At 60.1% G+C, this 55,588-nt stretch carries 59 protein-coding genes, 2 tRNA genes and 1 pseudogene (1 of these 62 cut by a window edge); 22 read left to right on the top strand and 40 right to left on the bottom strand.

What is annotated here, in order from left to right:
* From lpxB to CO655_RS26720, 18 genes are all read right to left on the bottom strand, one after another.
* Positions 1-116, bottom strand: partial view of a lipid-A-disaccharide synthase gene (lpxB, locus tag CO655_RS26805; protein WP_097667406.1) — the 5' portion only. 1,054 nt of this gene lie to the left of the window's left edge; only the first 116 of its 1,170 coding nucleotides appear in the window; its start codon is at positions 114-116; its stop codon lies beyond the left edge, outside the window.
* Entirely contained in the window at positions 113-994 is an 882-nt protein-coding gene (locus tag CO655_RS26800) for an LpxI family protein (RefSeq protein ID WP_097667405.1), read from the bottom strand. The genes lpxB and CO655_RS26800 overlap by 4 nt, the downstream gene beginning before the upstream one ends.
* Before the next feature lie 3 nt (positions 995-997).
* Complete coding sequence (gene lpxA / locus CO655_RS26795) at positions 998-1,816, bottom strand: acyl-ACP--UDP-N-acetylglucosamine O-acyltransferase (RefSeq protein WP_097607116.1); 819 nt, start codon at positions 1,814-1,816, stop codon at positions 998-1,000.
* Positions 1,813-2,280 carry a 3-hydroxyacyl-ACP dehydratase FabZ gene (gene fabZ, locus CO655_RS26790; protein ID WP_004678630.1) on the bottom strand — a complete coding sequence of 156 codons (468 nt, stop codon included), beginning with the start codon at positions 2,278-2,280 and terminating at the stop codon, positions 1,813-1,815. Before fabZ ends, lpxA begins: the two co-directional genes overlap by 4 nt.
* The gene (gene lpxD / locus CO655_RS26785) at positions 2,273-3,340 is read right to left on the bottom strand and encodes a UDP-3-O-(3-hydroxymyristoyl)glucosamine N-acyltransferase (protein WP_097607115.1); all 1,068 of its coding nucleotides are present in this window, start codon (positions 3,338-3,340) and stop codon (positions 2,273-2,275) included. Before lpxD ends, fabZ begins: the two co-directional genes overlap by 8 nt.
* A 50-nt stretch (positions 3,341-3,390) precedes the next feature.
* On the bottom strand, positions 3,391-5,730 hold the full coding sequence (gene bamA / locus CO655_RS26780) for an outer membrane protein assembly factor BamA (protein ID WP_097607114.1): 2,340 nt from the start codon (positions 5,728-5,730) through the stop codon (positions 3,391-3,393).
* Between the two features lie 196 nt (positions 5,731-5,926).
* The gene (rseP, locus tag CO655_RS26775) at positions 5,927-7,060 is read right to left on the bottom strand and encodes an RIP metalloprotease RseP (protein ID WP_097667404.1); all 1,134 of its coding nucleotides are present in this window, start codon (positions 7,058-7,060) and stop codon (positions 5,927-5,929) included.
* 28 nt (positions 7,061-7,088) lie between these two features.
* Positions 7,089-7,919, bottom strand: a complete 831-nt coding sequence (locus CO655_RS26770) for a phosphatidate cytidylyltransferase (RefSeq protein WP_097667403.1) — start codon at positions 7,917-7,919, stop codon at positions 7,089-7,091.
* Positions 7,919-8,662: an isoprenyl transferase gene (locus CO655_RS26765; protein ID WP_097667402.1), complete on the bottom strand. Its 744-nt coding sequence runs from the start codon at positions 8,660-8,662 to the stop codon at positions 7,919-7,921. Before CO655_RS26765 ends, CO655_RS26770 begins: the two co-directional genes overlap by 1 nt.
* 37 nt (positions 8,663-8,699) lie before the next feature.
* Complete coding sequence (frr, locus tag CO655_RS26760) at positions 8,700-9,260, bottom strand: ribosome recycling factor (RefSeq protein WP_004678618.1); 561 nt, start codon at positions 9,258-9,260, stop codon at positions 8,700-8,702.
* A gap of 74 nt (positions 9,261-9,334) precedes the next feature.
* Positions 9,335-10,057, bottom strand: coding sequence for a UMP kinase (gene pyrH, locus CO655_RS26755; RefSeq protein WP_039619543.1), 723 nt, complete (start codon positions 10,055-10,057; stop codon positions 9,335-9,337).
* A 96-nt stretch (positions 10,058-10,153) separates the two neighbouring features.
* On the bottom strand, positions 10,154-11,080 hold the full coding sequence (tsf, locus tag CO655_RS26750) for a translation elongation factor Ts (RefSeq protein WP_064683596.1): 927 nt from the start codon (positions 11,078-11,080) through the stop codon (positions 10,154-10,156).
* Between the two features lie 240 nt (positions 11,081-11,320).
* Positions 11,321-12,088, bottom strand: a complete 768-nt coding sequence (gene rpsB, locus CO655_RS26745) for a 30S ribosomal protein S2 (RefSeq protein WP_008526906.1) — start codon at positions 12,086-12,088, stop codon at positions 11,321-11,323.
* Positions 12,089-12,321: 233 nt separating this feature from the next.
* Positions 12,322-13,428: a substrate-binding domain-containing protein gene (locus tag CO655_RS26740; protein ID WP_097667401.1), complete on the bottom strand. Its 1,107-nt coding sequence runs from the start codon at positions 13,426-13,428 to the stop codon at positions 12,322-12,324.
* Positions 13,428-14,045: a 5-bromo-4-chloroindolyl phosphate hydrolysis family protein gene (locus tag CO655_RS26735; protein WP_097667400.1), complete on the bottom strand. Its 618-nt coding sequence runs from the start codon at positions 14,043-14,045 to the stop codon at positions 13,428-13,430. The genes CO655_RS26740 and CO655_RS26735 overlap by 1 nt, the downstream gene beginning before the upstream one ends.
* 7 nt (positions 14,046-14,052) lie before the next feature.
* Positions 14,053-15,621, bottom strand: coding sequence for a substrate-binding domain-containing protein (locus tag CO655_RS26730; protein ID WP_097667412.1), 1,569 nt, complete (start codon positions 15,619-15,621; stop codon positions 14,053-14,055).
* 14 nt (positions 15,622-15,635) lie between these two features.
* The gene (locus CO655_RS26725; RefSeq protein WP_097607107.1) at positions 15,636-16,712 is read right to left on the bottom strand and encodes a toxic anion resistance protein; all 1,077 of its coding nucleotides are present in this window, start codon (positions 16,710-16,712) and stop codon (positions 15,636-15,638) included.
* Positions 16,713-16,906: 194 nt separating this feature from the next.
* Positions 16,907-17,743, bottom strand: coding sequence for a cell envelope integrity EipB family protein (locus CO655_RS26720; RefSeq protein ID WP_097607106.1), 837 nt, complete (start codon positions 17,741-17,743; stop codon positions 16,907-16,909).
* 136 nt (positions 17,744-17,879) lie between these two features.
* On the opposite strand from CO655_RS26720, the gene CO655_RS26715 reads away from it, so the two are divergent.
* The 4 genes from CO655_RS26715 (at position 17,880) to CO655_RS26700 (ending at position 20,821) form a co-directional block, all read left to right on the top strand.
* Positions 17,880-18,350: a RidA family protein gene (locus CO655_RS26715; protein ID WP_097607105.1), complete on the top strand. Its 471-nt coding sequence runs from the start codon at positions 17,880-17,882 to the stop codon at positions 18,348-18,350.
* On the top strand, positions 18,347-19,066 hold the full coding sequence (locus CO655_RS26710) for a glycerophosphodiester phosphodiesterase (protein ID WP_097667399.1): 720 nt from the start codon (positions 18,347-18,349) through the stop codon (positions 19,064-19,066). Before CO655_RS26715 ends, CO655_RS26710 begins: the two co-directional genes overlap by 4 nt.
* Before the next feature lie 78 nt (positions 19,067-19,144).
* On the top strand, positions 19,145-20,335 hold the full coding sequence (locus CO655_RS26705) for a GNAT family N-acetyltransferase (RefSeq protein ID WP_097607103.1): 1,191 nt from the start codon (positions 19,145-19,147) through the stop codon (positions 20,333-20,335).
* Between the two features lie 54 nt (positions 20,336-20,389).
* Positions 20,390-20,821: an HIT family protein gene (locus tag CO655_RS26700; RefSeq protein ID WP_097607102.1), complete on the top strand. Its 432-nt coding sequence runs from the start codon at positions 20,390-20,392 to the stop codon at positions 20,819-20,821.
* A 163-nt stretch (positions 20,822-20,984) separates the two neighbouring features.
* Here CO655_RS26700 and aroQ read toward each other — a convergent pair whose 3' ends face one another.
* Genes aroQ through CO655_RS26655 form a run of 9 tightly spaced genes read right to left on the bottom strand, consistent with a single transcriptional unit; the run spans position 20,985 to position 27,296 of the window.
* Positions 20,985-21,434 (bottom strand): type II 3-dehydroquinate dehydratase, encoded by a 450-nt coding sequence (gene aroQ, locus CO655_RS26695; protein WP_097607101.1) that lies wholly within the window; start codon positions 21,432-21,434, stop codon positions 20,985-20,987.
* A gap of 31 nt (positions 21,435-21,465) precedes the next feature.
* Positions 21,466-21,834, bottom strand: coding sequence for a 5-carboxymethyl-2-hydroxymuconate Delta-isomerase (locus CO655_RS26690; protein ID WP_097607100.1), 369 nt, complete (start codon positions 21,832-21,834; stop codon positions 21,466-21,468).
* Between the two features lie 15 nt (positions 21,835-21,849).
* A complete protein-coding gene (locus CO655_RS26685) occupies positions 21,850-22,698 on the bottom strand; it encodes a shikimate dehydrogenase (protein ID WP_176539309.1) in 849 nt (282 codons plus the stop codon).
* An 18-nt stretch (positions 22,699-22,716) separates the two neighbouring features.
* Positions 22,717-23,478 (bottom strand): amino acid ABC transporter ATP-binding protein, encoded by a 762-nt coding sequence (locus CO655_RS26680; RefSeq protein ID WP_097607135.1) that lies wholly within the window; start codon positions 23,476-23,478, stop codon positions 22,717-22,719.
* Positions 23,479-23,497: 19 nt separating this feature from the next.
* Complete coding sequence (locus tag CO655_RS26675; RefSeq protein WP_097607098.1) at positions 23,498-24,322, bottom strand: transporter substrate-binding domain-containing protein; 825 nt, start codon at positions 24,320-24,322, stop codon at positions 23,498-23,500.
* A gap of 40 nt (positions 24,323-24,362) precedes the next feature.
* Positions 24,363-25,013, bottom strand: coding sequence for an amino acid ABC transporter permease (locus CO655_RS26670; RefSeq protein ID WP_097607097.1), 651 nt, complete (start codon positions 25,011-25,013; stop codon positions 24,363-24,365).
* 9 nt (positions 25,014-25,022) lie between these two features.
* Positions 25,023-25,691: an amino acid ABC transporter permease gene (locus CO655_RS26665; protein WP_097607096.1), complete on the bottom strand. Its 669-nt coding sequence runs from the start codon at positions 25,689-25,691 to the stop codon at positions 25,023-25,025.
* 46 nt (positions 25,692-25,737) lie between these two features.
* Entirely contained in the window at positions 25,738-26,559 is an 822-nt protein-coding gene (locus CO655_RS26660) for a sugar phosphate isomerase/epimerase (RefSeq protein ID WP_176539308.1), read from the bottom strand.
* Positions 26,559-27,296, bottom strand: coding sequence for a GntR family transcriptional regulator (locus tag CO655_RS26655; protein WP_097667396.1), 738 nt, complete (start codon positions 27,294-27,296; stop codon positions 26,559-26,561). The genes CO655_RS26660 and CO655_RS26655 overlap by 1 nt, the downstream gene beginning before the upstream one ends.
* A 249-nt stretch (positions 27,297-27,545) precedes the next feature.
* Between CO655_RS26655 and CO655_RS26650 the strand changes: the two genes are divergently transcribed.
* Genes CO655_RS26650 through CO655_RS26635 form a run of 4 tightly spaced genes read left to right on the top strand, consistent with a single transcriptional unit; the run spans position 27,546 to position 30,698 of the window.
* Positions 27,546-28,439 carry an intradiol ring-cleavage dioxygenase gene (locus tag CO655_RS26650; protein WP_097607093.1) on the top strand — a complete coding sequence of 298 codons (894 nt, stop codon included), beginning with the start codon at positions 27,546-27,548 and terminating at the stop codon, positions 28,437-28,439.
* 21 nt (positions 28,440-28,460) lie between these two features.
* Complete coding sequence (gene hpaH / locus CO655_RS26645; RefSeq protein ID WP_097607092.1) at positions 28,461-29,243, top strand: 2-oxo-hept-4-ene-1,7-dioate hydratase; 783 nt, start codon at positions 28,461-28,463, stop codon at positions 29,241-29,243.
* 7 nt (positions 29,244-29,250) lie between these two features.
* Complete coding sequence (hpaI, locus tag CO655_RS26640; RefSeq protein ID WP_097667395.1) at positions 29,251-30,015, top strand: 4-hydroxy-2-oxoheptanedioate aldolase; 765 nt, start codon at positions 29,251-29,253, stop codon at positions 30,013-30,015.
* Positions 30,016-30,026: 11 nt separating this feature from the next.
* Positions 30,027-30,698, top strand: coding sequence for a transporter substrate-binding domain-containing protein (locus CO655_RS26635; protein WP_010032718.1), 672 nt, complete (start codon positions 30,027-30,029; stop codon positions 30,696-30,698).
* 69 nt (positions 30,699-30,767) lie between these two features.
* On the opposite strand, the gene clpA is transcribed toward CO655_RS26635, so the two are convergent.
* The 6 genes from clpA to CO655_RS26605 all read right to left on the bottom strand — a co-directional run bounded on the left by clpA (position 30,768) and on the right by CO655_RS26605 (position 36,634).
* Entirely contained in the window at positions 30,768-33,257 is a 2,490-nt protein-coding gene (gene clpA / locus CO655_RS26630) for an ATP-dependent Clp protease ATP-binding subunit ClpA (RefSeq protein ID WP_097607090.1), read from the bottom strand.
* 10 nt (positions 33,258-33,267) lie between these two features.
* A complete protein-coding gene (gene clpS, locus CO655_RS26625) occupies positions 33,268-33,621 on the bottom strand; it encodes an ATP-dependent Clp protease adapter ClpS (protein ID WP_008526939.1) in 354 nt (117 codons plus the stop codon).
* Between the two features lie 277 nt (positions 33,622-33,898).
* Positions 33,899-34,270: a phasin family protein gene (locus tag CO655_RS26620; RefSeq protein WP_097607089.1), complete on the bottom strand. Its 372-nt coding sequence runs from the start codon at positions 34,268-34,270 to the stop codon at positions 33,899-33,901.
* A 272-nt stretch (positions 34,271-34,542) separates the two neighbouring features.
* Entirely contained in the window at positions 34,543-34,746 is a 204-nt protein-coding gene (locus CO655_RS26615) for a DUF3126 family protein (RefSeq protein ID WP_038688627.1), read from the bottom strand.
* Positions 34,747-34,886: 140 nt separating this feature from the next.
* Complete coding sequence (gene cysE / locus CO655_RS26610; protein ID WP_004675925.1) at positions 34,887-35,720, bottom strand: serine O-acetyltransferase; 834 nt, start codon at positions 35,718-35,720, stop codon at positions 34,887-34,889.
* A gap of 128 nt (positions 35,721-35,848) precedes the next feature.
* Positions 35,849-36,634 (bottom strand): alpha/beta fold hydrolase, encoded by a 786-nt coding sequence (locus tag CO655_RS26605; protein ID WP_097607088.1) that lies wholly within the window; start codon positions 36,632-36,634, stop codon positions 35,849-35,851.
* Between the two features lie 158 nt (positions 36,635-36,792).
* Between CO655_RS26605 and CO655_RS26600 the strand changes: the two genes are divergently transcribed.
* Entirely contained in the window at positions 36,793-37,038 is a 246-nt protein-coding gene (locus tag CO655_RS26600; RefSeq protein WP_008526950.1) for a zinc-finger domain-containing protein, read from the top strand.
* Positions 37,039-37,066: 28 nt separating this feature from the next.
* Complete coding sequence (locus CO655_RS26595; protein WP_010030119.1) at positions 37,067-38,215, top strand: FAD-dependent monooxygenase; 1,149 nt, start codon at positions 37,067-37,069, stop codon at positions 38,213-38,215.
* A 36-nt stretch (positions 38,216-38,251) separates the two neighbouring features.
* Here CO655_RS26595 and CO655_RS26590 read toward each other — a convergent pair whose 3' ends face one another.
* Positions 38,252-39,442, bottom strand: a complete 1,191-nt coding sequence (locus tag CO655_RS26590; RefSeq protein ID WP_010030120.1) for a cystathionine beta-lyase — start codon at positions 39,440-39,442, stop codon at positions 38,252-38,254.
* A 352-nt stretch (positions 39,443-39,794) separates the two neighbouring features.
* Between CO655_RS26590 and CO655_RS26585 the strand changes: the two genes are divergently transcribed.
* The 4 genes from CO655_RS26585 to CO655_RS26570 all read left to right on the top strand — a co-directional run bounded on the left by CO655_RS26585 (position 39,795) and on the right by CO655_RS26570 (position 44,062).
* Entirely contained in the window at positions 39,795-40,820 is a 1,026-nt protein-coding gene (locus CO655_RS26585) for an amino acid ABC transporter substrate-binding protein (RefSeq protein ID WP_097607087.1), read from the top strand.
* A gap of 100 nt (positions 40,821-40,920) precedes the next feature.
* Complete coding sequence (locus CO655_RS26580; RefSeq protein WP_097607086.1) at positions 40,921-42,123, top strand: amino acid ABC transporter permease; 1,203 nt, start codon at positions 40,921-40,923, stop codon at positions 42,121-42,123.
* Position 42,124: 1 nt separating this feature from the next.
* A complete protein-coding gene (locus CO655_RS26575; protein ID WP_097607085.1) occupies positions 42,125-43,270 on the top strand; it encodes an amino acid ABC transporter permease in 1,146 nt (381 codons plus the stop codon).
* An 18-nt stretch (positions 43,271-43,288) separates the two neighbouring features.
* The gene (locus CO655_RS26570; RefSeq protein ID WP_038688615.1) at positions 43,289-44,062 is read left to right on the top strand and encodes an amino acid ABC transporter ATP-binding protein; all 774 of its coding nucleotides are present in this window, start codon (positions 43,289-43,291) and stop codon (positions 44,060-44,062) included.
* 161 nt (positions 44,063-44,223) lie between these two features.
* Here the strand turns inward: CO655_RS26570 and CO655_RS26565 are convergent, their stop codons facing one another.
* Positions 44,224-44,787, bottom strand: coding sequence for a hypothetical protein (locus CO655_RS26565; protein ID WP_097667394.1), 564 nt, complete (start codon positions 44,785-44,787; stop codon positions 44,224-44,226).
* Positions 44,788-45,247: 460 nt separating this feature from the next.
* On the opposite strand from CO655_RS26565, the gene CO655_RS26560 reads away from it, so the two are divergent.
* From CO655_RS26560 to CO655_RS26535, 5 genes are all read left to right on the top strand, one after another.
* Positions 45,248-45,691, top strand: coding sequence for a DUF3597 domain-containing protein (locus tag CO655_RS26560; protein ID WP_097607082.1), 444 nt, complete (start codon positions 45,248-45,250; stop codon positions 45,689-45,691).
* Positions 45,692-45,896: 205 nt separating this feature from the next.
* Entirely contained in the window at positions 45,897-46,208 is a 312-nt protein-coding gene (locus tag CO655_RS26555) for a hypothetical protein (RefSeq protein ID WP_097607081.1), read from the top strand.
* Positions 46,209-46,408: 200 nt separating this feature from the next.
* Positions 46,409-46,741 carry a hypothetical protein gene (locus CO655_RS26550; protein WP_097607080.1) on the top strand — a complete coding sequence of 111 codons (333 nt, stop codon included), beginning with the start codon at positions 46,409-46,411 and terminating at the stop codon, positions 46,739-46,741.
* 167 nt (positions 46,742-46,908) lie between these two features.
* Positions 46,909-47,364 carry an Imm50 family immunity protein gene (locus tag CO655_RS26545; protein WP_097667393.1) on the top strand — a complete coding sequence of 152 codons (456 nt, stop codon included), beginning with the start codon at positions 46,909-46,911 and terminating at the stop codon, positions 47,362-47,364.
* A 772-nt stretch (positions 47,365-48,136) separates the two neighbouring features.
* On the top strand, positions 48,137-49,978 hold the full coding sequence (locus tag CO655_RS26535) for a right-handed parallel beta-helix repeat-containing protein (protein ID WP_097607078.1): 1,842 nt from the start codon (positions 48,137-48,139) through the stop codon (positions 49,976-49,978).
* 212 nt (positions 49,979-50,190) lie between these two features.
* On the opposite strand, the pseudogene CO655_RS34405 reads toward CO655_RS26535, so the two are convergent.
* The 3 genes and pseudogenes from CO655_RS34405 to CO655_RS26525 all read right to left on the bottom strand — a co-directional run.
* A pseudogene (locus CO655_RS34405) lies at positions 50,191-50,384 on the bottom strand (ATP-binding protein); the annotation flags it as partial.
* A gap of 826 nt (positions 50,385-51,210) precedes the next feature.
* Positions 51,211-51,287: transfer RNA gene (locus tag CO655_RS26530), tRNA-Arg, on the bottom strand.
* A 57-nt stretch (positions 51,288-51,344) separates the two neighbouring features.
* Positions 51,345-51,650, bottom strand: coding sequence for an ETC complex I subunit (locus tag CO655_RS26525; RefSeq protein ID WP_010004800.1), 306 nt, complete (start codon positions 51,648-51,650; stop codon positions 51,345-51,347).
* 660 nt (positions 51,651-52,310) lie between these two features.
* On the opposite strand from CO655_RS26525, the gene CO655_RS26520 reads away from it, so the two are divergent.
* Positions 52,311-52,387: transfer RNA gene (locus tag CO655_RS26520), tRNA-Pro, on the top strand.
* Positions 52,388-52,462: 75 nt separating this feature from the next.
* Here the strand turns inward: CO655_RS26520 and CO655_RS26515 are convergent.
* Entirely contained in the window at positions 52,463-52,945 is a 483-nt protein-coding gene (locus CO655_RS26515; protein ID WP_097607077.1) for a DUF192 domain-containing protein, read from the bottom strand.
* A gap of 1 nt (position 52,946) precedes the next feature.
* On the bottom strand, positions 52,947-53,525 hold the full coding sequence (locus tag CO655_RS26510) for a cold-shock protein (RefSeq protein WP_004675946.1): 579 nt from the start codon (positions 53,523-53,525) through the stop codon (positions 52,947-52,949).
* A gap of 195 nt (positions 53,526-53,720) precedes the next feature.
* Here CO655_RS26510 and gloA point away from each other — a divergent pair, with 195 nt between their 5' ends.
* Together gloA and CO655_RS26500 are read left to right on the top strand one after the other, a co-directional pair.
* Positions 53,721-54,161, top strand: a complete 441-nt coding sequence (gene gloA, locus CO655_RS26505; RefSeq protein WP_064683557.1) for a lactoylglutathione lyase — start codon at positions 53,721-53,723, stop codon at positions 54,159-54,161.
* 165 nt (positions 54,162-54,326) lie between these two features.
* A complete protein-coding gene (locus CO655_RS26500; RefSeq protein WP_097607076.1) occupies positions 54,327-55,403 on the top strand; it encodes a D-Ala-D-Ala carboxypeptidase family metallohydrolase in 1,077 nt (358 codons plus the stop codon).
* Positions 55,404-55,588: the final 185 nt, after the last annotated feature.

Genomic DNA, 55,588 nt, shown 5'->3' with positions numbered 1-55,588 from the left:
ACAAGTTCCACCGGTCCGCCATGGATGCGCTTCAGCGCGGCGATGAGGTCGGCGCCGAGGAGATCGCCCGACACCTCACCGGCAATGACGGCAATCTTCAGCGGCGCGCCGGTCATTCCAGCCCCCATTCCGGAAGACCGCGATCAATGCCGCAGACGAAAAGTCCGGCCTCGTCGGCGGCGCGGATGACGGCAGCACGATCGAGCACCAGCGAGCGGCCGGCTTCGACGGCGATACCGGCAAGGCCGGCTTTACCGGCGTTCAGCACCGTGGAAACGCCGATGGCCGGCAGGTCGGCGCGAATATCCTGCTGCGGCTTGCAGAGCTTGACGAGCACGCCGCGGCGGCGCGTCGAAATGCGCCCGGCGGCTCTGAGCCCGGCGACACGGTCGAGCATCTCATCGGTGCCCTCAAGACCTTCCAGCGCGACAACCCGCCCGCCGATGCTGACGGCGCCCTGCCCGACATCCAGCCGGCCGAGCATCTCGGCGGCTTCGGCAGCACGGCTGATATCGCGCCGATCTTCGTCACCGGGTGCCACGGCGCCAAGCGGACCGACGGAAGCCAGCAGGTCGGGGGCGATCTCATGGGCGCCGACGACACGCCGGCCATTTCCCTCGATCAGCCGGATCACCATCTGCAGGACCGTATCGTCGCCGCCGGAAAGCAGGGTGCGGATCGCGGCCGGCACCTTCATCAGAATGCGCAGCGTCGGGCGCACCTCACGCCATTCCGGCCGGCGGCGCACGCTGCCCGACATCACCACGCGGCCGATGCCATAACGGTTGAGAAGACTATTGAGGGCGGCGAAATCGCCGATGCCGATTATAGCGTGGTCGTAGCCTTCCCAACGCCGGTCGCTTTCGTCCTTCAGGGCGACGATAACAGGATTTTCGCCTGCTGCGCGTGCGGCTTCCGCGACGTAGGAAGGCAGAAGGCCGCCGCCGGCGATGATCGCCAGCCGGCCCGCCGCGGTGTCGCCTGATAAAGCCACGGGCTAGCCCTTCTGACCTCGAGTCGGCGAGGACAGGGCGCGGTCGCTTTCGGCGGCGATGAAATCCAGGATCTGCATCACCTCTGCGCAATCGGCATATTCCTCGCGGATGGCCGCGGCGTTCTCACGCACGGAGGCCGTTCCCTCGAAGATCGCCTTGTAGGCGCGGCGCACCCTGTGGATGACGGCGCGGTCGATGCCGGCGCGCGTCATGCCGACGACATTGAGACCACCCAGCAGACCGGGATTGCCGTTCAGCATGCCGTAGGGAATGACGTCGTAACTGACTGCCGACAGCCCGCCGACGAAGGCCTGGCGGCCGACGCGGGTGAACTGATGAACGGCCGAGCCGCCGCCGAGAATGACGCGATCCTCGATGACGACGTGGCCGGCGAGCATGACGTTGTTCGACATGATCACGTGGTTGCCGACCCGGCAGTCATGCGCCACATGCGAATTGGCCAGGAACAGATTGTTGTCGCCGACGATCGTCTGGCCGCCGAAATCGGCGGTGCCGGTGTTCATCGTCACGCCTTCACGGATCGTGCAGTTGGCGCCGACCGAAAGCGTCGTCTCTTCGCCGGCGTGATGCACGCTCTGCGGATCGCCGCCGACGACCGCCATCGGGAAGATGCGCGTGCCCTTGCCGATCACGGTCCGGCCGGTGACGATCGCATGCGCCAGGAGCTCGACATTGTCATGCAGGACGACGTGCGGCCCGACATGGCAGAAGGGACCGATCTTCACGCCCTCACCGATCGTGGCCCCGTCTTCGACGACGGCCATCGGGTGAATGCGGGCGCTTTCGGCAATCGTACTCATGCCTGATCCTTACGAACGATCATCGCGCCGATATCGGCCTCGGCGACAAGCGCGCCGTCCACCTTGGCGTCGCAATGGAATTTCCAGATATTGCCGCGCTGCTTGTGCTTCTTGACATGGAATTCGACGCGATCGCCGGGCACAACCGGCTTGCGGAAACGCGCATTCTCAATGGTCATGAAGTAGACAAGGTTGCCCGGCTGGCCTTCCTTCTTGGCACAGATCGCACCCGCCGTCTGCGCCATGCCCTCGATCAACAGCACACCCGGCATGATCGGCGACTCCGGAAAATGGCCGGTGAAATGCGGCTCGTTCACCGTGACGTTTTTGATGCCGATCGCCGCGTTGTCGCCATCGATCTCGATGATCTTGTCGACCATCAGAAACGGATAGCGATGCGGCAACAGCTTCATGATCTCGATGATGTCAGCCGAAGAAAGCGTCGTCGTGGCTTCCTCAGTCATTTTCCTTGCCTCCAGGGTTCCGCCCGCGCAACTTGGACTTCGACACTTGTTGCGCCGCCTCTCTCAGATAGTCTTTCAGCGGACGAGCCGGTACGCCGCCATATTGCCCGCCGGCGGCAAGATCGGTCATGATACCGCTTTTGGCGGCGATCTGCACGCCGTCGCCGATCGTCACATGGCCCTTGATGCCGGCCTGGCCGCCGATCTGCACGCCGTTGCCGATCTTCGTGCTGCCGGCAATGCCGACCTGCGCGACAATGGCGCAATGGCGGCCCATCTGAACGTTGTGGCCGATCTGGACCTGGTTGTCGATCTTGGTGCCCTCGCCGATCACGGTATCATCCATGGCGCCGCGGTCGATCGTGGTATTGGCGCCGATCTCGACATTATCCTGGATGATCACCCGGCCGATCTGGACGATCTTGATCATGCCGCGCGGACCCGGCGCATACCCGAAACCATCCTGGCCGATGCGAACGCCGTTGTGGATGATGACACCGTTGCCGATCAGCGCGCAGAGAATGCTGGCGCCGGCTGCAATCGAACAATCCCGGCCGATCTTGACGCCTGGGCCGATGATGCTGTGCGCGCCGATACGGGTGCCCTCGCCGATCTCGGCATGCGCCCCGATAACCGCCAGCGGCTCGACGATCACGCCTTTTTCCAGCTTGGCGCTCGGATCGATCACCGCGCTCGGCGCGATCTCGCCTTCACCCGGCGAAATGGTGACCGGGCGCAGTGCCGCCGGGTAGAACAGGCCGCCTGCCATGGCGAAAGCCGCATGCGGATTGGACGACAGGATGATCGGGATATGCTGAGGTACGAGGTCGGCGAGCGCCTTGTCGCAGATCACCGCCGAGGCCTGGCAGGTCAGCAGCTCGTCCCGGCTGCGGCGCGACAGGATATAACAGACGTCGCCCGCCCGCGCCCGGTTGATGGGAGCGACGGAGCGGACGATGATGTCGGCATGATCGGAATTGGCGAGTTCCGCCCCAAGAAACTCTGCCAGCTCAGCGAGCTTCAGACCTTCATGGGGCAGAAAAAAAACGTTTTGCTCCATCGGCAATGCTCCAGAACGGAATTGAGTCTTACAGTTCCGGACTGCCGATATCAGAATTGGTTGTTGATGCCAAACTTGAAGTTTTGCGTCTTGTCGAAGTCTTCCTTGAGGACCGGGATTGCGTAATCCAGACGCAACGAACCGAAAGGAGACTGCCAGACGACGCCGACACCGACGGAAGCGCGCAGCGAGGCGTCTTCACCCTCGATGCCGTCACCCCTGAGGTCGACGTCGTTGCCGAACAACGTGCCCGCATCGGCGAAGACCGCGCCGCGCAGATTGAAGTCACGCGGGAAGCCCGGCATTGGGAAGGTTGCTTCGGCCGATGCCGTGAAATACGTCGTACCGCCCAGCGGATCGTCGTTGGTGCCGGAAACGCGCGGGCCGATGCCCTTGTTTTCGAACCCGCGAATGTCGCCGTTGGTCAACGTGAACTGGTCGAAGACGTTCAGATGCTCGCCGAAGCCGACGACATAACCAGCCGAGGCCGAAACCGAGCCGATGATATCGGCATCGTCAGCGAGCAGGTGGTAGTAACGGGCCTTGCCGTAGATCTTGTAGAACTGCGAGTCGCCGCCGAGACCGGCAATTTCCTGCGTCGCCGTCGCGTAGATGCCTTCGCGCGGCAGGACCGTGTCGTCGAGCGTGTTGTAGGTCAGCGTCTGCGAGATGGAAGACCGCGTCCACGGGCTGTCCTCGACGAGGTGCTGATACGGAGCCGACAGGTCGGAAAGATCGCTGTCATCAGCGTCATACTTCATCTGCTTGTAGTTATAACGGAAGGTCGTCGCCAGATCCTCGGTGATCGGCGCGGTGACGCGCAGGACGACGCTGGTTTCCTCGTAATCGTAGTTGTCGTTGCTCGACGTCTCGCTGTGGTTGACGTCGAAGCCCGCCGCCAGACGATAGCCGAGGAAATAGGGCTCGGTGAAGCTGACGCCGTAGGCGCGCGAACCTTCCTGACCGCCGCCGGCCGAGATGCGGATGTACTGGCCGCGGCCGAGGAAGTTCTTCTCTTCGATCGACGCTTCGAGCAGCAGGCCGTCACCGCCGGCGGCATAACCCGCACCGACGCCGAACGAACCGGTGGACTGATCCTGCACGTCGACGACCACCACGACGCGATCCGGCGAGCTGCCCGGCTGGGTGGAGATATTGACGGAGGAGAAATAGCCGAGCGCTTCGAGGCGGCGCTTGGCCTTGGTGATCATCTGCTGATTGAAGGCGTCGCCTTCACTCATGTCGAATTCGCGGCGGATGACGTAATCGCGCGTGCGGCTGTTGCCGCGGATTTCGATGCGCTCGACATAGGCGCGCTCGCCCTGGTCGACCAGATATTCGACACCGATCGTGTTGTTGTTCAGGTCGCGGTTACCGCGCGGCGTGACGCGCGCGAAGGGATAACCGGCAGAGGCCACCTGATCGGAGATCGCTTCGATCGACTTCTGCACCTCCTTGGCGCTGTAGACATGACCTTCCTTAGTGCGCACCAGCGGCAGCAGCTGATCAGAGCCGACGCCTTCGACGGTCGACTGGACGGTCACCGGTCCGAAGTCGTAACGCTGACCTTCCTCGATGTTGAAGGTGAGCGTGTACTTGTTGGTTGCCTCGTCGAAGCTCGCATCGGAAGAGACGATGCGCATATCGGCATAGCCGCGGTTGTAATAGAACTGGCGCAGCGCTTCTTCGTCGGCGTGAAGCTTGTCTTCGTTATAGACGTCCTTGCGGGTCAGGAACGAAAGGAAGTTCGAACGCTTGGTATTGATGACGGCAGCCAGACGGCCGGCGCTGTAGGCATTGTTGCCGACGAAATTGATCGAATCGATCTTGGTGCGGTCACCTTCGTTGATGACGAAGGCGAGATTGACGCGACCTTCGCCGAGCGGCACCACCTGCGTCGTCACTTCGACTTCGCTGCGGCCGGTGGCGGCATAGGCATCCTTGATCGCTTGGATGTCGGACTGGATCTGCGTGTCGCTGTAGGGACCGGCAGCATGGGTCTGGACGATCGTCGCGAGCTTGTCGTCCTTGATCTTGCGGTTGCCGTTGAAGACGACCTGATTGACGAGCTGGGCTTCCTGGACATTGACGACGAGCGTGCCGCCGGAGACCGAAATCTTGACGTCGGAGAAGTAACCGGTGCCGTAGAGCTGCTTGACCGAGTCATCGATGTCTGTGTTCGAAAAACTCTTGCCGGGCGTGATGGTCAGGTTCGACCGGACAGCTTCCGCGCCGACGCGGCTGGCGCCGCGCACATCAATGCGCTGGATAACCGCGGCCTCGGCGGCCGTAGCGGAAACGAACGTCAAAGCGCCTGCGCCCGAAGCAACAACACTAGCAGACAGCGCAACCGCCGATACTGCGTTCAAAAACTTTGAACCAGCCTTCATTTCACCTATTACCTTTTTTCCCTCGTCCCCGTCCCCGGGAGAACCCGATTCCGGTCACGTGTGTCGTTTTACCCGCTTTTGACATACAAGCAAGGGAGGGCGTTAATTTCTGTTTACTTCATTTCGAAGCGTGACCCATTCGCCACTACAGCCTTGAAACATCGTAAATAAATAGTAATTCCCTTACCTTGCGCGTTTACCCTGAGCTCACGCTTATGTCGTTCCAGGTCGTAAAAACCATCAATGTCAATATCATTGCCAAGCCGATGCGAAACGCAACTTCCTGAGCCTTGGAGCCCAGGGGTCTGCCCCTCACCGCCTCCACCGCATAGAACATCAGGTGGCCGCCATCAAGTACCGGAACCGGCATCAGGTTAAGCAATCCTATCGAAACCGAAAGTGTCGCGGCAAGCTGCAGCACTGCGCCAAGCCCGAGGCTTGCCATCTGTCCGGAAGCTTGCGCCACACGGATCGGACCGCCCAATTGATCGGCCCGCATCGATCCCGCGAAGATATTTCCGATATATTTGAAGGTGCCGGTGACGATGCCTGCGCTTTCGATCACCCCTTCCCGCACAGCCTCAAGCGGGGCGTAGGTCCGCAGGCGGAAATTGCCGGCTTCCTTGTTGGTGACGATGCCGATCTGGCCGAGTTCAATCTTATTGCCGAACTGGTCGGTCGTGTCGGTGCGTTGCGGCACCATCGGCACATCGAGCTTTTGGCCGCCGCGCTCGATCGTGACGACGATCCTTTGGCTCGGACGCATGGCGACATAGCGGCGCACCTCATCGAAGGTCTCGACCTTGTCGCCGTCGATGGCAATCAAGAGATCGCCGGGAAGAATCCCGGCGACGGCGGCCGAGCTCTCCGGCTTGACCTCGGCAACGACCGGGTCAGCGATCATGCGGCCATAGACGGTGAAGAGAACAGCGAAGATCACAATCGCCAACAGGAAATTGGCGATCGGGCCGGCGGCGACGGTCGCGGCGCGTTTCCACAGCTTGGCGCCGGCAAAGGAGCGCGCCCTGTCCTCCTCGGACATGGCGGCGATCCCATCGTTGTCGGGCTTGCTCGAAACATCCTCATCGCCGAAGAAACGGACGTAACCGCCAAGCGGGATTGCCGAAATCTTCCAGCGTGTTCCGTGGCGGTCGGTGAAGCCGAATATCTCCGGGCCGAAGCCGACGGAAAAGGCGATGATGCGAATGCCGCTCCAGCGTCCGACGAGATAATGCCCCATCTCATGCACGAAGACGAGCAGCGAGAGCACCAGGATGAAGGTGACGATGTTCCCCATCACAAATGCATATATGCCTGTCATCACGTCCATTAGTTCCTTCCGTCAGGCTGCCGCGTCATCAAAGGCCGAACAATGCCGCGCCGAGCGATGTCATCCCGCCCCCCTTTATCAGGGAAAAAAGCCCAGCAAGCAAGAACGCCGAAAAACAGGCGAAAATCAGTCCGTCGACACGATCCATGACGCCGCCATGACCCGGGATGAGGTGGCTTGAATCCTTGACCCCGAATTTTCGCTTGATGAAAGATTCGAAAAGATCGCCGGCCTGGCTGCAAACCGACAGAATGAGCGCCACGCCGGCAGCAACGACCTCCGCGCCCGGAACAAGAAAATGGACAAGAACGACGCCGGCTGCGACCGCCGAAACGGCGCCGCCGATAGCGCCGGACCACGTCTTTCCGGGCGAGATCGACGGGGCAAGCTTCGGTCCGCGAAGAGCCCTGCCGACGAAATAGGCGAGGATATCGGTTGCCCAGACGACGGCAAAGACGAAGAGCATGGCATAAAGGCCCAGCCGATCGTCGCCTCTGATCCCGGCGAGCACCACGCCGGTGGCGCCGGCATAAAACAGGCCCGCCGGGAACCAGCGGCTGGTGCCGTGCAGGATGATCAGGGCTATGCCGACGGCGGTGACACCGGCCAGCATGCCGGCGGCGAATTCGAAATTACCGACAAGCACCAGGAAAGCGATCGCCGCCTCGCCGATCCAGCCGACGCCATTGGCAACCCAGTCACGCGCGACGCCCGATATTTTCGACCATTCATAATAGATCAGCAGGCCGATCACGGCCGCCAGGATGCGGAAGGCAAGGCCGCCATACCAGGTGGCGGCAAGAACGACGACTGCGAGAATCAGCCCTGAAGCGATGCGCAGTTTCAGTTCCTGCTGCATCAGGTGCCAACCGCGGCTGCCTGCGACGACAGGCCGCCGAAGCGCCGGTCGCGGGAGGCGAATTTTTCAAGCGCCGAGCGGAAGATTTCGGGGCTGAAATCCGGCCAATATTCCGGAACGAAGATGAATTCCGAATAGGCGGCCTGCCACAGCAGGAAATTGGAAAGCCGCTCCTCGCCGCTGGTGCGGATGATGAGATCCGGATCGGGGATACCAGCCGTATCGAGACGGGCGTCGATCAGCGCGGGCGTGATGTCCTGCGCCCTCAGGCGACCGGCCTCGACGTCCTTGGCCAGGCTCACCACGGCGCGGGAGATTTCATCGCGCGAGCCGTAATTGAAGGCGATGACCAGCGTCAGCGCCGTATTGTCCTTGGTCGTCTCCTCCGCCTCCAGCAGCAGGCCGAGGATATCGCTGCGCAGGCTGTGGCGATCGCCGATCACCCTGATGCGCACATTCTGGCGATGAAGCTCGGCCAGGTCACGGCGGATGAAAGCCTTGAGCAGGCCGAGCAGATCGGAGACTTCGGCCTCGGGCCGGCGCCAGTTCTCCGAGGAGAAGGCAAAGAGGGTCAGATATTTTATGCCGGCCGCGCCGGCCGCGCGCACTGTCTCGCGCACCGCCTCGACGCCCTTGCGATGGCCCATCGTGCGCGGCAGGCCACGCTGCTTGGCCCAGCGGCCATTGCCATCCATGATGATGGCAACATGCTCTGGCACAGTCAAAAATACAGATTCCGACATTTCCCGTCCGGTCTTTCCAGGCAAAGGCACAGATCCACTAGACCTGCATGATTTCCTTTTCCTTCTCGCCAAGCAAGCGGTCGATTTCGGAAATCGTCTCGTCCGTCATCTTCTGTACGCGTTCCGACTGTGCACGGCTCTCATCCTGGCCGATTACGCCATCCTTTTCGGCTTTCTTGAGGCCGTCCATGCCGTCGCGACGGACATGGCGAATCGCGACCTTGCTCTTTTCGGCATAGTCGTGAGCCACCTTGACGAGCGATTTGCGACGCTCCTCGTTCAACTCCGGCAGCGGGATGCGCAGGCTCTGGCCGTCGACGATCGGGTTGAGACCGAGGTTGGATTCGCGGATGCCGCGCTCGACGGCGCTGACCATCGACTTGTCCCAGACGGAAACGGTCAGCATGCGCGGCTCGGGCACGGTGATGTTGGCGACCTGGTTCAGCGGCACGCGCGAACCATAGGCCTCGATCGTCACCGGATCGAGAATGTTGGCCGAGGCACGGCCGGTGCGCAGCGATGCGATGTCGCTCTTGAATGCGGAAACCGCGCCATCCATGCGGCGCTTCAGTTCCTTGATGTCGATACCTTCACTCATGTCGATGCTCCCGTCTCAAGCATGATGCCGAAAAAGCGTCAGCGGTTTCGGACACCATCATGCTCTAACTATTATCAGTTGTCGGAGACGATGGTTTTGAGGCCACCGCCCGTCAAGATTTCGGCAAAACCGCCCTTCTCGTGGATCGAGAAGACGATGATCGGAATGGAATTCTCCCTGGCGAGCGCCACGGCGGCAACGTCCATCACCGCAAGCCCCCTGTCCAGTACTTCCTGGTGCGTCAGACGATCAAGCCGCGTCGCGTCGGGATATTTCTTCGGGTCGGCGGTATAGATGCCGTCGACCTGCGTGCCCTTGAAGATGGCTTGCGCACCCATTTCGGCGGCGCGGAGTGCCGCGGCGGAATCGGTGGTGAAGAAGGGGTTGCCGGTGCCGCCGGCAAAGATCACCACCCGTCCCATCGACAGATGATAAAGGGTCGCGCGCTGCGAAAAGCTCTCGCAGATCTCCGGCATGGAGATGGCCGAAAGCACCACCGTATCGATGTTGAGCTTGCGCAGCGAGGTCGCCAGCGCCAGCGCGTTGATGATGGTGCCGAGCATGCCCATATGGTCGCCGGTCACCCGGTCGCCGCCCTTGGATGCCACCGCGACACCGCGGAAGATATTGCCGCCACCGACGACGACGCCGACTTCCACGCCCATATGCCTTGCCTCGGCGATATCGGATGCAATGCGGTCCGCCACCGCGACATCGATCCCGAAACCCTGGGCCCCCATGAGCGCTTCGCCGGAAGCCTTGAGCAGAACGCGTTTATAGACAGGCTCTAAAGACATCTTGGCTCCTCGTAAATTGCCGTGAATGCCCGATACACGAAGGGCACCGCGTTGTCACGCGATGCCCTTCTTGTTTTCAGAATTATGGCTGGAAGATCAACCCTTGACGGCAGCCGCGACTTCGGCTGCGAAATCGGTTTCTTCCTTCTCGACGCCTTCGCCGAGCAGAAGACGGGCCATACCGGCAACCTCGATCGGCGCGCCGACGGCCTTTTCAGCTTCCTTGATGGCGGCTGCGACGGTCAGATCGGGATTGATGACGAAAGCCTGCGAGAGAAGAGCGACTTCCTCGAAGAACTTGCGCATGCGGCCTTCCACCATCTTTTCGATGATGTTGTCCGGCTTGCCGGAAGCGCGCGACTGCTCGATGAAGACGTTGCGCTCGCGCTCGGCGACGGCGGCATCGACTTCCTCAGGGCGGATCGCCAGCGGTGCGGTCGCGGCAATATGCATGGCGACCTGGCGGCCGATTGCGTTCAGGGCTTCCTTGTCGCCGGTCGACTTCAGCGCGACGAGAACGCCGAGCTTGCCGAGACCGTCGGAAACGGCATTGTGGATATAGGTGGCAACAACGCCGTCCTCGACGGAGAGAGCGACCGAGCGGCGCAGGTTCATGTTCTCGCCGATCGTTGCGATCGCATCCTTGATCGTGTCGGAAACCGACTTGCCGGACGCCGGGTAGGTCGCGGCCGCAACGGCCTCGACGCTGCCGTTGGTGGAGACGGCGACCTTGGCGATGCCACGGACGAGATCCTGGAAGGCGTCGTTACGGGCGACGAAGTCGGTTTCGGAGTTGACTTCGACGACGACGGCCTTGGTGCCTTCGCTCGAAACGCCGATGAGGCCTTCGGCAGCGGTACGGCCGGACTTCTTGTCGGCCTTGGCGATGCCCTTGGCGCGCAGCCAGTCGATCGCCGCTTCCATGTCGCCATTGGTTTCGGCAAGCGCCTTCTTGCAGTCCATCATGCCTGCGCCGGTCTTTTCGCGCAGTTCCTTCACCATTGCAGCCGTAATCTCGCTCATTATCTTCCTCTTGTCGGTTCAAACGGTGGGCCGCAAAGCGCGGCGCGGCACCGGATTGAGGCACGAAATGTACCTGTATGTATGACAGCGTGATGAAGACGCGCCATAACGAAACTTATCTGGCGAGGCATCTGACGCCTTCGCCCTGAAACAGGCAAGGCCGCCGAACTTCGATGAGTCGCGAGCGGCCTTCCCCAGTCCATGCAAGCTTTGGCGGAACTTCCGATCCGCCCGCTTTCATCAGCCTTCGGCTGCTTCTTCGAGAGCCGGCTCGACCGGAACTTCGGAGGATGCGCCGAGATCGCGGCCGGAAGAGCTCTGCTGGCGAGCGATGCCGTCGATGGCAGCGCGGGAGATCAGCTCGCAGTAAAGAGCGATTGCGCGCGATGCGTCGTCGTTGCCCGGGATCGGATAGTCGATCAGGTCGGGATCGCAGTTCGAGTCGATGATGGCGACAACCGGGATGCCGAGGCGCTTGGCTTCGTCGATCGCGATCTTTTCCTTGTTGGTGTCGATGATGAACATCAGGTCGGGGGTGCCGCCCATATCGCGGATACCGCCGAGAGCCTTGTCGAGCTTTTCGCGCTCGCGCTCGAGGTTCAGGCGTTCCTTCTTGGTGAAGCCCTGGGCTTCGCCACCAAGGATCTCATCGAGCTTGCGCAGGCGCTGGATCGAGTTGGAGATCGTCTTCCAGTTCGTCATCATGCCGCCGAGCCAGCGCGAGTTGACGTAGTACTGGGCCGAACGCTTGGCGCTGTCGGCGATGATCTCGGACGCCTGGCGCTTGGTGCCGACGAAGAGAACGCGGCCGCCGCGGGCAACGGTGTCGCTGACGACCTGGAGGGCGCGCGACAGCATCGGAACGGTCTGGGCCAGATCGATGATGTGAATGTTGTTGCGGTCGCCGAAGATATACGGCTTCATCTTCGGGTTCCAGCGATGGGTCTGGTGGCCGAAGTGGACGCCTGCCTCAAGAAGCTGGCGCATAGAAAAATCAGGCAATGCCATGCCTTGTTACTCCTTTTCCGGTTGAACCTCCGCAAGACGAACAGCACCCTCTTCGAGGATGCCACCGGCGGAACAGCCCGGATTTCTCCCGGACGATCCCATGCCTTACGTGTGGAATGCCGGTGCCCATACATTCGGTTCGGCATAAAAGCAAGGAAAACATTCCATTCGGCATAAAAACACGGATTCTGCCGACCATCCGGGCGGCTGCCCTGCCCTTTAGATGCCGCCGCTCAGCTTGCCAGCGTCGGCAGCAGCGACAGCATGACGCCGGCGTCCGGCATCGGCAGGATGGCGTCGACCTCGGCCGGCAGCAGGCTGCCGATCGCGCTGTCGGCATTGCCGGTCGCGGTGCCCAAGGGACCGCGGAAGCCGTGTCTCGTCCAGGCAAGTTCCTGCAGCCGCGGGCTGGTCAGCGCCTCGATCATCCGATTGGCATTTTCGTCGACGACGATCAGCGGATGCGCGGAATAGACGGTCGGACGCGGATAGAGCACCACCGGCTTTGCCCCCGCGCTCGACCTGATGCGCTCCCAGCGTGTGGGATCGGCGAGGATCCATTCGACCAGCTGATTCTCGTAACCGACGATCATCGGCTCGCCGCCGAGGCCGCCGGCCAGATACTGGTCGAAAAGCTTGCCTGACGACGGCGATTTGAAGCCCATGTTGCGGAAAATCGCCTGCACCTTGCCGCCGAACGCAGCGAGATCAGCCGATGTCGCGACATTGCCGCTGAAAAGGCTGAGCACCAGGCCCGCGAACATGAAACCTGAGTTGGAGCGGTTGGGATCGGTCGAGACGATGCGGGCGCGGCCATAGAGCGAGTTGACGCCGAGCTTCGACCAGTCGGCGCCGGCAAGGATCGCATCGAGCAGCGCCTTCAGATAGAGCTGATGATGGCCGTCCTTGGTCACCATCACCAATCCGGCCTTCATCAGGCCGTCGACCACCGGCTGCCAGGAATAGACGACGACGGGCGTATTCAGCACGACGCGGTCGTTGCGGATACCGATCCCGTTCTGCCTGGCGATATCGACCATGATCGAGGAGGACGGCCAGAGGAATTGCGGATGCTGCGACAGCAGCGCCTGTTCGCGCACCATCTCGACGGAGCCCGCAACGCGGCTGTCTATCGTCAACCCATATGAGCCAAGCGCCTTGATGACGTCGGGGTCGGCCAGGAAAGGCTCTTTCTCGCCGCCGACGAAACCGAACAACGTCGTGCGGCTGCCCAGCAGACCCTGCAATTCCGGCCGGTCCCGCACGGCGAAATAACCGCCGGTGCCGGCAACACCGGCTCCGAGCAATCCCACTCCAAAGGCGCGACGAGAAAGAGCCATCAGCGTCCAATATCCTCTTTGAGCGATGCCTGGATGAGGCGCAGATCGGTGTCGAGCGTGCCGAGTTCCTCGTCGACAAGGCTGTCGGCATAATGAACGAAGGCCTCTTCGAGCTTCACCAGAACGCCGCGCACCTCCCCCAACTGCTTCGGGTCGGGAACGCGCTTGGCTTCGATCACGGCAAACCCCTCCGCCACCTCGGCCGCACGCGGCAGATAATAGGAAAGAAACCGGCGAACCGCATTGGCGCTTTCGGGCTTGGCCTCGACCTTGCGAAACACATCGGCGGCGATTTCGGCAAGGTGCCGGACAGCAGCCGCCGCCGGCTTGTCGGCGATCGCATCGGCGGCGGTCTCCAGCCTTTCAGCAAAGGGAACGGCCGCCTCCAAGAGGTCGCGGGCAAAGGCGACGCGCCCGCTGCCGATGCGCTTGAAATCGAGACCTTCGAACAGCCGGCGCGGCGCCAGCAGAATGACAAGCCCGGCAAAGACCAAAAGGGCGATAATGGTGGCAATCCAGAAGGGCATGCCGGCGGCAAAACTCAACAGCGGCACGGTGATTGCGGCGGCCAGTCCCGCCACGATCCAGTTGCCGTCATTGCCGAGCCAGTTGCGCATGCTCGTCCTAATTATAGCCACGCGCGGTGCGGAAGGCGGTGGCAAGATCCGAACCGCCATCGAACACGCGCGCCGAGGTCTGCTTGGCAAGAGCGTCGAGCTGGGTCTTGTCGGCGTCGCCGAATGTGATCCCGAAGATCGGTACACGCGGCTCGATCGCGTTCCACTCGCTCATGAAGGCCCGGCTTTGATCATCGGACCTGCCGTCGGTCATGATGACGATGGCCGGCAGATAAGTCGAGAGCCTGTCGGTTCTGGCGATCTGCTGCAAAGCCCGTTCGGCGCAGGCATACATGTTGGTGCCGCCATCCGCCTTCTGCCTGGAAATCTCGTTCAGCAGTCCCTCCTGCTCAAGCGGGTTTCCACTCGCCATGAACATGTTGCGCACGCTGCCGTCGAAGGGAATGACGATGATCTGGTCGGCCGGCGACCATTGCACCAACACCTTGCTCGCCTCGTCGGGAGTCAAGAGGAAACGCATCGCTTTCTGCAGCTGGTCCTCGCCGTCACCCTGCATCGAACCGGAAAAATCGAGGCAGAGGGCCGTCAGCGACGGTTTGCGCAACGCCGCCTGATAAAGGGTGAGCGCCTGGCGGATGACGCCCGGCTCGGGCATGCGGATCGCCGTCACCAGCCGGGTCGGATCGAAATTCCAGTTCGGCTCCGGCTTGGCGGCGACGTCGGTCAACGGGATGCGCCGGCCGGTATCGGCGATGCGCTGCTGCACGGGGCCTGAGCGGAGATAGGCGAGCAGATCGTTGAAGAATGTCTGGACTTCGGGCCCGCGGCCATGATCGACGAAGCCGATCGGCGAATCCGCCATAGCCACGCCATCGGCCGGGTAGATCGCATAAAGCGGCTCCTGCGACAGGGTGGCGAGCTTGTCGTTGGTTTCCTTCAGCACCGCCTCGTAGTTCCACATCGCGTCGTAGAGCGTACCCTTGCCGGCAGAATCGACGTAGAGATCGGCAAGCCAGCCGGAGGAACCGGACGAGCGCACAACACCCGACAGCAGCGACCGGACGCTCTCCTGCACGTTTTTATCGTCGAGATCGCCGGGTTCGATCACAGGCTTGTTGCCGAGTGCACTCGACAGCATGGCGAGATAGGCACTGGCGCCCGAATTGGATTGTGTCGCCGAAGTCATCAGGAACCTCAGCGATCCGCTCTCGACCGCCGCCAGGATGTCCTTCATGAACACCTCCCTGCCGATCCAGCCGAGCTGCTCGGCCTTCGACCTGCGCACGCCCAATACCACCGGCGTCTGGGCGATCGAGGTCAGGTTCTTGACGCGGCGCCGGGTGTCGAACATGTCGACCCAGACGCTGGAGGCCGGCCAGACCGCATCCTGCGCAACACCCTGGTCGCTCTGCAGCGCCAGGCCGATATCAAGCGTGCCTTCATATTTGAAGGTGCAGGTGGCGTTCTTCTGCTTGCAGAATTCCTCGACGATCGGCTGCAGGACGGTATTTTCCGAGCCCGACACGATTGAGAACTCCGGCCCCTGGCCGAAGGGATTGCAGCCGGTAAGGCCCAGGGCGGCAAGAAGTGCCAGGCCTGAAAGCAGCGCTCGCATCGTCGTTCTGTCGATCACGCCTGAGTCATCGCTTTCTTGAGCTCGATCGTCATCTGCTCCATCTGCTGTTCGGCGAGCGCCCGCTTGCGGCGTCCCTCCTCCTGAACCCGAAGCACCCCTGATATCGTATCGATCAGATCCTTGTTCGCCTTGGCGAGCGTGTCGATATCGACGATGCCGCGCTGCGACTGCTGCTCGATTGATATCGCCTGGTCCTTCATCATCTCGGATGCCTGGCGGATCATGTCGTTGGTGGCATCCGTCACCGCCTTCTGCAGGTCGAGCGCCGATTTCTGCCGCGTCAGGCCGAGCAGGATGACCATCTTCTGCTTCCAGGCCGGGACGGTCAGCGCGGAGGTTGCCTGCAGGTTCTCGATCAGTGTCTCGTCGCCCGACTGGACGATGCGGATCTGCGGCAATTGCTGGATGCCGAGCTGGCGCGCCTGCTGCAGGTAGAAGACGCGCTTCTCCAGCCGGTCGAGCGCCTGCAAGCTGTCCTGATAGGTCTGCGCCTCCAGCATGCCGCCGCCGGGACCGGTCGCCGCCGCTTCGGCCTGCGCCTTCAGTTTCGGCAGCTCGACGCTGCGGAAACGCTCGGCGAACGTCTTGCCGGCCTGCACATAGGCATCGAGCCGCATGATCGATTGCTTGGTTTCCTCGTGCAGATCATCGAGGAGCGCGATGTCGCGCCTCAGCGTATCCTTGTGTCTGTCGAGTTCCAGGCCGATCCGGTCGATCTGGCCGGCCACGTCCTCGAATTCCTCTTTGAACCGTTCGAGCCGCGCTTTCGCCGAAAGGAACATACGGCTGAGAAAACCCTTGTCCTTCAACGATGCCGGATCGAGGTTCTTCGACTTGATGATGATGTCGGTCAGCAGGCGGCCGATCTCGCCGAGATCCTTGTTGCGGACCTCGCGCAGAATTCTGTCGGCATAGTCGCTGACCGACTGCTGGGCGCGGTCGCCATAGACCGAAATGCCGGCGCGGTCGGAGATATCGATGCCATCGGAAATGCGGGCAATTTCCGCCGGATCGGCGGCAACTACCGGCAGGGCGGCATTCTGAACAGTCGCGAGATCGGTCTCGGCCATGAGGCGGGCTTTCCAGGCTTTCGGCGCGTAATTGTCTGGAGGCCTCTTTTGAAATTACAGGCCCCGTCGCGATGGACTGGCCGCTGGGATCGCACCGATCCGAAGAGCAGGACGACAGAAGGCGACTCAATCATCGCTGGTCGCCCACACAATAATGAACTTTATGATACAGTTTTATGACAGCGGAAAAGCCGCTACTGACAAGCCTCGGCCTTGCGCTCGAGCAGTTCCAGCTTGGCAAGCTTGCCCGTCAGAACGAAATCGCCGTAATCCATCGTCAAGTCGCGGGTGATGCCGTTCTCATAGAGCTTGAAGGACATGCGATAGACCGGCAGCGAATCGGATTTCGCATTCTCGTTGAAATAGGCGATCGTCACCGGCCAGAACGCGGTCTTGGAGAAGGCGCCGGCATTGCCGGCATCGGCCTCCTCGGCAACCGGCGTCTGCTGCTTGCCGACGATCGTCGTCGTCGCCAGCGCCTTGTCGCCGTCATCGGAACCGTCAAAAACGCGCGCCTCGAAGAAGCGCTTGCCGTCCTTGGCGTTCTGGATCACATCGAGCATGTGTTCCGTGGGAAAGCGGCTTTCGGCCAGTTGCAGCTCGCGGCTCGCCGGCTGCTTGAGATCGACCTTGACGCCGTCAGGCTGATCCTGAGCGGCACCGTTGACCTCCTTGTCGAGCTGGTCGTCGGTGAAGGATTTGGTGTCGAAGGTGAACTTGCCGTCCTTCAGGTTCTCGAAGGTCTTCGTCTGCTGGTCGCTGACGCGCACGCTGTCGCCGGTGTCGATCTGTGTCACGAAGCGGAAATTGGTGGTAAAGCCCTGGCAATAGCTGCCGTCGAACTCATAGACCATGCGGCCGTACATGCCGGCGATGCCGGAGCGGTCCGAAGCGTCCTTCAATTCGAGATCGTAGACAGCGCGATGGGCGATGAGGCCGGTCGCGGCCGCAGCGCTTGCCGCAGGCGCACCCGCCCATGCATTGGCGGAGACGCTGGCAAGAAGCAGAGCGGCAAGCGACGATCGGAACATTCATTCACTCCTGTTGGACTCGGCCGCGATGTTATATGAACTCTTTCGGCCAAATCGAGGCTCGAAGCTGTCATATTAAAGATTCTAGTCTTGATGCATAATTTTTGAAACATTGACAACAAAAGCGGAGACGAAAATGTCCGATGAAATTGCAGCGCGCCTGACTGAGATGGGGATAACCCTGCCCGAAGCCGCGGCCCCTGCCGCAAATTACGTTCCCTATGTCATCAGCGGCAATCTTCTCTACATTTCCGGCCAGCTGCCGCTCGAAGGCGGCAAGATCGCCGTCGCCGGCCATCTCGGCAAGACGGTCGATGTTGCAAGGGGCCAGCGCGGCGCCGAACTCTGCGCCATCAATATCCTCGCCCAGGCGAAGGCCGCTCTTGGCGGCGATCTCGGCCGCATCCGGCGCGTCATCAAGCTGAACGGCTTCGTCGCCTCGGCGCCCGACTTTGTCGAGCAGCATCTCGTCATCAACGGCGCGTCGAACCTGATTGCCGGCGTGCTCGGCGAGGCCGGCAAACATGCGCGTGCCGCCGTCGGCATGGCAGCCCTGCCGCTGAACGCCGCCGTCGAGATCGATGCTATCATGGAAATCGCAGAATGACGAATGCGGCCTGGATCAAGGACGTGGCGGTCGCCCATCGCGGCTTTCACGACCTCAATAAGCTCGTCTGGGAAAACACGCTTTCGGCCTTTTCGCGCGCCGTCGAAGCGGGCTTTGCGATCGAATGCGATCTGCATTACGCCTCCGACGGCGTGCCGATCATCTTTCACGACGAGGACCTGCAGCGCCTGTGCAGTCTCACCGGCGACATCCGGGAGCGCACCTCCAGGGAACTCGGACTGATCGCCGTCGGCGGCACCAGCGACAAGGTGCCGACGCTCAGCCAACTTCTCGATCTCGTCCGGGGCAAGGTGCCGCTGGTGCTGGAGCTGAAGGGCCGCGAGGCCGATGATGAAGGGTTTGCCGAATCTGTTCTCGAAGTGCTTCAGGGTTATGAGGGCAAGGTGGCGCTGATGAGCTTCGACCACTGGCTGCTGCGCGATTTGAAGGCGCTCGGCTCCCCCTACCCGCTCGGGCTGACCGCCAACGGCAACACGCCGGAGGAGTTCGCAACGCATGCCAAGGCGATGGAGATCGGTCTCGATTTCATCTCCTATTATTACGACGACCTGCCGAATGCCTTCATATCAGGCGAACGCAAAAAGGGCATTCCCGTCATCACCTGGACGGTGCGCGACGAAGACGCCCGCCGGCGGACCTTCGCCAATGCGGACCAGATGACCTTCGAAGGCTTCGACCCGCGTGTGGCGGTTTGACGCTCGCTTTTTGGCCAAGATCATGCGCAGATTGAGGGAAAGCCGAAACCGCGCTCCCACAGGCTTCGCATTTGCCCCATGACTGACGACCTCACCATTCGCGTCGAACATTCCTTCACGGCGATTTCCCCGGAGAGCTGGTCCAGGCTTTCCGGGGCATCGAAGAGCGGCACCACGATCGCTTACAATCCCTTCGTCTCGCACGCCTTTTTGTCATCGCTGGAAGAATCCGGTTCGGCCACCGCCGAGACCGGCTGGCTCGGCCATCACCTGCTGCTCGAGACCGATCGCGGTGACCTGATCGGCGCCCTGCCCGGCTACCTCAAGAACCACAGCCAGGGTGAATATGTCTTCGACCATGGCTGGGCCGATGCCTTCGAGCGGGCCGGCGGGCGCTATTATCCCAAACTTCAATGCTCTATCCCATTCACTCCGGCGACGGGTCCGCGGCTTCTCGTCGCCGAGGGGCTGCAGCGGCTGCCGATCCAGAGCGCGATCGCCGAAAGCCTGAAGGAGGTCGTGCGCCGGCTCGGCATCTCCTCGGCCCATGTCACCTTCGTCCCTGATGAAGAGATCGGCGTCTTCGAGATGGACGGCTATCTGCACCGCACCGACCAGCAGTTCCATTTCATCAATGACGGCTATGCCAATCACGAGGAATTCCTCGAAACGCTCGCCTCGCGCAAACGCAAGGCATTGCGCAAGGAGCGCCGGGCCGCACTCGAAAACGGCATCAGCATCGACTGGCTGACCGGCAGCGACCTGACGGAACGCATCTGGGACCAGTTCTTCAAATTCTACATGGATACCGGCGGGCGCAAATGGGGCCGGCCCTACCTCACCCGCAAATTCTACTCGCTGATCGGCGAGCGCATGGCCGACGACATCCTGCTCGTCATGGCCAAGCGCGACGGGCGCTACGTCGCCGGCGCGATCAACTTCATCGGCGGCGAGACGCTCTACGGCCGTCACTGGGGCTGCATCGAGGATCACCCCTTCCTGCATTTCGAGGTCTGCTATCACCAGGCGATCGATTTTGCCCTTACGAAAGGGTTGAAGCGGGTCGAGGCCGGCGCCCAGGGCGAACACAAGCTCGCCCGCGGCTACCTACCGGTGACGACGCATTCGGCCCATTATGTCGCCCATGCCGGCCTTCGTCGGGCGATCGGCGATTATCTCGCCCGCGAGCGCGCCGATGTCGAACAGATGGGCGAGCTGCTGGCCGAGCACAGCCCCTTCCGCAAGGGCGAGCGCCAGCAGGAGGATTGACGCCGCCCTGCCGAGCGCGCTACCCGATCAAATAGAAAGTGAGGAGATTTCGCGATGACCAAGCCGGCCGCTTATGACGACAACAACATCTTCGCCAAGATCCTGCGCGGCGAAATCCCCTCGCACCGTATCTATGAGGATCAGCATACCGTCGCCTTCATGGATGTGATGCCGCAGGCGCCGGGCCATGTGCTCGTCGTTCCGAAGGCGCCTTCCCGCAATATCCTCGATGCCGATCCCGCTACCCTCGCCCATGCCATCACCGTCGTGCAGAAGGTCGCCAAGGCGCTCGAAGAGGTGTTCGATGCCGATGGTGTGTTTATCGCCCAATTCAACGAACCAGCCGCCGGGCAGACGGTGTTCCATTTGCATTTCCACATCATTCCCCGTCATGAAGGCGTGGCGCTCAAGCCGCATTCCGGCAAGATGGAGGACGGCGCGGTGCTTGCCGCCAATGCCGAAAAGATCAGGGCAGCTCTGGCATAGGTAGCACGTGACGTGCTTCAGGGCGGCGCAACGCGCGCTGAAAGTGTGTTCCGCCGGCTTCTCAATCAAAGCCCCGCGGGTTCTTCCAAGACTGTCGAATAGGACGCTTTCCAATCAGCCCCGCCCCGAGGACCGCTAGTTTGACCCGGTCGACCATTATGCGTTAGCCGTTCTTCGGGGTCTTTAGCATTGTCGCCACGCGGCGGATACCGAGCTGGTAGCCTTCCGTCCCAAGGCCGGCGATTACGCCGTCTGCCCGGTGGGAGACAAAGGAGTGATGGCGGAAGCTTTCGCGCTTATGCACGTTGGAGATATGGATCTCGATGACGGGACCTTCGAACGTATTCAGAGCGTCGAGGATGGCAAGCGACGTGTGCGTGAATGCAGCAGGATTGATCACGATGCCGGCACCATTCTCACGCGCTTCATGGATCCAGTCGATGATTTCGTATTCGCGGTTGCTCTGGTGGAAGCGGAGCTCGTGTCCGAGTTCCGATGCCAGCCTCCGGCAGGAGGCCTCGACGTCGGCCAGTGTCTCGTGGCCGTAGATGTGAGGCTGGCGCTTGCCCAGTAGGTTGAGATTTGGGCCGTTAAGAACATAGATCAGGCTCATTGCAATTACCCTTGTGAAAGCACCGACGAGTTCAGGCGAGTGCTATTTCCTGGAATGCGAAATTCGGATCGGATTCGTAGAGATCGGCGCGAAGCCCAAGCCGCCCTTCCTGCAGTGCGGCTGCTGCGACATTCCGAGCGGCGTCGAGAACCGCTTTCAGCAGTTCTCGTTTGGTCTCCATCGGCCGTCCGGGAGCCACACGCACAATTATTTGAATGAAGTGATTGTCGGCATGTTCGTCACCGACGCAGGAGAAAGTCGCTTCCCTGGCGAATGTGCGAACTATAGTAGGCTTTACGAGGCCCCCGTCGCGGACTCGGCGATGCACTGCTCTGGTCAACTCGTCAATAACGACGCGTTCGGCAGCGCCCCTGCTATAGTCAATGATGATATGCGGCATCGCATGTCCTCCAGCTCAGCACAACTCTTCGAAATGACGCGACATTCGTTCCGCGTCCGGCTGCACGCTGGTAAACAATTCGAACGCCGCGGCGGCCTGGAATACCGTCATTCCACCACCGGGCAGCGTTCTGCAGCCCTTCTTCTCGGCCAAAGCCAGAAGTTCGGTCACGACGGGCATGTAGACAATATCAGCCACCCAGTGACGCGACTGAAGCGCTTCCGGGTCGATCGGAATGCCAGGATGGCTTCGCATACCCGTCGGCGTGGCGTGGATCAGCCCGTCGGCCGAAGCGAGCGTGGCGCTGACATCCCTGATCGGCTGAGCGCACCTTTTTGAGAAGCGCTGATTGAGCTGATCGGCAAGCGTGGCGGCGCGATTTGTGTCTTGGTCGAAGATCGAGAGCAGCTCGATTCCGAGCTTGATGGCTGCGTGTGCGACTGCGACCCCCGCGCCGCCTGCGCCAAGCAGGACCGCATGTGTTTTGGCAACATCGGGCAACCCGCGCTCGAAATTCTTATAAAAGCCATACCAATCGGTGTTGTGCCCAATCCGCCTTCCATTGCGAAGCACGACCGTGTTGACTGCACCGAGCATACGGGCATCTTCCGACAGATCGGTAAGGTGAGTGATAACGGTCTGCTTGCACGGGTGAGTGATGTTGCTTCCCGCAAAACCCCGGCGTTCGATCTCGTCGAGAAGATCTGGCAGCGCAGATGCAGGGAGACCACGCTCGGCCAGATCGAGAAGCTCGTACCGATATTCCAGTCCAAGCTGATATGCTTCGGTCTCGTGGAGAGCCGGCGACTTCGACATCTGAATGTCCGCTCCGATCAGCCCGACATGAAATTTCCTGTTGTCCATTTTGATAGCTCTACCAAATCAGTGATGGGCAAGTATTTCGCCGAGAAACGCCTTGGTGCGCTCGTGCTGAGGAGCCTTGAAGAAAATCTCGGGTTCAGCCTCTTCGATGATCTCACCGGAGGCCATGAAGATGACCCTGTCTGCTACCTGGCGGGCGAAGCCCATTTCATGGGTGACACAGATCATGGTCATGCCGTCGCGTGCGAGCCCGATCATTGTATCTAGCACTTCCTTGACCATCTCGGGGTCTAGCGCGCTCGTGGGCTCATCGAACAGCATCACTTTCGGCTCCATGCAGAGCGCACGCGCGATCGCGACGCGCTGCTGCTGGCCTCCGGAAAGCTGGGCGGGATATTTTTCCGCCTGATCAAGAATACGGACACGCTCCAGATATTTTCGTGCCAGTCGTTCGGCGTCGGCGCGGCTGGTGCCGCGAACGCGCATGGGGGCTAGCGTGCAGTTCTGAAGTACGGTCATGTGAGGGAACAAATTGAAACTCTGGAACACCATGCCCACTTCGCGTCGGATCGTGTCCACAGCCTTGGTGCTGCCATCCAGCAGCTGTCCTTCGACGACGACCTTCCCGTCCTGGATCGTCTCAAGCGCGTTGATGCAGCGGATCAAAGTAGATTTGCCAGAACCCGATGGGCCGCAAAGGACGATCTTCTCGCCTTTGCGAACCGACAGGCTGATGTTCTTCAGAGCATGGAAGGAGCCGTACCATTTCTCCAGCTTCTCGAGTGAAATCAACGTCGACTGATCGTTTGAAGAATTGAGCACGGCGCCCTCCATGTATGCTTTACTTGACGGTGAACGGGATGTTGGGGATGGATTCTGGGAATGTAGGAAGGTCGATGCCCATCCACTTCTTGGTGATGGCCGCCAGCTCCCCGCTTGCCTTGATCTTGTCGAGGAAGCTGTTGGCGGCTTCGTTCCAGTCCTTCTCGCCAAGGCGAGTTCCGACGCCGTTATAGGTCTTCAGGAAGTCGATCTTACGCTCGTAAGTCCCGGCGCTGGCCGCATCGAGCCTCTGTCCGTAGAACTGGTTGCCGCCGACAGCCTTTACCTGTCCCGAAATGAGAGCCTGGATCGTGGCGGCGTCATCGTCGAAGCGGCGGATCGTTGCAGTCGATCCTACGGCGTCCGTCACAGCCTTATCCTGCGAGCTCGACTTCGGCACACCGATCTCCCAGCCAGCTACATCGGCCGGCGCCTTTGCGGCATCGGCCTTGGCGGCATAGAGCGAAATTGTGTTCGCCGCATACGGCTTGCTGTACTGGATCGATTTGGCACGCTCCTCGGTCATGGCCATTGTGGCGAACAGGATATCCACCTTCCCCGTCGTCAGCGCCGGAATTCGGTTGGCGACCGCGAGCGGCTGGAACTCGACCTTCACGCCGAGTTCCTTGGCGAACAGCGTCGCGATGTCGGCGTCGAAGCCGTCCTGTTTGCCGCTCGTATTCACAAAGCCCCATGGTGCGTTGTCGCCCTGAATGCCGACGACGAGAGTGCCCTTGGCTTTGATCTCTTCGACCGTGGCGGCCGATGCGGCGGCGGCGCCGATGGTGGCGAAAGCGGCCGTTGCAAAAGCGACTCCCAGAAATTTCCTACGGTTGATCTGCATTGCTTACTCCTCCTCTTTGGTTTTGCTTCTAACGAAGCGGTTAGCGGACTGCTTTCGCCATCCGTTTTTCGAGGCCGCTTCCAAGGTGCGACAGCGGCCAGCAAATGATGAAATAGATCACGCCGACGATCCCGAAGACGAGGAGCGGCCGGTAGGTCTGGTTCGAGATAATCTGTCCAGCTCGGGTCAGCTCGATAAAGCCGACGATTGCGGCGAGCGAGGTTCCTTTGATGAGCTGGACTAGGAAGCCGATGGTCGCAGGCATGGAGATTTTCAGGGCTTGCGGAAGGATGACGTCCCTCATCCGCGATACGTAGTGCAGGCCAAGCGCGTTTGCGGCTTCGCTCTGACCTTTCGGAACGGCTTCGATGGAGCCGCGCCAGATCTCGCCGAGGAAGGCACTCGCATGAAGAGTGAAGGCAATAGCCACCGCGAGCCAGGCATTGACGTCAATGCCGAGCAACGCCACGCCGTAGTACACGACGAAAAGCTGCATCAGAAGCGGCGTGCCCTGGAAGAGTGCGATGTAGCCCGAAGTCGCAATGCGCGCGGTCCGATTTTTCGATGTGCGCGCCAGGGCGATCAATATCCCGAACACGCCTCCACCTACAAAGCCGATGATCGCTAGCAGTACGGTCCATTTGAGGCCCTGCAAGATGAAGAGAAATTCGTTTTCGCCGATGGGACTCATAAGTGCCTCCTATCGCGTCGGGTAATTGAACTGGTGGCGGGAAATGAGGGCGAACATACCCATCATCAGGGTCGAAATGACGAGGTAGATGGCGGTTACGGTGAAGTAGACCTCGAAGCTGCGGAACGTATCGGATTCGATTCTCTGCGCCGCCGATGTTAGCTCGTAGGCTGCGATCGAGGTGCAGACAGAGGTCGTGAGGGTCAGCATCACGAACTGACTTGTGAGCGACGGGTAGATTGCCCGGAGAGCCGGCTTCAGCACGATCAGCCGGAAGACATCGCCCTTATGGAGGCCAAGCGCGAAGCCTGCCTCGATCTGACCTTTGCTGATGCTCTCGACGCCGCCGCGGATGATCTCGATCGCGTATGCACCGCCGTTGATGCCGAGCGCGATGATCGCAGTGACGGTCGGGTTCAGGCGTATCCCCATCAAGGGAAGCGCGAAATAGATGAAGAAAATCTGCACGAGGAAAGGCGTGTTCCGGACGACTTCGACGAACCCGGTCACGGGAGCTCGAACGAGCGGGATCTTGGACGTTTTTGCGGCAACGCCGAGAATGCCGATTAGGAGCGCGAGGAGCATTCCGGCCAGCGCCAGACCGATCGTACCGAGCGAACCCCAAAGCAACTCCGGGGCGCGGTCAAAGACCGCACCAAATTCGAATGTATAACCCATGTATGATTTCCTCCTTCCGGTGCGGATCATTTGCATCCGCGCCGGACTATCGATCCGGTCTGACCGTTCTTTCCGCGCAGTTGAAAAGATGTTTGAGGTGAACCTCCGGCGCCACGGATCCGACCAGAGGCACCTCCACCGAGATGGAAGCGGCGGTGCCGACCACGGCAACCAAATCGCCCAAAGGCAGCTCCCCCTCGCCTGGAGGCAGTCGGCCGCTTCTTGCTTCCGCGATCATTTCCTCCGGCTTTGTCGGCGCCGGACCGGCTACGTCGCATAGTTGAACATGTTTCACTTTGTCGAGGTTGGCCCGCAAGTCTGCCAGAGCCGCGCCGTTCCTGAAGAAATGAATGCCATCGACGAGAACGCCGGCATTATCCATCCCCGCCCCTCTCACGAGGTCGATGCTGTCTTCAAAGGCTTTGACCACCCGCCAGCCCATGTTTTCGATGTCTACCGCCAAGCCGTACCGTCCCGCGAGGACGCAGAAATCCGAAAAGTTCGATAACAGTCTGGCATGATCCGGATCGTCACCACAGACGCTGAGCCGACGCGCTCCAATGTTCGCAGCAGCGGCGAGGGTCGCCTCCACCGACGACGCGTCGAAAGAGGGATCGATGACGAAGAACTCGATATCGAAGACCTCTACTTCTTCACCGGCAAGCACAGCCTTCAACTCGCTGGCTGCTGCGCTACCGACAGGCAGTTCATAGTACGGCGCGCCGGGAAAGGCTGGATGGAGCCTGAGGCCGACCCTGGAGAAACCTGCGCGTCCGGCAATCTTTGCGAACTCCGTAGGGGGCAGCATTATAGACGAGAAGTGCGCGACGCCGATCGGGAGCGCCGCTTTTGGTCTTGAGGCGGCCATCATACGACGCCTTTCGTCGCAAGATGGTTGCGAAGATTGGTTCCGGTGCGATGGATGTGCTGTCGCAGCTTCTCGCAAGCATATTCAACGTCGCGTGCTACGGCGCCCTGCGCAATCTCGCTGTGTTCCTGACCTACATTGCGGTCCCCGGATGTGCGGACAAGGAAGGCGCGGCGGTATCGATCGTTCAGATTCAGCAGAAGATTGCAGAAGTGAAGAAGCAGGGACTTGCCACAGCCCGAGATCAAGGTGAGGTGGAATTCGCGGTGCAGCGCCTCCCAGTGTTCCAGGGTTTCGGGACGGGCGGCATCGCGCTCAGTGCGGTTCAGACGATGGAGCGCACGCATGATGTTGCCCTCCCACTCGACGTCGCCGACGCGAATGGATTCGCGCAGCGCGAAGACCTCGAGCTCCTCCCGAAGGGTCGTAACTTCTTCGAGATTGGCAAGCGAGATCGGGGCGACGCGATAGCCTCGATTGTCCTGAAACTCAACCAAGCCGTCGGAAATGAGTCGGGCCAGGCCTTCGCGCAAGGGGCTCAGGCTGACGTTGAACGTCTTTCGCGCCCTGTCGAGATTGATCTTGCTGCCCGCCTCCAGTTCCCCGGAAATGATGGCCTCTCGAAGACGCGAAGCGAGCTGGCTGCCGATGGTGTTTTTTCCATCGTCGGCAAAAGCAGCGGACGGCGCGTCTTCTTCTGTCAGTGCGCCACGGGCGCCGTCGTCGCTCGAGTCCATCTCTCCTCCCAGACAATCAAAACTTTCGATGATCGATATAATAAACGATTATTAATGTCAACTTGACCCTGGGAAAAGCAGATTTTGCCCCACAAATCCGCTCACCGAAGACAATATTTCTGTTATATACCAGTACTTTAACTCGTCTTTATCAGTTAAACAGGGCAAACATAGCGGTTGAGCAGCAGCTACTCAGCTTGACAAATAATCGATTATTTTGATACTGGAGCGACATGAGGAGGTGGCAGCATGCCAATCAGAACCGAGAGCGAGTTGACGCCTGCCGTCCTCGCCGTGATGAACCACACCGCGGATCCCAGGCTGCGTGAAATACTCGTCGCAATGGTGAAGCACCTCCACGCGTTCGTACGGGAGGTCAGGCTTTCGGAAGCTGAATTCCGCGAGGCTACAGCGCTCCTCAACGAAATTGGCCAATTGCAGACTGATAGTCACAACGAGTTCGTGCTGATGGCAGGATCGCTCGGCGTCTCTTCGCTCGTCTGCCTGCTCAATAACGGTGACAAAGGGCAGACGGAGACGTCGCAATCGTTGCTCGGACCATTCTGGCGGCTTAACTCTCCGCGAGTGGAGAACGGTGGAACCATCATCCGGTCCGAGACTCCAGGCACGCCTTTGTTCGTCCATGCGAAGGTGATCGATCGGGACGGCAAGCCTGTAGCAGGCGCCGAGGTCGACGTGTGGCATGCGTCGCCTGTCGGTCTTTACGAAAACCAGGATCCCGATCAGGCAGAAATGAATCTCCGTGGGAAGCTCACCACGAACGAAGAAGGCCGCTTCTGGTTCAGAACGGTCAAGATGGTTGGTTATCCGATCCCGGTGGACGGGGTCGTGGGTCGCCTTCTCAAGGCGCAAGGCCGTCACCCCTATCGCCCCGCCCATCTGCACGCACTCATCTTTAAGCGCGGGTACAAGACACTCATCTCCCAGGTCTTCGACCCGAGCGATCCAAATATCGACTCCGACGTGCAGTTTGGCGTGACCGCGGCGTTGACGGGCAACTTCGTCCGGCATGAAGAACCGCACCCGTCCGACGCGGACGTCGCAGGACCGTGGTTCTCGCTCGACTACACCTATGTCATGGAGCCGGGTGAGGCAGCCCTGCCGCGCCCTCCGATCAAATAACGAAACCAGCAGAGCCAAATCATGATCACGGAAAAGGAACGCCAGGAGGCAGCCGACGCGCTGCTGAGGGCCGAAGTCGAACGCAAGCCAATCATCCAGCCAAGCAAGACATATCCGGACCTGGAACTCGAAGACGCCTACAAGATACAAGCGCTCTGGGCGCAGGCGCGGATTGCTAAAGGTGCACGGATCGTCGGCCACAAGATCGGACTGACGTCGCGGGCAATGCAGATGGCCTCGAAGATGACGGAGCCCGATTACGGCGTCATTCTCGACGACGCTCTCTTCAATGATGGAGCGCAGATCAAAGCGGATCTGTTCATCAAGCCTCGTCTCGAAGTCGAACTCGCATTCGTAATGGGTGAGGATCTTGAAGGTCCAAGCACCCGTATCTATGACGTGATGAGGGCGACCGAATTTGTCGTTCCCGCTCTCGAAATCATCGACTATCGAACCGAAGTGCCAAGAGCGATCACCGACACGATCGCCGACAACGCGGCTTTCGGAGCGATCGTCGTGGGTGGTCGTATCGTCCGGCCGATGGATATCGATATCCGCTGGGTCGGCGCAACGCTTTCGAAAAATGGAACCATCGAGGAGTCGGGCGTTTCCGCAGCCATCATGGGGCATCCAGCCGCCGGAATCGCATGGCTCGTGAACAAGCTCCATGCTGTCGGAGGCGGCTTGAAGAAGGGCCAGATCGTTCTTGCCGGTTCGTTCACCCGCCCCGTGGATATCGCCAAGGGCGATGTCATCCAGGCTGATTACGGGCCGGTCGGCTCCATCGGCGTTTCGTTTGTGTGAGGTTGCGATGGAACTCCCCGTCAATCACTTTAAACGGAAGCTTATGGCTGGGCAAAGCCAGATCGGTCTATGGTGCGGCCTTCCGGGAAGCTACGCAGCGGAAATCGTGGCGCCGGCGGGCTTCGACTGGTTGCTGTTCGACACCGAGCACTCTCCCAGCGACGTCCTCACCGTCCTGCCCCAATTGCAGGCGGTCGCGCCCTACAGCGTTTCTCCCGTCGTACGCCCTGCCTTCAACGACCCTGTGCTGATCAAGCGGTTCCTGGACATCGGCGTGCAGACGCTGCTCGTTCCGTATGTGCAGAATGAAGAGGAGGCGATGGCCGCCGTAGCAGCCATACGGTATCCGCCGCGCGGGATTCGCGGTGTCTCCGCCTTGACGCGTGCCACACGCTTCGGGCGCGTTTCGAACTACGCACAGATCGCGGAGCAGGAGATATGCTTGCTTGTTCAAATTGAGACCCGGGAAGCGCTCGATCATCTCGAGTCCATCGCTGCTGTCGAAGGAGTGGACGGCATCTTCATCGGCCCGGCTGATCTCGCGGCGAGCTTTGGCCATCCTGGTCAACCGGGCCACCCTGAAGTGGTTGTGGCGATCGAGGACGCGATAAGCCGCTTGAAGGCGCTTGGAAAGCCGACGGGCATACTCACCCCCGACGAGAAGTTTGCAGCCCGCTGCATTTCGCTGGGGACGCTGTTTACCGCAGTCGGTGTAGATGTCGCCCTACTCGCAAGAGGATCCGAAGCGCTCGCGGCCAGGTTCGCATCTTAGGGAGTTCGAAGATGTCGACGCGGAAGCAGATTTTGGCTGAGATAGCGCCGACCGGCGCTATCAGGGCCGCCATCAATATGTCAAATGCGGCGTTGGTCCGATGGGACGATGAGGCGGGCGCCCTGGTCGGTCCAAGCGCCCAGATAGCCCACAAGATTGCCGAACAATTGGATTGCGGCCTCTCTCTAATCCAGTACGGCTCGGCTGCCGACATACTTGCCAATGCCGACGGCGACGAATGGGACATCGCTTTCATTGCCTCGGATCCATCAAGAGCCGACCGCTTCTCCTTCTCACCTCCATACATCTCCGTCAAAGCGACCTATCTCGTGCCTGACAGTTCGTCCTTCCGGCGTGTCCAAGATATTGACGTCGAAGGAGTCCAGATCGCCTCTGCAAGGAGTGCAGCCTATACGAAGCAGCTCGAACGAATCCTTCAAAGAGCTTCAGTCTCCCACACCGATAGCCCTGCAACGGCCATCAATCTGCTTGTCGAATCGCAGTGCGCTGCGGCTGCTGGACTGACCGAATATCTCATCCAAACTTCGGAAAGAATTTCAGGCTTCCGGCTCGTGGAAGGAACATTCTCCGAAATCCCCCAGACGATCGCCGTGCATAAAAGATCCGTTCATGCCTCAGCCTTTTTTGCAGATTTCGTGCGCGATTTTACATTGCGCCCTTAGCTAACAAACAAAGCGGAAAATCAAAAAGGCCGCGGATGACGCGGCCTTTTCCAATTCAGTGGCAAGATCTCACTTCTTGCGCGGAACCTTCGGAACCGTGCTTCCCTTCTTCGGGGCGTCGCGAACTTCAGGCTCGGCCTGCGGGACCGTCTTGGCACGGGTCTTGGGGGCCGCCTTCGTCTTCAGCTCGCCATCGCCCTCGCCGTCGGCCTCGGGATGCACGACCTCGGCTTCAGGCTTCGGCTTGATCGGCGCCGTATCCGGTATGGCTTCCAGCACGATGCCGGGCTTACCGTCTTCCTTCGGACCGACGGTGACGTTGACGACGCCGCCCTTCTTCAGCTTGCCGAAGAGGATTTCGTTGGCAAGCGGCTTCTTGATGGTGTCCTGGATCACGCGGGCAAGCGGGCGGGCGCCCATCTTCTCGTCGTAACCCTTTTCCGCCAGCCAGGCGATCGCGTCCTCATGCAGGTCGAATGTCACGTTCCGTTCGGAAAGCTGAGCCTCCAGCTGCATGATGAACTTCTGCACGACCTTGTGAATGACAGCCGTCGGCAGCGCGGCGAAGGGAATGATCGCGTCGAGACGGTTGCGGAACTCCGGCGTGAACAGACGGGTCAGCGCCTCCTCGTCCTCGCCGGTGCGCTTGGACGAGCCGAAGCCGATCGCGGCCTTGGCCATTTCGGACGCGCCCGCATTCGTCGTCATGATCAGGATGACGTTGCGGAAGTCGATCTTCTTGCCGTTATGGTCGGTCAGCGTGCCATGGTCCATGACCTGCAGCAGGATGTTGTAGATGTCGGGATGCGCCTTTTCGATTTCGTCGAGCAGGACCACGCAATGCGGATGCTGGTCGACGCCATCTGTGAGAAGACCGCCTTGATCGAAACCGACATAGCCGGGAGGTGCACCGAGCAGACGCGAGACCGTATGCCGCTCCATATATTCCGACATGTCGAAGCGCAGAAGCTCGACGCCGAGCGATGACGCCAGCTGCTTTGCGACCTCGGTCTTGCCGACGCCGGTCGGACCGGAGAAAACATAGGAGCCGATCGGCTTGTTCGGCTCGCGCAGGCCGGCACGCGCCAGCTTAATCGAGGTCGAAAGGGCTTCGATGGCGATATCCTGGCCGTAGACGACCGAGCGCAGTTCCTGCTCGAGATTGGCGAGCACCGCTTCATCGTCCTTGGAGACGGTCTTCGGCGGAATGCGCGCCATCGTGGCGATCGTTGCCTCGATCTCCTTTTCGGTGATCAGCTTGCGGCGCTTCGACGGCGGCAGCAGCATCTGGGCCGCACCGGTTTCGTCGATCACGTCGATCGCCTTGTCCGGCAGCTTACGGTCGGAGATGTAGCGGGCCGAGAGTTCGACGGCCGATTTGATCGCGTCGTTCGAATAACGCAGGTGATGATACTCTTCGAAATAGGGCTTCAGGCCCTTCATGATCTCGATTGCATCGTTGATCGACGGCTCGCTGACGTCGATCTTCTGGAAACGACGTACCAGCGCCCGGTCCTTCTCGAAGAACTGACGATATTCCTTGTAGGTGGTCGAACCGATGCAGCGGATCGCGCCGGATGACAGCGCCGGCTTCAAAAGATTCGACGCATCCATCGCCCCGCCCGAGGTGGCGCCGGCGCCGATCACCGTATGGATCTCGTCGATGAACAGCACCGCACCCGGATATTCTTCCAGCTCCTTGACGACCTGCTTCAGGCGCTCCTCGAAATCGCCGCGGTAGCGCGTGCCGGCGAGCAGCGTGCCCATGTCGAGCGAGAAGATCGTCGCATCGGCGAGCGCCTCGGGAACCTTGCCTTCGACGATCCGCTTGGCAAGGCCTTCGGCGATCGCCGTCTTGCCGACGCCGGGATCACCGACATAGAGCGGATTGTTCTTCGAACGGCGGCACAGGATCTGGATGGTACGGCTCACCTCGGCGTGACGGCCGATCAGCGGATCGATCTTGCCGCCTTTGGCCTTCTCGTTGAGATTGACGCAATAGGCCTTGAGCGCATCCTGCTGCTTCTTGGGGCCGCCCTCTTCCTCGCCGCCGCGTGCCGTCGGCTTGCTCTCGGCTTCCTCTTCGGCGCCGCGCGGAGGGCGGGCCTCAGAGGCGCCCGGCCGCTTGCCAATGCCATGCGAGATGTAGTTGACGGCATCGTAGCGGGTCATCTCCTGCTCCTGCAGGAAATAGGCGGCATGGCTTTCGCGCTCGGCGAAAATCGCGACAAGCACGTTGGCGCCGGTCACCTCTTCGCGCCCGGAAGACTGCACATGGATGACAGCGCGCTGGATGACGCGCTGGAAGCCGGAGGTCGGCTTCGAATCCTCGTCATATCCGGTGATCAGATTGGAAAGTTCGTTATCGACATATTCGACGAGCGTCTTGCGCAGCGCGTCGAGATCGACGTTGCAGGCACCCATGACCGCGGCCGCATCGGCATCGTCGATCAGGGCGAGCAGCAGATGCTCGAGCGTCGCATATTCGTGATGCCGCTCGTTGGCAAAGGTCAGTGCCTGATGGAGCGCCTTCTCTAAACTAGGCGAAAATGTTGGCACGTTCAGATCCTCACTTCTTTTCCATGACGCATTGCAGCGGATGCTGGTGCTGCCGGGCGAAGTCCATCACCTGGCTGACCTTCGTTTCCGCTACCTCGTATGTGAATATTCCGCATTCGCCGACGCCGTGATTGTGGACATGGAGCATGATGCGGGTGGCACTTTCACGATCCTTCTGAAAAAAACGCTCCAGAATGTGAATGACGAATTCCATAGGCGTGTAGTCGTCATTCAGAAGCAGCACGCGATAGAGGTTGGGCTTCTTGGTCTTCGGCTTCGTGCGTGTGATGACCGAGGTTCCGCGATTTCCGTTGTCCCCGTTCCTTTCGCTGTCGTTCTGCATCCGGATCGGCTTTGCGATCATTGTCATTCATTCCTCGATCAATCCGGCGGAGCATGGGAGGGTGCTTTTCCCGCCGAATATCTGAAACACTAACTTAGTTCATAATAGGCCGATTTTAAGCCCCCTGTCAGACACTGCAATCAAGAAATGCCGGCATGCACGGGAAAGACTAAAAAAGTCCCCGGGCCGATCCAAGCGGACGCTGTGGCGAAAGTGGAAACAAAAAAAGACCGGCTACAGATGCGTAGCCGGCCCCGGTATTTCAATATGTCGCGCAGGTTGCGCCGTGGCAATCAACTCATGCAGCGGCAGGCGTTGCCGGCGGCGCCTGCCTGCCCGTCTTGGCGACGGCAGCGGCGATCGGAGCCTCGTAAGGCTTGTAGGCGGACTTGGCGAGATCGGCGTACATTTCGCCGAGCTTGGTGGCTTCGGAAACGAAGTTCTCATAGCTGGACTTGACGTAGCTGGTCTGCAGTTCGAACACGGCCTCGAAGCTCTTGGCGCCGGCCAGCGTTTCGAAATGCGTCACCGCATCCTGAAAGGACTTCTTCGAATATTCAGCAGCTTCGGCGGCGATTGCCTGAAAGCCCCTCGCCGTATCGGAATAGGTTTTCAGCGCCGTATCGACGGCTTCCTTGCTCTTCTTGTTTGCATCGTCAAAGTTGAACATGACCGTCCTCCGTTGGGCTGTGGGATGGCGACAGGGTAGCTGCGATGCACAAATAGTCAAGTAGTCTTGTGCAGCGCAAAACAACCCAGAGGTTGCATGACAACAATAAAACAAAGGCCGCGGGCCGGGGCACGTACGTCTTTAACTGATTTTGCTAATATATATCAGATGGCCACAACCGGAGATTTTAAAAAAAATTTGCTTGAGAAGCAAAAAAACAAAAAAACCGGGCGGATCGCGCCGCCCGGTCCTCTTGAAACTTTCGAGCGCGATCAAAGATCGACGTCGAGGATCGCCATCGAAAAGTTGTAGGAGCGGTCGCCGTCCTCGTCATCGATATAGACGACGCCCAGAAATTCTTCGCCGAGATAGACTTCCGCAGAATCATTCTTGCGCGGACGCGCCTTGACGATCATCTGCGGGTTGAACATGCGCTTGAAATAGGCGTCGAGCTTCTTGATTTCTTCAGGCTTCACTCTGTCATCTCCGTAAGCGGTCTTGATTGGCCGCTTCTTGCACAGGAAAAGCAGCGGTGTAAAGGCGGGCTGCCGCTTGGGCAGTGGCTGTCCCCCGCTCGGTTCCTGCCGGCTTTTCCTATCCTTTTTCCAACAGGCGCTCAGATATCGGCGCCGATCACCTGGTCCATGTTGCGCGACGGTTCGGAACAACCGGCCTCGCCGACGACCTTGGCCGGCACGCCGGCGACCGTCTTCTTCGGCGGCACCGCCTTGAGCACGACGGAACCGGCGGCGACGCGCGAGCAGAAGCCGATTTCGATGTTGCCGAGGATCTTCGCGCCGGCGCCGATCATGACGCCGCTGCCGATCTTCGGATGGCGGTCGGCACCCTCCTTGCCGGTGCCGCCGAGCGTGACACCATGCAGGATCGAGACATTGTCGCCGACAACAGCCGTTTCGCCGATCACGAGGCCGGTGGCATGATCGAGGAAGATGCCCTTGCCGATACGGGCGGCCGGATTGATATCGGTCTGGAAGACGCTGGAGGAGCGGCTTTGCAGATAGAGGGCGAAGTCACGCCTGCCGCGGTTCAGCAGCCAATGGGCCAGACGATGCGTCTGCAGCGCATGGAAACCCTTGAAATAGAGCACCGCCTCCATGAAGCGCAGGCAAGCGGGATCGCGGTCATAGACCGCCTGGATATCGACGCGCAGGATCGAGCTCCATTCCGGCCAATCGGCGAGCATTTCCTCGAAGGTCTGGCGCAGGAGGATCGCCTGCATGTCGGGGTGATCGAGGCGTTCGCAGATGCGGTGAATGACGCATTCTTCGAGCGAACGGTGGTTGATCACCGTCGAATAGAGAAAGGCGGCGAGAACCGGATCCGTTTCGGCGGCAGTGCGGGCTTCCTCGCGCAGGCTGTCCCAGATGGGATCCATCACCTTCAATGGATGGCCTGTTTCAAAAGCACGAATGTCTGTCTTGGCGACCATCGCCGCTCTCCTCGTTACCAACAGGAATGCCGTTTTCGCAATGCCAGTATATAGTGGAAAACGCCCATAACATAAATGGGTGCCGTCACCATGGTTTTTTAGAACGGCTTTTCGGCATCACGATGATGTCAGCCCTCGCCGACCCTTGCATAGAAGGCCAGCACCGCCTGCTTGAAAACCTTATCGCCGACGGCGAGCATATGATCGCGGCCGGGAATATCGAGCGCCTCGGCCTCGGGCATCAGTGCCGCCAGCTGCTGCGGCGAGCCGGCGATATCGTCCCTGGTGCCGACGCCGATCAGCGCCGGCATGTCGAGTTTGGCCATATCCGAGCGGGCGACGAGATCGCGCGAGCCGCGAATGCAGGCGGCGAGCGCAGTGCGATCGCTCTTCGTCTGTTCGGCGAAGGCGCGGAACATGCGGCCGCGGCCATGCGTCACGACGTCCAGCGACGGGGCCAGCAGCGCATCGGCAATCGGATCCCAGTCGCCGACGCCGTCGGTCATGCCGATGCCGAGGCCGCCGAGCACCAGCGAGCGGACGCGATGCGGATTGGCGAGTGCGGCAAAGACGGAAATGCGCGCGCCCATCGAATACCCCATGAGGTTGGCTTCGGCGATGCCGAGATGGTCGAGCAAGGCGATCGCATCGGCGGCCATTACCCATGGACGATAGGCTTCGGCATCATGCGGCTTGTCGCTCGCGCCATGGCCGCGATTGTCGATGGCGATCACCCGGTAGCCGGCATCGCCGAGCGTCTTCAGCCAGGCCGGATGCACCCAGTTGACGTTTGCCGTCGAGGCAAAGCCGTGAATCAACAGGACGGGTACACCGGAGGGATCGCCTTCGTCGAAAAAGACGAGCCGCAATCCGTCATGGGTGAAGCTTGAAAAAACTGGCGTGTTCAGGTTCATCGGGTCTTCCTTTTTGGCGCGACCATAATCGAGCCGCCTGCCAGCGTGAAGCCAAAAACCGTGGCTGAAAACTGTGCTTGCCGCGGCGCTTTGGCTCTACACATTTGCGGCGAAGGCTTATAAGGTTCGCGCAAATTTCAAAGCATTCGGAGAGCGACATGGCCGGCCACAACATTCCTCACTTCCAGAACGACGGCGGTCATCGCGTCATCGAAGTCGGCGTCAAGGAATTCATGTGCACGGGCGCTTCGGCTCCCTTCGATCACCCGCACATCTTCATCGACATGGGCGACGATAACGAGAAGGTCTGCTCCTACTGCTCGACGCTCTACCGCTTCAATTCTTCCCTCAAGCCCAGCCAGACCAATCCGGCCGGCTGCGTTTTCCATGTGAAGGCGGCGTAACCCGACCAGAATCCGGATCGGACAGGCAATGCCGGTCGAACATGCCGCCATCATCGGCGCCGGAATTGCGGGGCTGACCGCTGCGCTGTCGCTTTCGCGCCGGGGCATCAGCTCGGAGATTTTCGAGCAGGCGGACGAACTCACCGAAGTCGGCGCCGGATTGCAGCTTTCGCCGAATGCCTCGCGCATTCTTGCCGACCTCGGCATCCTCGACGGGCTTTCCAAGATCTGGCTCGAACCGGAGAGCATCCGACTGATTTCGGGCAGTTCTCTGCGCCAGCTTGCGGCAGTGCCGGCAGGCAAATTCGCGCGGCAGCGCTGGGGCGCGCCTTATGGCGTCCTGCACCGCACCACGTTGCAGAAAGCCCTGCTCGCCGCCGTCGAAGCCGATCCGCTCTGCCGGCTTCGTCTCGGCATGCGCATGGAAGCGGGTCCGCCGCCTTCCGAACGGCCGGTCGATGTCGTCATCGGCGCCGACGGCGTCTGGTCGAAGCTGCGGCAATCCATTGCGGGCAGCCCCTCGCCACGTTTTTCCGGCAATATCGCCTACCGCTTCACCATCGCCGAGGATGAAGCCCCCGGCTTCCTCGAGCGGACAAGCGTTTCCGCTTTCCTCGGCGGGTCGGCGCATCTGGTCAGCTATCCGCTGAAGGAGACCGGCAGCTTCAACATGGTGGCAATCACCGCCGGCAACATTGCGCCGCAGGCCTGGCAAAGCGAGCCGACGGCAGAGCAGCGCGCACAGCTGCGATCGCGTCTTGCCGGCTGGAACGCGGCCATCGTCTCGCTGCTCGAAAGGCAGCGGAAGCTGACCTTCTGGCCGCTGTTCGAAACCACATCAGGCGCGTGGCAGGACGGCAGGGCGGTTCTGATCGGCGACGCCGCTCACGCGATGATGCCCTTTGCCGCCCAGGGAGCGGCGATGGCAATCGAAGATGCCTACGAACTTGCCGCGTTTCTTTCGGATCGTCCCGTCGCCGAAGCGCTGGCGCATTTCGAAAGGCATCGCGCGCCGCGCATCGCCAAGCTTCGCCAGCGCGGCGCCTTCAACCGGTTTGCCTATCATGCGAGAGGGCCGATCCGGATCGGCCGCGACCTCGTGCTCGGGCTGAAGCCGCCGCAAAGCCTGGCGGCGGATCTCGACTGGATCTACGGCTATCGCGCTATGCGCCCATAGAGTGCCGCAAGCGACGGCGGCGCTCCACGCCTGCCCTCAGACGGCGCTTGCCGCCGCAAACCCGCGCTCGATATCGGCCTTGAGGTCGGCCGCATCTTCGATGCCGATCTGCAGGCGGATGACCGCGCCGTCGGTCGGCGCCTTGGCGACCCTGCGGTCGTTGAGATAGGCGTGCAAAGCGAGGCTTTCGAAGCCGCCCCAGGAATAGCCGAGGCCGAAGATCCGCAGCGCATCGAGGAAGGCATGCGCCTTTGCCCTGGACTGCTCGGGACCATCGGCGGCAAGCACGAAGGAAAAGATGCCGCTCGCCCCCTTGAAATCGCGCTTCCAGAGATGATGAGAGGGGAAGCTCGGCAGCGCCGGATGCAGCACCCGCGCGACATCCTCCCTGCCCTCCAGCCATTCGGCGATAGCAAGCGCGCTTTCATAATGACGCTCGAGGCGCAGCCCCATGGTGCGCAATCCGCGCAGGATCTGGTAGGCATCATCGGGTGCGCCGCAGATGCCGAGCACCCCGTTCGCCTCCTTCAGACGCTCCCAATGCTCGGCATTGGCCGACACCGTCCCGAGCAGAATGTCGGAATGGCCGGACGGATATTTCGTCGCCGCGTGGATGGAGATGTCGACGCCATGATCGAGCGGCCGGAAATAAAGCGGCGTCGCCCAGGTATTGTCCATCATGACGACGGCGCCGTGGCGGTGGGCGACCGCCGAGATCGCCGGAATATCCTGCATCTCGAAGGTGTTGGAGCCCGGAGCCTCGGTGTGCACGATCTTCGTGTTCGGCCGGAACAGCGCCTCTATGCCGGCGCCGATCGATGGGTCGTAATATTCCACCTCGACGCCGAGCCGCTTCAGCATCGTGTCGCAGAAATGGCGGGTCGGACCGTAAACCGAATCGACGACAAGAGCATGGTCGCCGGCGGCGACGAAACCCAGGAACGGAATGGTGACGGCCGCAAGCCCCGAGGGAACGAGGATGGTGCCGGCCGAACCTTCGAGCGCGTCGATCGCCTCGCAGAGCGCATCCGTCGTCGGCGTGCCGCGGGTCCCGTAGGTGTATTTCTGCGAACGCGTCTCCATCGTCCGGGCATTCGGAAACAGCACTGTCGAGGCATGCACGACCGGCGGATTGACGAAACCGTGATAGTCGAAGGGATCGTTGCCGATATGGCTCAGGCGGGTGTTGATGCCGGCATTCTGCAGCAAGCTGACTTTGTCTTTCATGTCGGGAATAGCCTTTGGCAAGGGACGCGAAAACGAGACTTTTGGACGCCCCGCCGCCTCCGGTCAACCCCTGGGACCTTGCGGCGGATCGCATCGAAAAGTATGATTTTCGCGTTATTTTTCCGCAATCGGACGCCCATTTCCTGACCAGCCGCCCATGAATGCGGCGCAATTGACCAAATTTCTGAATTTTGCCGCAATTATTGATGGCGACACTTGACCATAGTGACATTTGCGACTGTGATAGACCCACTCGCGCCGGGAGGGTGTCGAGACGCTTGGGGAGGCCGACGCAACGTTCAGGCGCACTCCCCACAAGATAAAGATAAGACAACGGAAAAAGGTTGGGAAAATGAAGAATAAGCTCCTGTCCGCCGCCATCGGCGCAGCGGTTTTGGCACTTGGCGCATCGGCAGCCTCGGCCACCACTCTCGGTGACGTCAAGGCGAAGGGTTTCGTACAATGCGGCGTCAATACCGGCCTGGCCGGCTTTGCTGCACCCGACGCTTCCGGCAATTGGGCCGGCTTCGACGTCGATTTCTGCAAGGCCGTCGCTTCAGCCGTCTTCGGCGACCCCACGAAGGTGAAGTTCACCCCGCTCAGCGCCGCCAACCGTTTCCCGGCGCTTCAGTCCGGCGAAGTCGATGTTCTGGCCCGTAACACGACCTGGTCGATCAACCGCGACACCGCTCTCGGCCTGAACTTCCGTTTCGTCAACTATTATGACGGCCAGGGCTTCATGGTCCGCAAGAGCCTGAACGTGAAGTCGGCGCTCGAGCTTTCCGGCGCATCCGTCTGCGTACAGTCGGGCACCACCACCGAGCTCAACCTCGCCGACTACTTCAAGGCAAACAACCTCCAGTACAATCCTGTTGTTTTCGAAAAGCTGGATGAGGTCAATGCGGCCTATGACGCCGGCCGCTGCGACGTCTACACGACCGACCAGTCCGGTCTCTATTCGCTGCGCCTGACGCTGAAGAACCCCGACGAGCATGCGATCCTGCCGGAAATCATTTCCAAGGAGCCGCTCGGCCCGGCCGTTCGCCAGGGCGACGACCAGTGGTTCGATATCGTCAGCTGGGTTGGCTATGCGCTGATCAATGCTGAAGAGTTCGGCATCACCCAGGCCAATGTCGACGACATGAAGAACTCGCCGAACCCTGATATCAAGCGCTTCCTCGGCGTCGAGGCGGACACCAAGATCGGCACCGATCTCGGCCTGACCAATGAATGGGCCTACAACATCATCAAGAACGTCGGCAATTACGGCGAAGTCTTCGAGCGCAATGTCGGCCAGGGCAGCCAGCTGAAGATTGCGCGCGGCCTCAATGCTCTGTGGAACAAGGGCGGCATCCAGTACGCTCCGCCGGTTCGCTGATCGGCACGACGCATGAAAGCGGGAAAGGCGGGCAACCGCCTTTCCTCCTCCTATAAAAAAGCTCCGAAAAGGAGCGCATAACATGGGGAATTGGCCAGGCATGACGCATCATGTTGCGGATTCGGCACCATTGCCTAGGAGCGGCTGGAGCTTCCAGTCCGCCCTCTACGACCCGAAAATTCGGGGCATTTTCTTCCAAGTTCTTACCATCGTGTTGCTGGTCACCCTCATCTGGTGGATTGCTCACAACACGGCAGTCAATCTGGCGCGTGCCAACATCGCTTCAGGTTTCGGTTTTCTGAACAGCCGCGCCGGCTTTGAGGTCGGTCAATCGCTGATCGCCTATTCCAGCGATTCGACCTACGGACGCGCGCTGCTCGTCGGCCTTCTGAACACGATCCTGATCGCAGTGACCGGCATCATCACCGCGACCATCATCGGCTTCATCATCGGCATCGGCCGCCTGTCGCGGAACTGGCTGATCGCCAAGCTCTGCACGGTATATGTCGAAGTCTTCCGCAATATCCCGCCGCTGCTGGTGATCTTCTTCTGGTATTCGGGCGTTCTGGCGATTTTGCCCAATGCGCGCGAATCGCTGCAGCTGCCGTTCGGCTCCTTCCTCAACAATCGCGGTCTCTCGTTCCCGAAACCGATCTTTGGAGAAGGTTTCTGGATCGTCGGCGTCGCCTTCCTGATCGCGATCGTCGCCGTTGTCATAACCGCGCGCTGGGCGCATCGCCGGCAGGCTGCGACGGGTCAGCCGTTCCACACGATCTGGGCTTCGCTCGGCCTGCTTATCGGCCTGCCGCTGCTCGCCTTCCTGGTTGCCGGAGCGCCGCTCTCCTTCGATTATCCGATTGCGGGCAAATTCAATCTGAGCGGCGGCTCCGTGGTCGGCCCCGAATTCATGTCGCTTTTCCTGGCGCTTTCCTTCTACACCGCGGCCTTCATCGCCGAGATCGTGCGCTCGGGTATCCGCGGCGTAGCGAAAGGGCAAACGGAAGCGGCAGCCGCGCTCGGTCTGTACCCTTCGTCGATCACCCGGCTTGTGGTTATTCCGCAGGCTTTCCGCATCATCATTCCGCCGCTGAGCAGCCAGTATCTCAACCTCACCAAGAACTCGTCGCTCGCGATCGCCATCGGCTTTGCCGATCTCGTCGCCGTCGGCAGCACGACGCTGAACCAGACCGGTCAGACCGTCGAGGTAATCCTGATCTGGATGGTCGTTTACCTCGGCCTCAGTATCGTGACTTCGCTGTTCATGAACTGGTTCAATGCCAAGATGGCGCTGGTGGAGAGGTAAGATGAGCAACAGTTTCGTCAGAACCGCCATACTGGCGCCCGAGCCGCCTCCCCCAGGAGAAAAAGGCATGGTCGCTTGGATTCGTCGCAACCTGCTTGCGACACCCAAGGACATGGTCCTTACCATCCTGGCGCTGGTCGTCGTCGGCTGGGCCCTCCTGCACGCGATCGACTGGCTCTTCGTGCAGGCGGTTTGGACCGGCCCGGACCGCACCTTCTGCGCCACTGCCGTACAGGGCGGCATCCAGCCGGATGGCTGGAACGGTGCATGCTGGGCCTTCGTCAACGCCAAATTCGACCAATTCATTTTTGGCCGTTATCCGCTCGACGAGCGCTGGCGCCCGACGCTGGTCGGCATTCTTTTCGTACTTCTGCTGGTGCCGATGCTCATCCCCTCGGCGCCACGCAAGGGCATCAACGCCCTCCTGCTCTTCGGCGTGCTGCCGATCGTTTCCTTCTTTCTGCTTTACGGCGGATTCGGGCTGGAAATCGTCGAGACACCGCTCTGGGGCGGGCTGCTGGTGACGCTGGTGCTCTCCTTCGTGGGCATCGCCGTCTCCTTCCCGCTCGGCATCATCCTGGCGCTCGGAAGGCGCTCGCAAATGCCGGTCATCCGCACGGTCTGCATCGTCTTCATCGAGGTCGTCCGCGGCGTGCCGCTGATTACGGTCCTCTTTATGGCGAGCGTCATGCTGCCGCTTTTCCTGCCTGCCGGCTGGACGGTGGACAAGCTCTTGCGCGCGATCATCGGCGTATCGATCTTTGCCTCCGCCTATATGGCGGAAGTCATACGCGGCGGCCTCCAGGCCATTCCCAAGGGGCAGTTCGAAGGAGCGGATTCGCTGGGGCTGGGCTACTGGCAGAAGATGCGGTTGGTCATCATGCCGCAAGCAATCAAGCTGGTGATCCCTGGCATCGTCAACACCTTCATCGGCATGTTCAAGGACACCTCGCTGGTTTCGATTATCAGCATGTTCGACCTTCTCGGCATCGTTCGCCTCAACTTCGTCGATCCGAACTGGGCGACCGCAGTAACGCCGCTGACGGGACTGATATTTGCCGGCTTCGCCTTCTGGCTTTTCTGCTTCGGCATGTCGCGCTATTCAGCATTCGTCGAACGTCACCTCGACACCGGCCACAAACGATAAGAATGAGGGAAAACAATCATGGCTGAAGCTCCAGCTAAAAAGCTCACCGTTTCCGCAACGGAAGTGGCGATCGAAATCATCAACATGAACAAGTGGTACGGCGATTTCCACGTGTTGCGCGACATCAACCTGAAGGTCATGCGCGGCGAGCGCATCGTCATCGCCGGGCCGTCGGGTTCCGGCAAATCGACGATGATCCGTTGCATCAACCGCCTGGAAGAGCATCAGAAGGGCCAGATCATCGTCGACGGCACCGAGCTCACCAACGATCTGAAGAAGATCGATGAAGTCAGGCGCGAAGTCGGCATGGTGTTCCAGCACTTCAACCTCTTCCCGCACCTGACGATCCTCGAAAACTGCACGCTGGCGCCGATCTGGGTGCGCAAGATGCCGAAGAAGCAGGCGGAAGAGATTGCCATGCACTTCCTGAAGCGCGTCAAGATCCCCGAACAGGCCAACAAATATCCAGGTCAGCTTTCCGGTGGTCAGCAGCAGCGCGTGGCGATCGCCCGGTCGCTCTGCATGAACCCGAAGATCATGCTGTTCGACGAACCGACTTCGGCGCTCGATCCTGAGATGATCAAGGAAGTGCTCGACACCATGGTGGGGCTTGCCGAGGAAGGCATGACCATGCTTTGCGTCACGCATGAAATGGGCTTTGCCCGCCAGGTCGCCAACCGCGTCATCTTCATGGATCAGGGCCAGATCGTCGAACAGAATTCGCCGGCCGAATTCTTCGACAATCCGCAGCACGAACGCACCAAGCTGTTCCTGAGCCAGATCCTGCACTGACCGGAATGCTAAAGCGCGTCGCGATCTTTCAGATTCGCTTGCCACGCCTTAGGTCTTTGTTTTTACGCATGTCTTTATCGTAAAACCGCTGCACACTTTTGCGAGACATGCTCTAAGTTTAGGATCCGCCGCGCCCTTTGGGTTCGGCGGGTCTTTCATGTTCAGCGGGAGGCCGTCGCCTGCAACAGACTGCAGAGACCGGCAAGGCCGGAATCGCCACCGCCTGACGCGGAGAGATCGACGCAACGAACGAGCATCTTGCGCTGTTCTTCGACGGGCCTGCTGCGGAAGAGTTCCACGATACGCGCCTCGGAGGTGTTGAGAGTGCCGTAAGCCGCGGACCTTTCGCCGCCTTGCTCCTCCGCCCCGCCGAGAGCGAGATTGGCATCGACCCGGCTGCTGCGTCCGATCGAAGCCGTGGCATTGGCGTCAATTCCATCGGAACCGCCGAGCCGGGCATTGGCGTCTGCGTCGAGACCACTGCCGCCACCGGCATCAGCACTCACATCGGCATTGATGCCGTCTGAGCCGCCGACGGAGGCATCGGCGTCTGCAGCGATGCCGCTCCCTCCGCCGAGCGACGCGCCGGCATCGGCGCTGACGGCATTGCCTGTAGTCACCGACACGCCGACATCGACCGCATGCGCCTTGCCTGCCGGCATGGCAAGGAGGGCGCAAGTCGACGCAAGCACCGCAAGCGATAGTCCGTGATGATTATGGGTCATGTTTCTTCCTCCGTTTTCATTCGCCGGCGATCTCTCCGGCAGTTGAAAATCGAGGGACGCGCGTACCTTCGATCATTTGGACGCCTGCTGACTGCAGGCGATCCGTGGCAAGGCAACGTGGTGGGATGCGGAATGTTTCAGCACGTCGCACAGCTGGCCGATTTAATCGCCGGCAATGATCTTTACGGTTATCGAAATACGAATTTCCTGACCGATTGCGCCAAAACGGAGCATATCCTGAGACATTTGCAGCGGCGACCGAAACTATAGCTTCCGGTCGCACTCCATATCTTCATCCTGTCGCAGAACCTCTTCAAAAAAATCGGGTACAGCTATCCGAGGAATTTATTTTTCTGCCGACGATTGGACCTGCGAAAATAGCTTCTCTCTTGTCTGGATAAGTCCGTCCGGCACTCCATGTTTCAGCATGTTCTCATTTAGTGAAACTGGAGATTCAAGGATGGGCATTTTCGACAAAATCAAACATGCAATCTTCGGAGAAGCAAAAGCAGCCGAACCGGCCGCAGCCGGCGCGCCAAAGACACCGCCCGCCCAGGCTCCCGTTTCGCCGTCGGCAGCGCCCAGTCCGGCGCCTACGGCCTCCCCCGCTCAGAGCAAACCGCCCAGCGCCCCAGCCACAGCCGCCGCGGTCGATATCGTCCCTATCCTCGACGCCGCTGTCAAAAAGAGCGGCCAGAAACTCGATTGGCGTCACTCGATCGTCGACCTGATGAAAGCCGTCGGGATGGATGCGAGCCTGACCGAGCGCAAGGAGCTCGCCGCCGAACTCGGCTATACCGGCGACACCAACGATTCCGCAAAAATGAATATGTGGCTGCACAAGGCGCTGATGAAGCGGCTTTCGGAAAATGGCGGCAAGGTACCGGCCGATCTCCTGGATTGATCCACCGAGAGGAGGGATACTGCCGCCGCGCTGCGGCGGCAGTATCCTGTTCTAAATTAAAGAGTTAGAGCATGATGTCGTCCGAAAATCGCTCACACTTTTCGGCTTCATGCCCTAACAGTGCGCCCCTCTTGCCCGCAGGCGTTGAAACAAATAACCTCCCGTTCGATTACTTCGATGATCGATCAAGGGAGAATTAAATCCAATGAGATTGATGGCAGTCGTTGGCGTTGCACTTGGCCTGGGCTGTATTTCGGCCGCAGAATCTCCTTCAAACTATCAATCCTATAGCGGCGTTCGGGTCGACACCGACCCGGTCCTTCTGACCCGATACGACAAGGCACTCCGCTGGTGCGTTCCGGAAGCAGGTTCATGGCAACGCGGCTCGCCGAATCCACAGAGCCTGCATTACAATGCGGCGCTCAGAAACTGCCTTTACAGACGCGGCTTCGTCGACCGCGGCGTCTACGCCTACCCCATTCCCAAGGTTTACTTCGATCATTTCCTGGATCGCTGAGAAGAGCTTAAGCTCGCGACAGCTGGGAATGCGATCATAATAACCCTTCCGAAATTCCGGCCGCAGCTGCGGCGCAATTGGCAAATCGCTTCTACCTCCAGCGAAATCCTAGTGATTTCGCGCAGGGTCTTTCCGGTGTCACGCGAATCGAAATAAACATCGGACGCCGATCATTGGGGTAATAAGGGAATAGAATAATAATGCGCGCTCGTACCATAACAGTATTAATTGCCATGGGACTTCTGACTGCCTGCGTGCCGACGCGCCAGGACTATGATGCATACGTCACATTGCTGCAGGGCAGCTCAAGAGCAAGAAACGAAGCAACCAAAGATTGCGTGAGGGGCTTCGATGGAAAGTCCAGTCGCAACCTCGGCATTTTGACAAACACATCGGACAAAGACGCTGTGCGCGTTGGTTGCGATCGTTTTATCGCAGCGGTCGTTTCCGGTCGCGCCACCTATGACGACGTCGTTGACATCAAACGCCAACGGCCTACTCCCAAAATAATCAAAATTTTCCAAGGTCGCTAAACAAGATCGCGCGGCGGCTTGCGGCCTCAAGCTCGCAAGCCGTCGACAACGCGTCCGAAGCGAAGCCGCCGCCCAGAAGCGACGGACACGATGCACTGAGGGCCGATTGTCACACCGTCTGAGATTGCTATCGTGTGGCATCACCAATCTGACGTGTGAGGTGAGAGATGGCCTACGAGAAGATTGCAGGGGGTCCGGAACTGCTGGCCTGGTTCGGCCAGAAGCCGACCTTTCATGACGCGGAAATTCTGAGCCTCTCGCTCAATCGCACTGGGGTCAGCGAGTTGACGATTCACGGCTGGATCGGCACCGATGCTGTTGATCAAGATGGATACTGCATCCTTGACAAGCATGCAGTCGTCACTTTCGCCTTCGAAGATATTATGGACCTGCAGTTGGACGGCTTCAGCCACCAGAACGTGATCAATGGTCTCGTCCTCCGCTACGCAACAGATCGCGGTCGAGCTGGCTACTATGCCCTTCCAAAAGGACCGGAAGACATCGAAATCGAGCTCCGCCCCTGTTACGGGCTGGATGGTTTCATCCGCGCGAAGAAAGTCACCGTGACGTTCCGTCCGGGTCGGCCTGCTGACGACAGACCAACTGCCGCAGCGGTCCCTTGAGCAAATCTTTGCTTCTCGACTTTGTCCCAACTCCTAGTCTGTCCTGGCACTTCTCCTGTGACATCAGTCGGCAACGGGTTTGCGCGGCTAGCAATTGACCGAGTGATGCGCGTGCTGCGGTTCGCGCTGCAATGTTGACGGTCGCTCCAAAGAGATCGCCTGCTCTGCGGATAACTGGGCCGTGGTTCAGCCCACTCGAGTGAGTGGTTGGTGTTCCTTGCGGCATGCCTGCGGCAGCTTTCCGAGTACCTCGCTCGTTGCATCGGGCTCAAGAAACGAGACCATTGCCGTATCGCCAATTCCCTTAATCGGGGGCTCATTTTGAAATTCGAGGTGCGGGCGATTCTACGATCATGCCCTCCTTACCATGTCGATAAGTATCACTTTTGAGGGCGAAATTGCCCTAAAATCGTTAAATTCACAAAAAATACAGATTCCGCCTTTGGCCTGAGGAAATCCGCACACGCCCATCAAGTTTTTGTAATGTTTTCAATCCGTGCATGTCGCTATAGTTGCAGAAAGAATAATTCGCGGTGTGCGAGATAGAAATACTGCCACAATTTGAGATACTCGAAATTCCGCAAATATTTCAAAATGTAACTCCCGAGTGATCGAGACATTATGGCAGCAATATGGCCATACTTCTCAAGTACTTACCGCCGAGATGCTGTTGCACTTTCCCAAGATGACGTCCTATAACCCCCGCCGTAACGGCTGATTAGCTAAAAAATATTAACTGACAAACGCAACGTCAGAGTTGAGGAACAGGACTATGACAACATACTACGTATCGACGACCAGCAGCGGCGGAAACGGCAGTGCCTCTTCTCCCTTTCGCACGATCAGTGAGGCGATGAGGGCGGACCTTAAGCCAGGCGACGAGGTCGTGGTGAAGCCGGGGACCTACAACGAGAGCATCAACTTCGATAAGGACGGCTCGGCAGCAGGCGACATCACGCTCCGCTCGGAAGTGCCCGGCGCAGCACTGATCCGGCCGCCCGCAGGCTCGTACACCGGGATCAGTGTCAACGCCAACTACGTGACAATCGATGGCTTCGACATCAAGGGCGGCAACGGTGACGGCATCGAAGGGAACAACGTCCACCACGTCTCAATTCTCAACAACAAGGTGCACGACAGTGGGGAGTCGGGCGTTCAGTTCAACTATTCTGACTTCATCAGGATCGAAGGGAACGAGACCTACAACAATGCGTCGTCGGGCTGGTACTCGGGCATCTCGATCTACCAGAACCGGAACATCACCGGCGATACCTCGACGGAGGGCTACCGGACGATCGTGCGTGACAACATCTCGCACGACAACGTCACGAAGACGGGTGCGCACACCGATGGTAACGGTATCATCATCGACGATTTCCAGAGCACGCAGACGAGCGGTCATCCGAACTACACGTTCAAGACCCTGGTCGAGAACAACCTCGTCTACGAGAACGGCGGCAAAGGCATTCAGGTTGCCTGGAGCGACTCCGTCACGGTGCAGAACAACACCGCATACCACAACAATCAGGACCCGCTGAACGACGGCACCTGGCGCGGCGAACTCAGCAACGCGCAGTCGAGCAACAACACCTGGGTCAACAACATCGCCGTAGCGGACCCATCGGTCAACTCGAACAACACTGCGATCGATAACACGTCCTACGGCGGCTACACCAACCAGAACACCGTCTGGGCCAACAACATCACCTTCAACGGCACGGCCGGCCAGGCCTCGGTCAGGACCGACGGCGGCAACGCGACGCCGAGCGCGGCGAACGGCAACAAGCTCGGCATCGACCCGCATTTCGTGAATGCAGCGAACGGCGACTTCCACCTCGCCTCGGGCTCGGCGGCGATCGACAGCGGAACCATCAAGTACGGCGTCGACTCGGCCGATCTGGACGGCGACGCTCGCGTCGTTGGAACTATCGATATGGGCGCCTACGAATCGGGCTCCGCCCCGGTATCGGGAACGCCGACCACGCCGACGCAGCCGGCAGCGCCAACCACGCCGACGGAACCGACAGCGCCAACCACGCCGACGGAACCGACAGCGCCAACCACGCCGACAGCTCCGACAGCGCCGACCGCGCCGACCCAACCGACAACGCCGACCACATCGACGAAGGTATACACCGGCACCGATGGCAACGACTACCTGCCACACACCGGTCAGTCCAACGGCGGCAACGAGACCTTCAAGGGTCTCAGCGGCAATGACGTGCTGAAGGGCGGCGCCGGCTCGGACGTCCTCATTGGTGGTGCCGGAAGGGACTTCATGAGCGGTGGCACCAGCTCGGATACGTTTGCGTTCAAGACAGCGACGGAGACCGGGTCCGGCTGGGCCCGCGACATCATCACCGACTTCCAGCACGGCACCGATAAGATCGACGTCTCGGCGATCGATGCGAACGGCTCTGCGCAGGGCGATGCAACCTTCCATTTCCAGGCGCAGGAGAATGCCTTGTTCGACAAGAAGGCTGGCGCGCTCGCTTGGCACTACCAGGACGACGCTACCGTTATCCAGGCCGATTTGAACGGCGACGGTGTTCATGACTTCGAAATTCAGCTGAAGGGCCATGTCCAGCTGGGTGCAGGCGATTTTCTCCTGTAACGATACCCGTTGCGGCGGTCGTCCGACCGCCGCAACAATCGTGCCAACAATCCGGAAATATGTCGACGGCGGAGTAAAATCCGCCACACGGCGCGCAAACTTCGGTTTACTTCAGCGCGTGGATGAGCAAGCTGGGAGGGCATAGCCCGAGCGGCGATCCCATCCGCGCGCTGTAATTTTTTTGACGGGTGTCGGCCGGCCTTTCCGGTGCCGCTTTGCGCGAGGCGATAGCGGTCGTCGTACATCTCGCGGATGTTGACGTGGCGGGTGACGCGATCGAGCAGAGCGCCGGTCGGGCGCCATACGGGGCCGTGCATTCGTCGAACGGAAGGCTGCTGGTGATCAAGGTGGCAATGCGTTCGTGGTGTTGCGATATCAGCTCGAGCAATAATTCCGCAGCGGTCTCGTGCCTTCCCGCGTTAGATTGAAGATTTCTGCAGAGCGGGTTTTCGTCGGGGTAAGGCGACTGGCGAAAGGCATACCCAAAGGCGCGTTAACTCAATCGCTTTTGATCGGGGCGTGCGGTCTACAATCTCACTCGCAATTTGCAACCACAGTGATATCTTTACCCGCGCACCCCGTTGCCGTGCCGAACCCGCTCTCATCGGCCTGGACAACACTGTGGGGTCCATGTGATACGGGTAGCGGCTTTCGGGGGAGCGCCACAGCCAAGCGAAACCGTATCAGGTCAAGCGAGGCCCGTCGGGAACATCGGTAGTCGTCGATGATCGTCCATGTTGCCGTGACGGCCGGACATCCGTCCTTCGGGCGCAGTCCAGAACGGGCTTTTCCACGAGGGAGCAGCTGCATGTTGATGCCAAAATCTGGACCCGGGACGACCTATTGAAGGGCTGCGCTTCGGACTGAGGGGAAAATGTTTGCATTTATGGGCGAGTGGCCAAGTTGGGCCGTGTAAACTTCTATCGTCTGAGCGACACAGTCCCCACCGCTAGCGGGGAAGTGATGAAGGCTGGGCTGGGCGAAGAGGCGTGCAACTTTTGGAAGCCCAAATAAGGCCGGTGAATTTACGTCAGCCTTGTATGATTACACATTCAAAGACGGGCATTCGAGCTTTGTGTTAAATGCCCATGAATGCGAGTGAAGCACCGTTGGGCAAAAGGTCCGGCAATACATCGCGGACAAAATCAGTGCTAGAAGCCCTTCTGCGAAAACCATCAGATGTTCGTAGTAGGTGGCCGAAGAGAAGAAGGACGGCTAACTCTTTGAAATGATGGCGACCCCTGCAGGAATCGAACCTGCGACAACCTGCTTAGAAGGCAGGTGCTCTATCCAGCTGAGCTAAGGGGCCGTCTGTTGGCCGCGTTTACGAAGCGCGACCGGATGCGGCATATGTGGACGAGAAATCTCAATGCGTCCAGGGCTGCGTGCGGGTATAGCGGAAATTATCCGGATAGGCCACGACCTGGCGCGCCGGGTCCTTCGGGGCGATGACGCGATATTCGATACCGTTGCGCTGGGCATAGGCTTCGGCAAGCGCCTGCGTTTCGAAGGTGAGTTTTACCTGCTGGCGCATATCGCCCGAGGAGGTGTAGCCCATGATCGGATCGATCTTGCGGGGTGACTCCTGATCGAATTCAAGCACCCAGAGATGGGTCTTGGCCTTGCCGGACTGCATGGCGGTCTTAGCAGGACGATAGATCTTGGCAGGCATGACTGCGGCATCTCCGAATATGCGGGGACTGCGCCCGCCTTTCATGGTCTCAATCCCGTCGCCGGGCCTCGCTTCGTCGCCAGGGATAACGCGAAGAGATGAATTTTGCTTATCCGCGAATCCCCGTTTTTTCAAGAAAAAAGGCAGTGCGCGACGCCCTGCCCTCCCGCCTCGGTGATGAGGCGATCATACGGAAACGGGGATTTCGGCGAACGCCGCAGCCACGAATATTCCGCCAGGTGTTCAGCCGCCGCTCAAAGCGCAGGAATTCCGGCCGAGTTGCGCAATATTACCGATCGTCTCATGTTGTGATCACAACCCGATTGCCGCGGTCGGCCCCCGGCATTATTTACAGCTCAATTAATTTCATGGATTTGCGCGCATGATGAGACGTTCGGCAGAGTTCAACGCCATTGTGATAGGAGCCGGCATTACCGCGTTCTTCTATGTCGCCATCAGCTACGCCCAATATATCGGCCTGCTCGGCCGCGGCTAAGGCGGAACCGTGCCGACGTCCAGTTGCGCCTTGCAGGCAAATTGACGGCCTTTCGAGATTTTCCGTATTGCATCCACAGGCCCGGTGAGAAATCTCCGCGCAGAGCCGGATTTATGGGTTGCGAGGGCGAAGTGAACCGTGTATTCCCCCTGCCAATCACGGCACGGAGTGTAGCGCAGTCTGGTAGCGCATCTGGTTTGGGACCAGAGGGTCGGGAGTTCGAATCTCTCCACTCCGACCATTCAATATCCTGATATTCTCGAGTTTCCTGATAGCCGCGACGCAGCAGCCCGCGGGCGCACGAGCTTGCGCGCCGTCACTTCGCCTTTGTCGTCGTCGCGCTCATGATCCTGTCGCCCACCTTGATCCCCAATTTGCCGACGATGCCGGCGTTGAGTTCAACGACGTATTTCACCGGGCTCATCGAATCGATGATGTCGCGCGAATAGGGCGTTGCGTTTTCCTTGATGTGGCGGATCGTGCCGGAATTGTCGGCAAAGAGCATGTCGAGCGGCAGAATGGTGTTTTCCATCCACATGGCGACGCGCCGCGGTTCGCCGAAATCGAAGATCATGCCGGCGTCATCGGCCATCGTCTTGCGAAACATCAGTCCATGGGCGCGCTGGTCGGCGGTCACTGCGACCTCGACGGTGAAATGCAGCGTCTTGCCGGCGGCCGTCTGGATGAGCAGCGGCTCCTTGTCGAACCGCATCGGCTCCTCAGCCAGGGCCGGCAGGGCGACCAAGAAAAAAAGCGCCGTGATGGCGCTTCTGATCGCATGAAGGACGAGCCCCCGCATCTTAGTGCGACCGGCTGGCCGGGCTCGGAATATCGGGGTGGATCTCTGCGGCCATCAGGCCCTTTTCGCCGTCGCCGAAGCGGACGAGAACCACCTGGCCGGGGCGCAGCTCGGTGAGGCCGAAACGGCGAAGCGTTTCCATATGCACGAAGATATCTTCCGTGCCCTCGCCGCGCGTCAGGAAGCCGAAGCCCTTGGTGCGGTTGAACCACTTGACGAGCGCACGCTCGAGCCCGCTGGTGGCGGTGACCTGCACATGGGTGCGGACCGGGGGCAGCTGCGAGGGATGAACCGCGGTCGATTGATCCATCGAAAGGATCTTGAAAGCCTGGTAGCCGCGCTCGCGGCGCTGGATGAGGGCAACTATGCGCGTTCCCTCGAGGATCGTCTGGTAACCGTCGCGGCGCAGGCAGGTCACGTGCAGGAGAACATCCTGCATGCCATTGTCCGGCACGATGAAGCCGAAGCCCTTGGCGACGTCGAACCACTTGACGACCCCGGTGATTTCAACAAGATCGACCGTCTCTGACGACAGCTCGTCGAGATCGGTGTATTCATTCGATGAAATCCTATCAGCCATAGTCGCCAGCCCCTCGAATACGCGTCACACTGTTACGGTTAACTGATTCTTGAAATCAAGATTAACATCTTGGTAACGGATAAGCGCAAGTCCTAGTTTTCGGTTATTCCCAGCTGCACATTTTATCATGTTGACTTGCCCGAAGCTGACCACGGCTTGCCGTTAAGGGCCAGCCCCAATAAAGGAGTAGATAGAATGCGTTATCTTCATACGATGGTTCGAGTCCGAGACCTGGACGCTTCGCTCGCCTTTTATACCACCCTGTTCGGGCTAGAAGAGATTCGCCGCCACGAAAACGAGAAGGGCCGTTTCACCCTGGTTTTCCTGGCTGCCCGCGACGATCTCGAGCGTGCGCGCAGCGAAAAAGCGCCCTGCCTCGAGCTTACCTACAACTGGGATACAGAGGATTACAGCGGCGGACGCAACTTCGGCCATCTCGCCTATGAAGTCGACGACATCTATGCAATCTGCCAGAAGCTGATGGACAACGGCATCACTATCAACCGGCCGCCGCGCGACGGCAACATGGCCTTCGTGCGCTCGCCCGACGGCATCTCGATCGAAATCCTGCAGAAGGGAAGCCCGCTTCCAGCCGCTGAACCCTGGGCTTCCATGGGCAATACCGGCGCCTGGTAAGGGTTTTCGCCGCAAGGCTTTTGCGAAGCTTGCGGCTTTTGCGATTTCGGATCCGGCCGGCGCCGTGGCGCTTGCCGCGACCCGGCCCTGCAGGCAATCTCCAGCTGACTCGACGCGGAAGATGGCGATTTCGGCCGTTTTCCGCATCAACTGGAGACTGGTCGCTTGCGTAACAATGAGATGCGGATGCCTGTAACGGGGGCTTTGCTGATCGCCACGTCGATGCTGGCGCTGTCTGGCTGCGCGTCGAACAAGAAGGCGCTCGACTCAGCCGCCGCGGTTCCGGTGGTTCCGGCAACGGCGGCCGCAGCGCCCCAGCTTGGCGCGACAGCGCCCGCGAAATCTGCGCCACGCTCGGTCTATACCGACCCCCGGCTCGTCAACGTCTCCGGCGCCCAGGCCGCGCCCCAGGGCGTGGCAGCGGATTCGAATGCCACGGTTCCGCCGGCCGATCCGGCAATGGCAGCGCCTGCCAATATCGGCGGGCTGGTCATGCAGTCGACACGGATCAACGCGCAGGCGATGAGCATCTTTTCGGATCACCAGCCGCTGCCGCAAAACAACAGCACGTCCACCATTATCCAGCCGCAAGCCTATGCGCCGACGGAAGGCGTGGCACCGACAAGAAGCAGCGTCTACAGCCAGCCTGCGGTGCCCGCACAGCCGGCGACGCCGGTGCTGCCGCAGCAATCCTCGGAGAACTCTGGCACGCAACCTCTCCCCGTGCAAACCGCCTCGGTGGCGACAGGCGGCATTCCGGCCTCGACGACGAACGCGCTCTACAGCGCGCCGAAGCAGAACCTGCTCGGCAGCCTCTCCGGCCTCCTGCACAAGGCCGCTCTGCCCGGCATGACGCGTGTCGCGCCGAACGGGCTGCACGTCCAGAACGATCATGTCGAGGTCGGCTGCTTCAAGCCCGACCTGTTGAAAGTGATCAAAACGGTCGAAAACCACTTCGGCCGGCCCGTCATCGTCACCTCAGGCTATCGCGACGAAGAGCATAACCGCCTGGTCGGCGGCGCTGACGAATCGATGCACAAGAGCTGCGAGGCCGCCGACATCCAGATCGACGGCGTGTCGAAATGGGATATCGCCGCCTATATCCGCTCCTTGCCGGATCGCGGCGGCGTCGGCACCTATTGCCACACGGATTCCGTCCATCTCGACACCGGCAAGAGCCGCGACTGGAATTGGGGCTGCGGCGGCAAACGCGCGCCCATGACGACCGCCAGAGCGATCTGATATCGCCCGCATGGAACGGCGTCACGTTACGTCAGCCTGGTTTGCCGCGCTTCCGGCAAGCCATACAAGCTGTTGATTCGGCAGCGGTAATATCCAATGCTGCGACCGCGAAAATATCTGTCATTTTTTTGAAAAAAATCGAATTTGCCGCTTGCGGCTTTTGAAGGTGCTGACTATAAGGGCGC

The sequence above is a fragment of the Rhizobium sp. M1 genome (assembly GCF_002531805.1).
Classification (GTDB): domain Bacteria; phylum Pseudomonadota; class Alphaproteobacteria; order Rhizobiales; family Rhizobiaceae; genus Rhizobium; species Rhizobium etli_C.
This window is presented reverse-complemented; position numbering and strand designations above follow the sequence as displayed.

What these genes read in the sequence shown, in the direction of transcription:
- bamA (WP_097607114.1), bottom strand. Translation starts at nt 5,730, where the DNA reads ATGAAGGCTGGTTCAAAGTTTTTGAACGCAGTATCGGCGGTTGCGCTG.
- lpxD (WP_097607115.1), bottom strand. Translation starts at nt 3,340, where the DNA reads ATGGAGCAAAACGTTTTTTTTCTGCCCCATGAAGGTCTGAAGCTCGCT.
- CO655_RS26705 (WP_097607103.1), top strand. Translation starts at nt 19,145, where the DNA reads ATGACTGACGACCTCACCATTCGCGTCGAACATTCCTTCACGGCGATT.
- clpS (WP_008526939.1), bottom strand. Translation starts at nt 33,621, where the DNA reads ATGATCGCAAAGCCGATCCGGATGCAGAACGACAGCGAAAGGAACGGG.
- CO655_RS26515 (WP_097607077.1), bottom strand. Translation starts at nt 52,945, where the DNA reads ATGCGGGGGCTCGTCCTTCATGCGATCAGAAGCGCCATCACGGCGCTT.
- CO655_RS26570 (WP_038688615.1), top strand. Translation starts at nt 43,289, where the DNA reads ATGGCTGAAGCTCCAGCTAAAAAGCTCACCGTTTCCGCAACGGAAGTG.
- CO655_RS26635 (WP_010032718.1), top strand. Translation starts at nt 30,027, where the DNA reads ATGTCGACGCGGAAGCAGATTTTGGCTGAGATAGCGCCGACCGGCGCT.
- CO655_RS26740 (WP_097667401.1), bottom strand. Translation starts at nt 13,428, where the DNA reads ATGGCTCTTTCTCGTCGCGCCTTTGGAGTGGGATTGCTCGGAGCCGGT.
- CO655_RS26560 (WP_097607082.1), top strand. Translation starts at nt 45,248, where the DNA reads ATGGGCATTTTCGACAAAATCAAACATGCAATCTTCGGAGAAGCAAAA.
- CO655_RS26670 (WP_097607097.1), bottom strand. Translation starts at nt 25,013, where the DNA reads ATGAGTCCCATCGGCGAAAACGAATTTCTCTTCATCTTGCAGGGCCTC.
- CO655_RS26655 (WP_097667396.1), bottom strand. Translation starts at nt 27,296, where the DNA reads ATGGACTCGAGCGACGACGGCGCCCGTGGCGCACTGACAGAAGAAGAC.
- CO655_RS26590 (WP_010030120.1), bottom strand. Translation starts at nt 39,442, where the DNA reads ATGAAAGACAAAGTCAGCTTGCTGCAGAATGCCGGCATCAACACCCGC.
- frr (WP_004678618.1), bottom strand. Translation starts at nt 9,260, where the DNA reads ATGAGTGAAGGTATCGACATCAAGGAACTGAAGCGCCGCATGGATGGC.
- rseP (WP_097667404.1), bottom strand. Translation starts at nt 7,060, where the DNA reads ATGGACGTGATGACAGGCATATATGCATTTGTGATGGGGAACATCGTC.
- CO655_RS26665 (WP_097607096.1), bottom strand. Translation starts at nt 25,691, where the DNA reads ATGGGTTATACATTCGAATTTGGTGCGGTCTTTGACCGCGCCCCGGAG.
- CO655_RS26725 (WP_097607107.1), bottom strand. Translation starts at nt 16,712, where the DNA reads ATGGCCGAGACCGATCTCGCGACTGTTCAGAATGCCGCCCTGCCGGTA.
- CO655_RS26600 (WP_008526950.1), top strand. Translation starts at nt 36,793, where the DNA reads ATGGCCGGCCACAACATTCCTCACTTCCAGAACGACGGCGGTCATCGC.
- cysE (WP_004675925.1), bottom strand. Translation starts at nt 35,720, where the DNA reads ATGGTCGCCAAGACAGACATTCGTGCTTTTGAAACAGGCCATCCATTG.
- CO655_RS26730 (WP_097667412.1), bottom strand. Translation starts at nt 15,621, where the DNA reads ATGCGAGCGCTGCTTTCAGGCCTGGCACTTCTTGCCGCCCTGGGCCTT.
- CO655_RS26770 (WP_097667403.1), bottom strand. Translation starts at nt 7,919, where the DNA reads ATGCAGCAGGAACTGAAACTGCGCATCGCTTCAGGGCTGATTCTCGCA.
- lpxA (WP_097607116.1), bottom strand. Translation starts at nt 1,816, where the DNA reads ATGAGTACGATTGCCGAAAGCGCCCGCATTCACCCGATGGCCGTCGTC.
- CO655_RS26555 (WP_097607081.1), top strand. Translation starts at nt 45,897, where the DNA reads ATGAGATTGATGGCAGTCGTTGGCGTTGCACTTGGCCTGGGCTGTATT.
- CO655_RS26620 (WP_097607089.1), bottom strand. Translation starts at nt 34,270, where the DNA reads ATGTTCAACTTTGACGATGCAAACAAGAAGAGCAAGGAAGCCGTCGAT.
- CO655_RS26580 (WP_097607086.1), top strand. Translation starts at nt 40,921, where the DNA reads ATGACGCATCATGTTGCGGATTCGGCACCATTGCCTAGGAGCGGCTGG.
- aroQ (WP_097607101.1), bottom strand. Translation starts at nt 21,434, where the DNA reads ATGAGCCTGATCTATGTTCTTAACGGCCCAAATCTCAACCTACTGGGC.
- CO655_RS26605 (WP_097607088.1), bottom strand. Translation starts at nt 36,634, where the DNA reads ATGAACCTGAACACGCCAGTTTTTTCAAGCTTCACCCATGACGGATTG.
- rpsB (WP_008526906.1), bottom strand. Translation starts at nt 12,088, where the DNA reads ATGGCATTGCCTGATTTTTCTATGCGCCAGCTTCTTGAGGCAGGCGTC.
- CO655_RS26675 (WP_097607098.1), bottom strand. Translation starts at nt 24,322, where the DNA reads ATGCAGATCAACCGTAGGAAATTTCTGGGAGTCGCTTTTGCAACGGCC.
- CO655_RS26585 (WP_097607087.1), top strand. Translation starts at nt 39,795, where the DNA reads ATGAAGAATAAGCTCCTGTCCGCCGCCATCGGCGCAGCGGTTTTGGCA.
- CO655_RS26700 (WP_097607102.1), top strand. Translation starts at nt 20,390, where the DNA reads ATGACCAAGCCGGCCGCTTATGACGACAACAACATCTTCGCCAAGATC.
- CO655_RS26545 (WP_097667393.1), top strand. Translation starts at nt 46,909, where the DNA reads ATGGCCTACGAGAAGATTGCAGGGGGTCCGGAACTGCTGGCCTGGTTC.
- CO655_RS26575 (WP_097607085.1), top strand. Translation starts at nt 42,125, where the DNA reads ATGAGCAACAGTTTCGTCAGAACCGCCATACTGGCGCCCGAGCCGCCT.
- tsf (WP_064683596.1), bottom strand. Translation starts at nt 11,080, where the DNA reads ATGAGCGAGATTACGGCTGCAATGGTGAAGGAACTGCGCGAAAAGACC.
- CO655_RS26595 (WP_010030119.1), top strand. Translation starts at nt 37,067, where the DNA reads ATGCCGGTCGAACATGCCGCCATCATCGGCGCCGGAATTGCGGGGCTG.
- CO655_RS26535 (WP_097607078.1), top strand. Translation starts at nt 48,137, where the DNA reads ATGACAACATACTACGTATCGACGACCAGCAGCGGCGGAAACGGCAGT.
- hpaI (WP_097667395.1), top strand. Translation starts at nt 29,251, where the DNA reads ATGGAACTCCCCGTCAATCACTTTAAACGGAAGCTTATGGCTGGGCAA.
- CO655_RS26715 (WP_097607105.1), top strand. Translation starts at nt 17,880, where the DNA reads ATGTCCGATGAAATTGCAGCGCGCCTGACTGAGATGGGGATAACCCTG.
- CO655_RS26720 (WP_097607106.1), bottom strand. Translation starts at nt 17,743, where the DNA reads ATGTTCCGATCGTCGCTTGCCGCTCTGCTTCTTGCCAGCGTCTCCGCC.
- CO655_RS26510 (WP_004675946.1), bottom strand. Translation starts at nt 53,525, where the DNA reads ATGGCTGATAGGATTTCATCGAATGAATACACCGATCTCGACGAGCTG.
- hpaH (WP_097607092.1), top strand. Translation starts at nt 28,461, where the DNA reads ATGATCACGGAAAAGGAACGCCAGGAGGCAGCCGACGCGCTGCTGAGG.
- CO655_RS26550 (WP_097607080.1), top strand. Translation starts at nt 46,409, where the DNA reads ATGCGCGCTCGTACCATAACAGTATTAATTGCCATGGGACTTCTGACT.
- CO655_RS26650 (WP_097607093.1), top strand. Translation starts at nt 27,546, where the DNA reads ATGCCAATCAGAACCGAGAGCGAGTTGACGCCTGCCGTCCTCGCCGTG.
- CO655_RS26660 (WP_176539308.1), bottom strand. Translation starts at nt 26,559, where the DNA reads ATGGCCGCCTCAAGACCAAAAGCGGCGCTCCCGATCGGCGTCGCGCAC.
- pyrH (WP_039619543.1), bottom strand. Translation starts at nt 10,057, where the DNA reads ATGTCTTTAGAGCCTGTCTATAAACGCGTTCTGCTCAAGGCTTCCGGC.
- fabZ (WP_004678630.1), bottom strand. Translation starts at nt 2,280, where the DNA reads ATGACTGAGGAAGCCACGACGACGCTTTCTTCGGCTGACATCATCGAG.
- CO655_RS26685 (WP_176539309.1), bottom strand. Translation starts at nt 22,698, where the DNA reads ATGGACAACAGGAAATTTCATGTCGGGCTGATCGGAGCGGACATTCAG.
- CO655_RS26690 (WP_097607100.1), bottom strand. Translation starts at nt 21,834, where the DNA reads ATGCCGCATATCATCATTGACTATAGCAGGGGCGCTGCCGAACGCGTC.
- CO655_RS26525 (WP_010004800.1), bottom strand. Translation starts at nt 51,650, where the DNA reads ATGCCTGCCAAGATCTATCGTCCTGCTAAGACCGCCATGCAGTCCGGC.
- CO655_RS26765 (WP_097667402.1), bottom strand. Translation starts at nt 8,662, where the DNA reads ATGTCGGAATCTGTATTTTTGACTGTGCCAGAGCATGTTGCCATCATC.
- gloA (WP_064683557.1), top strand. Translation starts at nt 53,721, where the DNA reads ATGCGTTATCTTCATACGATGGTTCGAGTCCGAGACCTGGACGCTTCG.
- CO655_RS26735 (WP_097667400.1), bottom strand. Translation starts at nt 14,045, where the DNA reads ATGCGCAACTGGCTCGGCAATGACGGCAACTGGATCGTGGCGGGACTG.
- CO655_RS26565 (WP_097667394.1), bottom strand. Translation starts at nt 44,787, where the DNA reads ATGACCCATAATCATCACGGACTATCGCTTGCGGTGCTTGCGTCGACT.
- CO655_RS26710 (WP_097667399.1), top strand. Translation starts at nt 18,347, where the DNA reads ATGACGAATGCGGCCTGGATCAAGGACGTGGCGGTCGCCCATCGCGGC.